We start from the raw sequence: 55,268 nt of genomic DNA, 5'->3' as shown, positions 1-55,268 counted from the left end.
TGATCTCCATGTCCTCGCCGCGGCCGATGGCGCCGAGATCCGGCACGCCGGCCACCTCCGCCAGGAAGCGGACGCAGCGGGTGCAGTGGATGCAGCGGTTCATCGCGGTCCGCACCAGCGGGCCGATATACTTCTCCTCGACGGCGCGCTTGTTCTCGCCGTAGCGGGTCGAATCGACGCCATAGGCCATCGCCTGGTCTTGCAGGTCGCAATGGCCGCCCTGGTCGCAGATCGGGCAATCGAGCGGGTGGTTGATGAGGAGAAACTCCATCACCCCCTCGCGGGCCTTCTTGGTCAGGGCCGACTTGGTCGACACCGCCGGCGGCTCGCCGTTCGGGCCCGGGCGGCAATCGCGCACGGCCCAGGCGCACGAGGCGACGGGCTTCGGCGCGCCCTTCAGCTCGACCAGGCACATGCGGCAATTGCCGGCGATCGACAGCCGCTCGTGGAAGCAGAAGCGCGGGATCTCGGCGCCCGCGACCTCACAGGCCTGGAGCAGGGTGTAGTCCGGCGGGACATCGACCTCGATGCCGTCGACGAGGATCTTGGTCATGCGGTCAACTCTCGGGCGAGGTCCGCGGGGCGCGCGTCTCCGCGCGCCGGGCCGGCGAACCGGGAAGGCAGGTCATGACGGGTCGGACGCGGCACCGCCTCATTCCGCCGCCATCGGCACCGGGGTCGGGTGCGGGTTGGCGGAATAGCGGTCGATGCGCTTCTCGATCTCGGGGCGGAAGTGACGGATCAGGCCCTGGATCGGCCACGCCGCGGCGTCGCCGAGCGCGCAGATGGTGTGGCCCTCGATCTGCTTCGTCACGTCGAGCAGCATGTCGATCTCGCGCTTCTGCGCCCGGCCTTCCGCCATGCGCAGCATCACGCGCCACATCCAGCCGGTGCCCTCGCGGCACGGCGTGCACTGGCCGCAGGACTCGTGCTTGTAGAAGTAGGCGATGCGGGCGATCGTCGCGACCATGTCGGTCGACTTGTCGAACACCATCACGGCGGCGGTGCCGAGACCCGACTTCAGGTTCTTCAGCGTGTCGAAATCCATCGGCGCGTCGATGATCTCGGCGGCCGGCACCAACGGCACCGAGGAACCGCCGGGGATCGAGCAGAGCAGGTTGTCCCAGCCGCCGCGCATGCCGCCGCAATGCTTATCGATCAGCTCGCGGAAGGTGATGCCGAGCTCTTCCTCGACGTTGCAGGGCTTGTTGACGTGGCCCGAGATGCAGAACAGCTTGGTGCCGGTATTGCCCGGCCGGCCGAGGCCCGCGAACCACGCCCCGCCGCGGCGCAGGATGGTACCGGCGACCGCGATCGACTCGACGTTGTTCACCGTCGTCGGGCAGCCGTAGAGGCCCATATTGGCCGGGAACGGTGGCTTCAGCCGCGGCATCCCCTTCTTGCCTTCCAGGCTCTCGATCAGCGCCGTCTCCTCGCCGCAGATATAGGCGCCGGCGCCGTGGTGGACGTAGATGTCGAAGGGGTAGTCGTGGACGTTGCTCTCGCCGACGAGGCGGGCGGCATAGGCCTCGTCCACCGCGCGCTGGAGCGCGTGCTTCTCGGCGACGTATTCGCCGCGGATGTAGATGTAGCAGGCATGCGCGCCCATGGCGAAACAGGCCAGCATGCAGCCCTCGATCAGGAGGTGCGGGTCGTGCCGCATGATCTCCCGATCCTTGCAGGTGCCCGGCTCGGACTCGTCGGCGTTGACCACCAGGTAGTGCGGCCGTCCGTCCGATTTCTTCGGCATGAAGGACCACTTCAGGCCGGTGGGGAAGCCGGCGCCGCCGCGGCCGCGCAGGCCCGACTTCTTCATCTCCTCGATGATCCAGTCCCGGCCCTGCTGGAGCAGGAATTGGGTGCCGTCCCACGCGCCGCGTTTCTTCGCGGCCTCGAGACCGGGGGAGTGGAGACCATAGAGGTTGGTGAAGATCCGATCCTGATCGGCGAGCATGGCGATCGTCCTACAGGCCTGCTGTGAAGGGAAGGTACATCATCTGTGTCAGGACTTCGCCGTCGGCGCGGGCGCGTCCTTGGTGTCCGCGGGCTTGCCGTCCGCGGCGTTCTGGGCCGGGGCTGCGGCGGCCTTGGTCTCGGTGGCGCGTCCGGCGTCGGGGCGCGCCGCCTTCGGGTTCTCGGCGGCCGAGGCCTCGGTGCGGGCCTTCTCGCCGGTCGCGTCGGCGCCCTGCTCCTTCAGGCCCTGTTCCTCGAAGCGCTTGCGCCAGGCGCCGACGCGGGAGCCGTCGAACAGCGTCTCGTCCTGGAGGGTCGTGACCGCGTCCTTGGGCTCGGAGGAGACCCGGCCGATCTGCGACCCGGTCTTCACCGGGCGGCCGGCGGCGAGGTCGTCCATCAGCTTGCCGAGGGACTCAGGCGTGAGATCCTCGAAATAGTCGTGGTTGATCTGCGCCATCGGGGCGTTGCAGCACGCGCCCAGACACTCGACCTCGAGCCAGGAGAAGTTGCCGTCCGGGCTGACATGGCCCGAGGGGCCGAGCCGGTCGTGGAGGTACTGCTTCAGCTCGCGGGCGCCGCAGACGTCGCAAGGCGCCGTGCCGCAGACCTGGATCCAGTAGCGGCCGACCGGCTCGAGGGCGAACATCGTGTAGAAGGTCGCGACCTCCAGCACGCGGATATGCGGCATGCCGAGCTGGTCGGCCACCGCCTCGATCGCCTTCTGCGGCAGCCAGCCGCCATTCTGCTCCTGCGCCTTCCACAGCAGCGGAATCACGGCCGAGGCCTGCCGCCCCTCCGGGTACTTGGCGATCTGCCCCTTGGCCCACTCGGCGTTCTCAGGCGTGAACGCGAAGCTCTCGGGCTGCTCGGATACCGGGGCGAGTCTGCGGTTGGCCATCTCAAACGTCCATGTCTCAAACGTGTCCGACGGGTGCGGGCGCGGCGCGCAGCGCCTTCACCGGTCCACCTCACCGAACACGATGTCGAGCGTGCCGAGGATGCACGACACGTCCGCCAGCATGTGGCCGCGGCACATCCAGTCCATCGCCTGGAGGTGGGCGAAGCCCGGAGCGCGGATCTTGCAGCGATACGGCTTGTTGGTGCCGTCGGCGACGAGATAGACGCCGAACTCGCCCTTGGGCGCCTCGACCGCGGCGTAGACCTCGCCGGCCGGGACGTGGAAGCCCTCGGTGTAGAGCTTGAAGTGGTGGATGAGCGCCTCCATCGAGCGCTTCATCTCGCGCCGCGGCGGCGGCGCGACCTTGCCGTCCTGCGTGGCGATCGGCCCCTGGCCGGCCGGCTCGCGCAGCTTGGCGATGCACTGCTTCATGATGCGCACCGACTGGCGCATCTCCTCCATGCGGATGACCTGGCGATCGTAGGTGTCGCCGTTCTTCCCCACGGGGATGTCGAATTCCATCTCGGCATAGGCCTCGTAGGGCTGCGACTTGCGCAGGTCCCACGGGATGCCCGAGCCGCGCACCATCACGCCCGAGAAGCCCCAGGCCAGCGCCTCCTCGACCGACACGATGCCGATATCGACGTTGCGCTGCTTGAAGATGCGGTTGGCCATCACAAGGTCGTCGAGGTCGTCGACGATCTGCGGGAAGGTCTCGCAGAACGCCTCGATGTCGTCGATCAGGCTCGGCGGCAGGTCCTGATGGACGCCGCCCGGACGGAAGTAGTTGGCGTGGAGACGAGCCCCTGAGGCGCGCTCGTAGAAGATCATCAGCTTCTCGCGCTCCTCGAAGCCCCAGAGCGGGGGCGTGAGGGCGCCGACATCCATCGCCTGCGTGGTGACGTTGAGGAGATGCGACAAGAGCCGGCCGATCTCGCAATAGAGCGTGCGGATCAGCTGGGCGCGGCGCGGCACCGTGATGCCGAGCAGGCGCTCGATGCCGAGGCAGAAGGCGTGTTCCTGGTTCATCGGTGCGACGTAGTCGAGCCGGTCGAAATAGGGCGTCGCCTGGAGGTAGGTCTTGACCTCGATCAGCTTCTCGGTGCCGCGGTGGAGCAGGCCGATATGCGGGTCGACGCGCTCGACCACCTCGCCGTCCAGCTCCAGCACGAGGCGCAGCACGCCGTGCGCCGCCGGGTGCTGCGGGCCGAAATTGATCGAGAAGTTGCGGATGCTGTGCTCGCCCATGTCGGCTCAGCCTTTCGCCGGTGCCTTGTCGGCCTTCTCGTCGCCCGGGAGCACGTAGTCGGTGCCCTCCCAGGGCGACAGGAAGTCGAAGTTGCGGAATTCCTGCGTCAATCGCACGGGCTCGTAGACGACCCGGGCCTCGTCCTGGTCGTAGCGGACCTCGACGAAGCCGGTGAGCGGGAAGTCCTTGCGGAGGGGATGGCCCTCGAAGCCGTAATCGGTAAGCAGCCGGCGCAGGTCCGGATGGCCCGAGAACAGGATGCCGTAGAGGTCGTAGGTCTCGCGCTCGAACCAGTTCGCGGCCGGGAAGACCGGGATCGCGGACGGGACGGGCGTGCGCTCGTCGGTCTGCACCTTCACGCGGATGCGCCGGTTATGGCGCATCGACAGCAGGTGATAGACGACGTCGAAGCGCTTCGCCCGGGCCGGGTAGTCGGCGCCGCAGATGTCGATGAAGGTCGAGAAGGCACAGGCCGGATCGTCGCGCAGGTGGGTGAGCACCCGCAGGACCTCGGATCCCTCGACGATCAGGGTCAGCTCGCCGAAGGCGATCGCCCGGTCGGTGATGGCGGCGCCCAGGGTCGCGGCGAGCGTATCGGACAGGGCCTGGAGGGCGCCTTCGCCCTGCTCGCTCTGGGTATGGGCCCGGATGGTGATGCCGTTGCTCATGGCCAGCCTCAGCGCTCGATCGTGCCGGTGCGACGGATCTTCTTCTGCAGCAGCAGCACGCCGTAGAGCAGGGCCTCGGCGGTCGGCGGGCAGCCCGGGACGTAGATGTCCACCGGCACCACCCGGTCGCAGCCGCGCACCACCGAGTAGGAATAGTGGTAGTATCCGCCGCCATTGGCGCAGGAACCCATCGAGATGACGTAGCGCGGCTCCGGCATCTGGTCGTAGACCTTGCGGAGCGCGGGCGCCATCTTGTTGGTCAGCGTGCCGGCGACGATCATCACGTCGGACTGGCGCGGCGAGCCGCGCGGGGCGAAGCCGAAGCGCTCGCAATCGTAGCGCGGCATCGACATCTGCATCATCTCGACGGCACAGCAGGCCAGGCCGAAGGTCATCCACATCAGCGAGCCGGTGCGGGCCCAGGTGATGAGGTCGTCGGTGGTGGTCAGCAGGAAGCCGCGATCGGCGAGCTCGTCGCTGATCGTCAGGAAGGTCGGATCGTTGGCGCCGATCGGCTTGCCGGTGGCCGGGTCGAGGATACCCTTGGGCTGCGGCGCGATCGTCGGGGCGCGGACGGGTGTGAGGGACATGGTGGGGTCCGGTTCCTACGTCTCGGGGGCGGCTCTACGCTGTTGCTTCTAGTCCCACTCGAGGGCGCCCTTGCGCCACTCGTAGACGAAGCCGACGGTCAGCACGCCGAGGAAGATCATCATCGACCAGAAGCCGAACCAGCCGAGGTCCCCGAACGTGATCGCCCACGGGAACAGGAAGGCCACTTCGAGATCGAAGATGATGAACAGGATGGCGACGAGGTAGAAGCGCACGTCGAACTTCATGCGCGCATCGTCGAAGGCGTTGAAGCCGCACTCGTAGGCCGAGAGCTTCTCCGGGTCCGGGCTGTTATAGGCCACCAGGAACGGGGCCACGAGGAGCGCCGCGGCGATGAAGAGCGAAACGCCGATGAAGATCACCAGCGGCAGGTAATCCGACAGGAGGCCGTTCATCGAGCATCCTCAAGGGTTGGCGCGAGGCCTTGTTAGCGCGAGCCCGGGCCGCGACCCGGCCGCCGGGGCCGTTCTCGGAACGGTTCCAAAGCCCGGAAGGTGCGCGAGGCTTAAACGAGCGGGTATGACGAAACAAGGGGCGTTCGCACCGCACAAACCGCGAACGTCAATCCGACAGATAGGGTGGCGGCCTCGGCGCACAACGCCGGGAAGCCCGGGCCTGCGGGGGAGTATCGTCGCAGGCCCCTCCCCTTCCCGGGCGTTTCCGGCCGTCCGGGGAAGGTTTCGGGAGCACGCGGCCTTGCTGCGGTGCAAAAGAGGTCTCTCAGCCGTCCGACAGGATCAGTGCCCAGAACCGCTTGTAGCGGCTGCCGGGCGCGTCCACCCGGGCGATGCCGACACGCTTGACCTGCGGCATGAGCATGTTGCGGTTGTGCTCCGGGGAGACCTGCCAGCGCTTCAGCACCTCGTCGAAGGTGGTCGAGCCGGCGCTGAGGTTCTCCGCGGCGTAGCGGCCGCCGAATCCGGCGCGCTTGAGGCGCGCATCGAACGGGCCGCCGACCTCGTGCGAGAGCTGGCCGGCCCGTGCATTGGCCTCGGCCTGGTAGGAGGCGGCGCGGATCAGCGAGGAATCGACCATCACCGGCCCGAGGCCGTGGCTCGCCCGGTAGCGCGAGATCGCGGCCGCGGCGGCGGCCTCGTCGAGGATCACCGGCGTGGTCGGCAGGTCGGGGGCGGGCAGGATTGCCGTGCCGCTGCAACCGGCGAGCGCCAGCGCCCCGGCGGCCAACGCGCAGGCAAGGACGGTCGTCGCGAGGCTGCGCCGCGGGACCCCCGCCATGCGGGAGGCGGGAACCGGCGAACGGAACGGATGCGACATCGTCTTTCTCAGCCCTGGACACGCGGCGCCGCGCGCGAGGCGCCACCTGTCGGGCGATTGTGGAGATTTTCGGGGCGGCTCCTCCGTCTCACGCCGCCCGCAGGGTGGCGAGGAAACGGTGCACCTCGGCGCCGATGCTGGCGGATTGCCGCGCCACGGTGTCGGCGGCGTCCAGGACGTGCCGGGCGGCCTCGCCGGTGGCCTCGGCGTCGAGGGCCAGCCCCTCGACCGATCCGCTCACCTGGGCGGTGCCGGCGGCGGCCTGCGCCACGCTCGACACGATCGCCTGGGTGGCGCCGACCTGCGCCTCGACCGCCGTGGCGACCCGCGCCGAGACGCCGCTGATGGCGCGGGCCTGCGCCGCGACCTCGGCCATGGCGGCCGCGGCCCGGCGGGTGGTGTCCTGGATCGCCGCGACCTGGCCCGAGATCTCCTGCGTCGCCCGGTCGGTCTGGCCGGCGAGCTGCTTCACCTCCGCGGCGACCACCGCGAAGCCGCGCCCCGCCTCGCCGGCCCGGGCGGCCTCGATCGTGGCGTTGAGCGCCAGCAGGTTCGTCTGCGAGGCGACCCCGGCGATCACCGAGACCACGTTGCCGATGCGCGTCGCAGCGTCGGTGAGGCTCTGCATCACCGCCGCGGTGCGGTCGGTCCCGGTCACCGCATCCTGTGCCATCGCGGCCGCCTCGCGCACGTCGGCGCCGACCGCCGCCACCGAGCGACCGAGTCCTTCGGCCGCTTCCGCCAGCCCCCCGGCCTCGCGGGAGGCCGAGGCGGCCGAGGCGGCGGCGGTGCCGGCCCGGCCGGCGGCCTCGGCAGCGGTTCCGGACATCGCCCGGGCGGTCGCATCGAGGTCGCGGGCCGCTTCGTCGACCTGCGCCAGCACTTCCGCCACCTTGCTCTCGAAGGTCTCGACCTCCCGGCTCATCTGCCGGGCGCGGCGGGCCTGCGCCTCGCTGGCGTCCCGCGCGGCGGCCAGCGCCTCGCGCTCCCTCAAAACGACCCGGAAGCCGTCGATGGCGCGGGCGATGCCTCCGATCTCGTCGCGCCGCCCGGTACCCGGCACCGCGAGGTCGTAGCGGGATTGGGCCAGAGCCGCGGTGGCGCCGGTCAGGCCTTCGAGCCCGCCGACGATCGAGCGCCACCCGAGCACGCCGAAGAGGCCGACGCCGACGAGGGCGGTGCCCGCGATGACGCAGAGCCACAGGGCGTGGCGCCAGAACGCCGCGTCGATGTCGTCGACGTAGACGCCGGTGAAGATCGCGAGCTTCCACGGCGCGAAGCCCTGGATGTAGCTCAGCTTCGCGACGTGGGCGGTGCCGCCCGGGCGGGTGAACAGGTAGCGCAGGGTGCCGGGCGTGCCGGACCGGGCGATGTCGGTGATCGCCTTGACGAGGAGCATGCCGCCCGCGTCCTTCAGGCCGCTCATGTCCTTGCCGATCCAGTCGGGCTTGGGCGGCATCACCAGGGCGGTGCCGGCCAGATCGTAGACCGCGAGGTAGTTGTCGCCCTCGTAGCGCATGTCGTGGGCGCGGGCGCGGAACTGCGCCATCGCCGCCTCGCGGGTCAGCGTGCCGGCCTTCACTTGCGCCTCGAGGCTCGCGGCAGCGGCGAGCGCCACGTCGGAGAGCGCGCGCATCTTCGCCACCCGCTCGGACATCAGGCTGTCGTGGTTGGCTCGCAGGGCATAGGCGACCACCGCCCCGAAGCCGATCACTGCCGCCGCCATCATGACGGCGAACTTCCGGCTCACGCTCATGTTCGACCAAGACATCGTCGATCCCCGACCCTTCGGGCATGACCTTACGGCAGTGATGCTTGACGTTGCCTTAGCGTCAGCTCCGCATCGCGCCATAATGTAGGTGTCGGTTTGACGGCTTTGATCATGGATAGGTGTGCGGTGAGTGGCGCGGGCGACGGGGCTCGAACCCGCGACCTCCGGCGTGACAGGCCGGCACTCTAACCAACTGAGCTACGCCCGCGCGGCGTGCTCGCTTCACCATGCAGCGTGCGCTGCCATTCCCGTAGGGAGGAATGGCGCGGACGACGGGGCTCGAACCCGCGACCTCCGGCGTGACAGGCCGGCACTCTAACCAACTGAGCTACGTCCGCACATGGCGCAGTGCACTACAGAAACGCCTTTCCCGAGAGGGAAGTGGCGCGGACGACGGGGCTCGAACCCGCGACCTCCGGCGTGACAGGCCGGCACTCTAACCGACTGAGCTACGTCCGCCCGGCGTCTCGCAGTGCTGCGATGGCTGCGGTGTATGGGGAGCCCCCTACCCTGTCAAGCCGCCGGCTCAAGAAAGGCGAGAGGGGGTCGGGCGAGGCGGCAGGCGGGGCGTCGAGGGGGGCATCGGCCCCCTCGAGGCGACCGCCGCGCCCCGGCGCGGCCCCGCCTGCGAGGGCCTGCTTCCGCGAAGCGTTCCCTGCGAAGCCTTCCCACCGAAGCCTTGCACTCGGGACCGAGGCGCCTTAACGATGCCGACACCCGGGCGGTTAGCTCAGTTGGTAGAGCATCTCGTTTACACCGAGAGGGTCGGCGGTTCGAGCCCGTCACCGCCCACCAGCATCTTCAACGGCTTAGCGCTATTTTTGCGCGCCCGGCGGCTTTTTCCCGCCGGTGAACCGTCCCACTCTCCTGCCGCTCGGCCCCATCCGCCTCGTCGAGGTTCTGCGCGAGCGGTCGAATGGCGGACGCCAGCATGGCGTTGATCCGGGTCTGCCATCCGGGGCCGGTCGTCTTGAACGCTTTGACCACCTTCGGATCCGGGCGCGGAGTGACGGAGAGCTTCCGCTTCTCCGTCTCGGGCCTGCCGCCGCGCCTCGGAAGGGCCTGGAAGACCCTGCGGGGTGGAAACGCGGCGCGCGTTCCGGGCGTCCGCCTCAGCGATAGGCCGCCGTGATCCCCAGAAAGTCCTCGGCCTTCAGGCTCGCACCGCCCACGAGCGCCCCGTCGACATCGGCGACCCCCATCAGCTCGGCCGCGTTCGAGGGCTTCACCGAGCCGCCGTAGAGGATCCGCACCTTCGCCCCCTCTGCGCCGAGGCGGCCTTCCAGCTCCTGCCGGATGAGCGCGTGGACCTCGGCGACGTCGTCCACGGTCGGGGTCAGCCCGGTGCCGATCGCCCAGACCGGCTCGTAGGCGATCACCGTGTCGGCGGCCGTGGCGCCGTCGGGCAGCGAGCCGGCGAGCTGGCCGCGCACGATGTCGAGGGTCCGGCCGGCCTCGCGCTCCTCGCGGGTCTCGCCGACGCAGATGATCGCGATCAGGCCGGCGCGGCGGGCGGCGAGCGCCTTGGCGCGGATGTCGGCATCGCTCTCGCGGTGGTAGGCGCGGCGCTCGGAATGGCCGACGATGGTGTAGGCCGCGCCGGCATCGGCCAGCATCTCGGCCGAGACGTTGCCCGTATAGGCCCCGCTCGCCTCGGCATGGACGTCCTGGCCGCCGACCTTGACGGCCGAGCCCTTCAGCGCCGCGGCCGTCGCGGCGACCAGGGTCGCGGGCGGGCAGACCAGCACGTCGATGCGCTGCGCGAGGCCGGCATCGAGGCCGTCGCGGACCGCCTCGGCCACCTTCAGCGAGGCCTGGAGGCCGTTCATCTTCCAGTTTCCCGCCACCAGCGGGCGCGGCCGTTCGGTCGTCATGGATCTCCCCCGATCTTGCACGAGCGTCGCCGGGTAACAGGTCCGCCGCCGGGCGGCAAACGTCCGGGGCGGGCCGCTCTTTGCCTTGCGGCCCTTATGCGGTATCGCGGCCGGAACCGGGCGCCCCCTCGCGGCAGGCGCCCTCACGGGTTTTCTTCGAGGATCGCGATGCTCCAGGGGTTCCGCGCCGCCAGCCAGAGCTGGCTCGGCAAGATCGTGGTGACGGTGGTGTTCGGCCTCCTGATCGCGGGCCTCGCCATCTTCGGCATCGGCGACATCTTCCGCGGGGGCGGCAGCAACGCCGTGGCCACCGTCGGCAGCACGCAGATTCCGGCCGAGGCCCTGCGCAACGCCTACCAGAACCAGCTCCAGCGCCTGTCGCGCCAGAGCCGCCGGCCGATCACGCCGGACCAGGCCAGGGCGCTCGGCCTCGACCGACAGGTCCTGGCCCAGCTCATCACCGAGGCTTCCCTCGACCAGAAGACCAAGGATCTCGGGCTGCGCATCCCCGATTCCGCGGTGGTGCGGCTGATCCAGGAGGAGCCGGCCTTCAAGGGGCCGAACGGCGCCTTCGACGTCAACACCTTCCGCGACACGCTGCGCCAGGCCGGCCTGACCGAGCAGGGCTTCGTGCAGGAGCAGCGCGCCGTCGCGGCCCGCCTCCAGCTCGCCGACGCGATCACCGCCGAGCTGCCGGTGCCGCTGGCCGCCCGCGAGGCGATCCACCGCTACACCTCCGAGCGCCGCGCCGCCGCCTTTTTCACCCTGCCGGACGCCGCCGCCGGCGAGATCCCGGCCCCGACCGAGGAAGAGGTCACGACCTTCTACAACGATCGCAAGAGCGCGTTCCGGGCGCCCGAGTACCGGAGCGTCAACCTGCTCGTCCTCGATCCGGCGACGCTGGCCAAGCCCGACGCCGTGCCCGAGGCCGAGGCCCGCGCCCGCTACGAGAGCGAGCAGTCGAAGTTCGGCACGCCGGAGAAGCGCGCGATCCAGCAGATCGTGTTCCCGAACGACGCCGACGCGCAAGCGGCCCTCGCCCGGATCCGCAGCGGTCAGGCGACCTTCGACCAGATCGCGACCGAGCGCGGCCTCGACGCCAAGGCGCTCGATCTCGGCACCTTCTCGAAATCCGAGCTGTTCGACCCGGCGGTCGCCGACGCGGCCTTCGCGGCCGAAGCGAACACCGTCACCGAGCCGGTGAAGGGGCGGTTCGGCACGGTGCTGCTGCGGGTCACGTCGGTGCAGCCGGCGGCGCGCAAGCCGTTCGAGGACGTGGCCAAGGAGGTCCGGGAGGAGATCGCCCTCGAGAAGGCCCGCGATGGGCTGGAGAAGGTCCACGACGCGATCGAGGACCAGCGCGCGGGTGCCAAGCCGCTCGCCGACATCGCCCGGGAGCAGGGACTGACCCTCGTCACCGTGCCCGCCGTCGATGCGCAGGGCCGCGACCCGCAGGGCAAGGCCGTCGAGGCGATCCCCGACAAGGATGCGACGCTGGCGGCGATCTTCCGCAGCGACATGGGCGCCGACAACGAGGCCCTGCGCACCCGTGCCGGCGGCTACGTCTGGTACGACGTGACCAGGATCGACCCGGCCCACGACAAGCCGCTGGCCGAGGTCCGCGACGCCGTGACGGCGCAGTGGAAGGCGGACGAGGTCTCCCGGCGCCTCGCCGCCAAGGCCCGCGAGGCGACCGAGCGGCTCGACAAGGGCGAGGCGATCGAGGCCGTGGCGAAGTCCTTCGGCCAGGAGGCGAAGACCGTCTCGGATCTCGCCCGCGGCCGCGGGCGCGACGGATTGACCGCCGAGGCCGTCTCCCGGGTCTTCACGACGCCGGTGAACAAGTCGGCCTCCGCCGCCGGCGAGGGCGTCGCCCGGGTGGTGTTCCGGGTCGCCAGCGCCACGGTGCCGGCCTTCGTGCCGACCGACCCCGCGGCGGTCGCGGTCGAGCAGCAGTACCGCACGGCACTCGCCGACGACATCCTGGCCGAGTACATCGCCGACGTGCAGAAGCAGGCCGGCGTCTCCGTCAACGAGGGCGCGTTCCGCCGCGCCATCGGCGGCGAGTACTGATGCTCACCGCCCCCTCCCCCGAGGCCGCGATTGCGGCCTACGAGGCGGGCCGCCCGGTCCTGCTGCGCACCACCCTGGTGGCCGACCTGGAGACCCCGGTCGCCGCCTTCCTGAAGCTGAAGGCGGGTCGCGAGGGTGCCGCCTTCCTGCTCGAATCGGTCGAGGGCGGCGCGGTGCGCGGCCGCTACTCGATGATCGGCCTCGATCCCGACCTGATCTGGCGCTGCGCCGGCGGCCGGGCCGAGCGCGCCGCGGCGCCCGACCTCGCCGCCTTCGCGGCGGAGGAGGCGCGTCCCCTCGACAGCCTGCGGGCCCTGATCGCCGAGAGCGCGATTCCCGCGGAAGCGGGGCTGCCGCCGATGGCGGCGGGCCTGTTCGGCTATCTCGGCTACGACATGGTGCGGGAGATGGAGCGGCTCGACGCCCCCCATCCCGACCCGATCGGGGTGCCGGACGCGATCCTGGTCCGCCCGACCGTGATGGTGATCTTCGACGCGGTGCGCGACGAGATCGCCCTCGTGGCGCCGGTCCGGCCGGTCGCCGGCGTCTCCGCGCGGGCCGCCTACGAGGCCGCCCTGGCGCGGCTCGAGCGTGCCGCCGAGGCGCTGGAGGGTCCGCTGCCGGTCGAGGCGCGGCAGAACCCGGCCGAGATCCCGGCGCCCGCCCAGGTCTCGAACGTCGCCCCCGACGAGTTCCTCGGCATGGTCGCCCGCGCCAAGGAGTACATCGCCGCCGGCGACATCTTCCAGGTGGTGCTGTCGCAGCGATTCGAATCGCCGTTCACCTTGCAGCCGCTGGCGCTCTACCGCGCCCTGCGTCGGGTCAATCCGGCGCCGTTCCTGTGCTACCTCGATTTCGGCGACTTCCAGATCGTCTGCTCGTCGCCGGAGATCCTGGTGCGGGTGCGAGACGGTGCAGTCACCATCCGGCCGATCGCCGGCACCCGCCGCCGCGGCGCGACGCCGGAAGAGGACCGGGCGCTCGCCGACGAGCTGCTCGCCGACCCGAAGGAGCGCTCCGAGCACCTGATGCTGCTCGATCTCGGCCGCAACGACGTCGGCCGCGTCGCCGAGATCGGCAGCGTGCGGGTGACGGATTCGTTCTTCCTCGAATTCTACAGCCAGGTCATGCACATCGTGTCGAACGTCGAGGGCCGCCTCGACCCCCGGCACGACGCGCTCTCGGCGCTGGCGGCGGGCTTTCCCGCCGGCACGGTCTCGGGCGCCCCGAAGGTCCGGGCGATGCAGATCATCGACGAACTGGAGCGCGAGAAGCGCGGGCCCTATGGCGGCTGCATCGGCTATTTCGGTGCCGACGGCCAGATGGATACCTGCATCGTGCTGCGCACCGCCATCGTCAAGGACGGCCGGATGCACGTCCAGGCGGGTGCGGGCATCGTGCATGATTCCGACCCGGCCTCCGAGCAGCAGGAATGCGTCAACAAGGCCAAGGCCCTGTTCCGCGCCGCCGAGGAGGCGGTGCGGTTCGCCGCGCAGGCCCGGCGGGGGCAGTGAGAGCTTGTCCGGCCTGATCGACGGTATTCACACCCTCCTCGTCATTCCGGGGCCGCGCAGCGGAGCCCGGAATTTGGAATCGCGGATGGTTCAGGGCAGAGCGGCTCTCGTTCCGCTTCATCGTCTACCCCTCGAGCTTCCGAGCTCAGTTACGCGGCCCCGGAATGACACGGTGGATTGAATATCCGTAGAGACCAATCAAGCAGGCTCTGATCCCATTTCCGGACGATGACTTCCGGAAATGGGATCATCAGCCCGCGCGGCGTCCGAGCGAAGCCGAAATCCGCATTGCGAAGCAAGAAATTGGATTTCGTATGACAGGGCTGGATCGGGTCTTGCAGGCCTATTTCCGGTTCGTGATCAGGCGGTCGACGTTGCGATTGGCCTCCCGGTTCTCCTGATTTTGCTGCTTGATCTGGTTCTCGGTGTACTTCTGGGACATCTCATCCCGCTTGCCCTGCGGAATGGTGTTCTCGGCGGCGAAGACCGGCGTCACGGACAGCAGGCAGGCGGCGCAGACGGCGGCGGAAATCAGCGGCTTGATCATGGCCTCTTCCTCTTGGTCAGAGACTGAACAACCCACGTGTATTCGGGTAGGTTCCGTTACAATCCGTTCATGATATGGACGTCTTTTAATCTTTTGCTGGTAGATTGAATTGCCGCGCGCCAGAGTTGCACAAGAGACGCTTGCTGAATCGACGAGGCACGATGGTGGCGGATGCGTGTGCCGGTTGACGGATGGTTGCCGTCGGCCCCCCTTCCCGGACGACGCGAGCGCCGAAGGCGGGAGATCCGGGATCCCGCGTCACTCGGGTCTCAGCCGGCGCTCCATGAACACGCTCAGCGGGTCCTCGGCATAGTCCGCGAACGGGCCCCGGCGCACGAAGCCCGTCCTGTCGTAAAGGGCGAGCGCGGCATGACTGACGACACCCGTCTCCAGGCGCAGGACGGCGATTCGGGTGCGATCCGCCTCGGCAATCAGCGTGTCCAGCACGTCGCGGGAGAGGCCCCGTCCCCGCGCGTGTTCCTCGACCCACATCCGCTTGATCTCGGCCCAGTCGCCGTGCGCGACCAGGGCACCGGTGGCGACCGCCCGGCCCTCGGCATCGCGCGCCACGAGGAAGTACACGTCCGCTTCGCGCAATCCCTCGAGGGAGAGGTGATGATTGCTCTCGGCGGGATAGAGCGCGGCCGAAGCCGCCTCGCCGTTTCGGAGCAGGGCGACGACGTCCGGCTGTGCGGGATCCTCGCGCCGAATGGTCGTCACGGTGGCGGGATGGGGCGGCGTGGTCATCGGCGCACCGGCTTCCTTGATCTGTCGATCGGATGTCCTTGCGGCAGCGTCGCGACGTTTCCACGACGACCCAGGCGCGATCAAGCCTCCCCTATTCCGCCGCGGCCGGCCGATGCGCGCCCTCGTGCCCCGGCGGCTCGTCCACCGCACCGACGAACCGCCCGAACAGCCGGCCCATCAGCCGCGAGAGATCGTCCATCAGCAGGAAGATCGCGGGTACGAACAGCAGCGACAGCAGCGTCGAGACGATCAGGCCGGAGATCACGGCGATCGCCATCGGCGAGCGGAACTCGCCGCCGATGCCGAAGGCCATGGCGCTCGGCACCATGCCGGCGGCCATGGCGATCGTCGTCATGACGATCGGGCGGGCGCGCTTGGCGCCGGCCTGGGTGATCGCGGTGACGCGGTCGACGCCGCGGGCCATCTCCTCGACGGCGAAATCGACCAGCATGATGGCGTTCTTGGTCACCACGCCCATCAGCATCAGGATGCCGATCACCACCGGCATCGAGATCGGCCGGTTGAAGATCAGCAGGCCGAGGATCGCCCCGCCGATCGAGAGCGGCAGCGAGAACAGGATGGTGAGGGGCTGGAAGAACGAGGCGAAGAGCAGGATCAGCACGCCCAGCACCATCATCAGGCCGGCGCCCATCGCCAGCGCGAAGCCCTCGAACACCTCGCCCATCACCTCGGCGTCGCCGGTCTGGCGCAGCGAGATGCCGGGCGGCAGGTTGCGGGCGGTGGGGGTGTTCATCGCGAGCTTGATCTGCTCGCCGAGCGCGTCGGAGCCCTGCATGTTGGCCTCCAGCGCCACGCGCACGGCGCGGTCGTAGCGGTCGATCGCGGTCGGGCCGCGGCCGAGGCTGATATCGGCCACCGCCGAGAGCGGCACCGACGCGCCGTTCTTCGCCGGCACCTTCAGGCTCTCGAGCGCCGAGAGGTCGCCGCGCAAGCTCATCGGCAGCTGCACCCGGATCGGGATCTGCCGGTCGGTGGCGTTGAACTTGGCGAGGTTCTGGCCGATGTCGCCGATCGTGCCGACGCGGACCGTCTCGGCGATGGTGTCGGTCGAGACGCCGAGATCGGCGGCGACGCCGGGTTTGGGACGGATGCGGACCTCGGTCCGGTCGAGGGGCGCGGTCGACATCACGTTGACGAGGTTCGGCAGGGCCGCGACCTCGCGCTGCATCCTCTCGGCCACCTCGGTCACCTGGGCGGTGTCGCCGCCGGCGACGATGAGGGTGAAGTCGCGCTGGCCGCCCTCGCGCAGGGACCAGTAGCGCACGTCCGGCTCGTCGCGCATCAGGTCCATGATCGCCGCTTCCACGTCGGCCTGCTTGCGCACGCGGGCGTTCTTCGGCGTCAGGTTGATGGTGAAGGTGGCGAGGCGCACCTCCTTCTTGCCCGGCAACTGGCGGCCGCCATCGACGAAGACCGATTTCACCTCCGGCAGGGTGCGCAGGCGCTGGGCGATCCGGTCGGTGACCGCGATCGTGTCGTCGAGGCGCGCGCCCGGGGGCAGCTCCACGACCATCAGGGTGCGGGCGGCGTCTTCCTTGGGCAGGAAGCCGGCGGGCAGCAGGCTGGTGGACATGATGGAGGCGGCAAACAGCGCCAGGCCGACCACGAGCGTCACGTATTTGTGCCGCACCGACCACAGCACGACGCGGTTGTAGGTCCGCATCACCGGGCCGTCGCGCTCCTCGTGGTGGCCGTGGTCGCGCAGGAAATAGGCCGCCATCATCGGGGTGATGAGGCGGGCCACCAGCAGCGACATGAACACCGCCGCCGCGATGGTGAGGCCGAACTGCTTGAAGTACTGGCCGGCGATGCCGCCCATGAACGAGACCGGCGCGAAGATCGCGATCAGGGTCGCGGTGATCGCGATGACGGCCAGCCCGATCTCGTCGGCGCCTTCGATCGCCGCGCGGTAGGGCGATTTGCCGAGCCGCATGTGGCGGACGATGTTCTCGATCTCCACGATCGCGTCGTCGACCAGGATGCCGGTGACGAGGGTGATGGCCAGGAGGCTCACCGCGTTCAGCGAGAAGCCCATCGCGCTCATCGCCCAGAAGGTCGGGAAGACCGAGAGCGGCAGGGCCACCGCGGCGATGAGCGTCGCGCGCCAGTCGCGCAGGAACAGGAACACCACCAGCACCGCGAGGCCCGCGCCCTCCACCAGGCTGTGCATGGCGGATTCGTAGTTGCCGATGGTGTTGGTGACCGACGAGTCGATCCGGTCGAAATGCACGCCCGGATAGGCCTGTCCCAGCTCCTCGATCTTCTTGACCACCACCTCGCTCACCGAGGCGTCGCTGGCACCGCTCGCCCGCGAGATCGCGAAGGCGACGACGGGCTGGCCGTTGAGGCGGGCGAAGGTGCGCGGCTCCTCGGCGCCGTCGCTCAGGGTCGCGAGGTCGTCGAGCCGCACCTTCCGGCCGCCCGGCAGGACGATCGTGGTCGCCGCGAGGGTGTCGAGGCTGGCCGACGCCGCGAGCGTGCGGATCGACTGCTCCTGGCCGCCGACCTCGGCCCGGCCGCCGGCCATGTCGGCGGAGGTCAGGCGCAACTGCCGGTTCACGTCCGCGGCGGTGATGCCGAGCGCCTGGAGCCGGTCGGGTTTCAGGGTCACCCGGACCTCGCGGGCGACGCCGCCCAGGCGCTCGACGCCGCCGACGCCGCGCAGGCCCTGGATCTGGCGCGCCACCACGTCGTCGACGAACCAGGACAGGTCCTCGGGCGTCATCGCGGGGGCGGACGCGCCGTAGACCATGATCGGCAGGCCGGCGATCTCGACCCGGGCGATGATCGGCTCGTCGATCGTGCGCGGCAGGTTCATCCGGATCTTGGCGATCGCGTCCTTGACGTCGTTGACGGCCCGGTCGGTGTTCACCTCGAGCCGGAACTCGATGGTGGTGGCCGAAGTGCCCTCGGTGATCGCCGAGGTGATGTGCTTGACGCCCTTCACCCCCGCCACCGCGTCCTCGACCCATTTGGTGACCTGGGTCTGCAGCTCGCTCGGCGCCGCGCCGGCCTGCGTCACCGTCACCGAGACGATCGGCACGTCGATATTGGGAAAGCGGGTGATCGGCAGGCCGCGGAAGCTCACGAGGCCGAGCAGCCCGAGCACCAGGAAGAGCACGATCGAGGGGATCGGCTTGCGGATCGCCCAGGCGGAGACGTTCAGGCGCATTGAGCGGACCCGGTCAGGAGAGGAGAGCGAAGGATGAGGGCGTCAGGGACGCCCGGCCTCGGCGGTCGCCGGCAGGGCCGGGTAGATCGGGCGGACCCGGTCGCCGTCGCGCAGGAAGCTGCCGGCGCGCGCCACCACGGCCTCCCCGGCCCTGACCCCGTCGCGGGCCTCGATGAAGCCGCCGGCCGACAGGCCGGTGCGGATCGTGCGCAGCTCGACCCGCTCGCCCGAGACCACCAGTACGGTCGGGCCCGAGGAGCCGTAGACCACCGAGGCCAGCGGCACGGCGACGCCGGTGCGGCGCGCCGCCTCGACGGCGCCGCGGGCGAAGGCGCCGATGCGCAGGCGCGGATCGGATTCGAGCTTGATCCGGACCTTGCCCAGCCGCGTCGCCCGGTCGATCTCCGGATAGACCACCCGGACCTTGCCGGAGACCGTCACCGGCCCGTCCGGCGTGTCGAGGTCGAGGCTCGCGGGGGCGCCGGCGCGCAACCGCGCGAGACCCGTCTCCGGCACCTCGCCCTCGAGCTCGATCTCGCCGCGGGCGATCAGACGAAACAGCGGCTCGGCGGAGGCGCTGGCGGTGGCGCCGACCCGGGCGGTGCGGCGGCTGACGATGCCGCCCTCCGGCGCCCGGATCTCGGTGCGGGCGAGCTTCAGGTCGAGCTCGGCGCGCTGCGCCCGTGCCTGGGCGAGGTCGGCCTGGGCGATGGCGAGGCCGTTGCGGGCGGCCGACAGCCGGCCCTCGGCACCCTTGGCCGCCGATTCGCGCTGCTCCAGCACCGCCGCGGTGGCGTTGCCGGTCTTCGCCAGCGACTGGGCGCGCTCCAGCGACAGGCTCGCCTCGACCTGCGCGGCCTCGGCCTGCACGATGGTGCTGCGCGCCTGCGCGATCGCGCCCTCGGCCCGGGCGATGGCGGCGGCGTTCTGGGCGAGCTGAGTGTCGATCATCTCGCGGGAGAGCCGCGCCAGTACCGCGCCCTTGGCGACCCGGTCGCCCTCCTCCACCAGCAGGTCGGTGATGCGGCAGCCCTCGATCTCCGGCGAGACCAGGATCTCGTCGCGCGGCACCAGGGTGCCGGTGACGACGGCGCGCTCGACGATCTCGCGCTCGGCGGCCACCGCGACGGTGACGGCGGGCGCCGGGGCCGTCGTGGTCACCGGGCCGGCGGAGGGCTGGGTCTCGGCGGCGTGAGCCGGGGCGATCGCGGCAGCGAGGGCGGCCAGAGATCCGGCGAGAGATCCGGCCAAAGATCCGGCAAAGCGACGGGGGCGGGTCATCGGGCGGGTTCCGGATTGGCAAGGGGGCGACCGGCCGGTGCCGTGCCCGTCGGGTCGAAGCGGCCGTCGAGCGCCGCCCCGATCAGCGTCAGCATGGCGTCGATGATCGGGCCGGGGGCGAAATCGGGCGAGAGGGCGCGGCGGACCATGAGGCCGTCGGCCATCACCATGGCGAGGCGGGCGAGCGCCTCCGGGTCGGCGCCGGGCGCCGGCGCCTCGGCCCGCGATCGAGCCTGACGGTAGAGGCCGGACAGCCGCGCCGCGATCTCGCGCTCGAAATCGCGGCAGATCGCCGCCATGGCGGGGTTGCGGGTCGCCTCGGCCCACATCTCGAGGCAGAGCACCGCCTTCTCGGTCGGCGCCTCGGCGAGGTGGCGCCGCGCCAGGGCCGCGAAGGCCGGCATCAGATCGGGGGCGGCCTCGATGCCGGAGAAGTCCTCGGCCACCGCGGCGCGGTCGCGCTCCGCGAGGCCGGCGACGATCGCATCCTTCGAGGGGAAGTAGCGGTAGAGGTTGCCCGGGCTCATGCCCGCCTCCGCGGCCACGTCGTGCATCGTGGCGCGATGGAAGCCGTGCCGAACGAAGCAGGCCTCCGCCGCATCGAGGATGCGGGTGCGGCGCTCCTCGGTCGAATCGAGGCGGGCGGGGGTCGGGCTGGACGGCACGCGGGGTCGCCTTGCGGGATCGTTGTGAGAATGAACGTTCATTCTCTACACCCGAATCGGGTGTTTCTGCAACGTTCGATCCGTCGCAACCCCACCCGACCGGCGTGCGTTGGAAGAGTGGATCTAAGGCTTCAGTGGGAGGACGTGTTTCATGGCCATCTTCCAGGTCAGGCAAGTCGCGACCGGCGCCATTCTCTGGACCGGCGGCGCCGAGAACGAGCAGCAGGCGCTCGACGCGATGGCGCGCGAGGCGGGCTACTCCGATTTCTCGGCGATCCCGGAATCGCTGCGCGGCTCGGGCACCCAGGTCGATCGGCTCAATCTCGGGTGAGCGGGGACGCTTGATCGATCCATACGGACGGAACGCCGGGGTTCGCACCCCGGCTTTCTCGTGTCCGGGAATGGTGGAAGCAATATGGTTAAAGGGTGGTTACGGACGGTCTTCTCACGCGACGTCCGTGACATTTTCGATGTCGCTCCGGGGCCGCGCAGCGGAATCCCGGCGCCGGAACCGCTGACGTTTCAGGACGGGCCCGAGCGCCGATCGGCCGACACTGTGCCCTCAGCGCTCCTGGATCCCGGGTTCTCGCCCTCGGCCAGCCCCGGAACGGAGCCTTGAGGTCTAAGCCGGTTCGAGCGGGCGAGCCCGGCCGCTCACGCCCCCACCAGCAGCCCCTGCCCCAGGAACCCGCCCGCCTCCGGCACACCCGGCAGGGCGTAGAAGTATCCGCCGCCCACCGGCTTGATGTATTCCTCGAGCGGCTCGCCGTTGAGCCGGGCCTGCACCGCCACGAAGCCGGCATCGAGGTCGGACTGGTAGCAGACGAAGAGCAGGCCCATGTCGAGCTGGCCCGACGGGGTGATCCCGGCCGAGTAGTTGTAGCCGCGGCGCAGGATTAGGCTGGACGCCGTCTCGGGCGTGCGCGGGTTGGCGAGCCGGATATGCGCGTCCATCGGCGTGCGGGCGCCGGCGGGATCCGAGGCGTAGTCCGGCAGCGCGTGCTCGTCGGTCTCGCCCAGGGGAGCGCCGCTGTCCTTGTGGCGGCCGAAGATCCGCTCCTGCTCGCGCAAGGGCGTGCGATCCCAGCGCTCGACGAAGTTCCGGATGATCCGCACGACCTGGTAGGAGCCGCCCGCCGCCCAGGCCGGCTCGGGGCTCCCGGCCTGCACCCAGACCTGGCGCCGCATCAGCCCTTCGTCGCCGGCATCGAGGTTGGCGGTGCCGTCCTTGAAGCCGAGGAAGTTGCGCACCGTGTCCTTGCCCTGGCGCTTCACCACCTGTGGCGGCAGCATGCCTTCGAGCTTCCAGCGCAACGAGACGAGGCCCGGGGTGTGGCGGATCACGTCGCGCAAGGCGTGCAGGTTGGTTTCGGCGGTGTTGGCGCAGAATTGCAGCAGCAGGTCGCCGTGGCAGAGCTTGCCGTCGAGGGAATCGTTCGGGAAGCGGTCCATCGGCCGCAGGCGGCGGGGTTTCGCCGCCGCGAGGCCGTAGCGGTCGTCGAACAGGCTGGCGCCGACGCTGAGCGTGGCGGTGAAGTTGTCCGGCAGGACCCGCGGCCCGAGAATGCCCGAATCCGCCGGCGGCAGCCGCGGGTCGAGGGGCGGCACCGGCCCGCCCTCGGCCAGGAAGGCGAAGCGCTCGGTGAGGATGGAGAGTAGCTTGGCGAGCTCGCCGCGATCCTCGGCCAGCACGTCGAGGGCGACGACCAGGCCGGCGGCCGGCTGGGCCGTGACGATGCCGGCCTGGTGCGGGCCGTAGAACGGCTGGCGGTCGAGCGTGCCGTCGCCGGCGGCCGACGGCATCGCATCGGCGGCGCGGGCCTGGTCGATGCCCAGGGCCGCCGCGCCGGTTCCGGCGGCGAGACCCCGCAGCAGGCCGCGACGCGAGGTCGAGAACGGGCAGGAGGTCATGGGGAAAGGGTCATGATGGCGAGCCTCAATCCAGGCCGAGCTTGCCGCGCAGGGTCGAGAGATCCTCGGCCAGCACGGTGATCGGGCCCTTGAGCGCGTTGCGGTCGCGGTCGCTCAGATGGTCGTAGGGTGCGAAGCCCCCGTCCTCGGTCCGGTACTTCGCCAGCAGCGAGTCCACGCGCGAAAAGTTCTTCTCGGTGCGGGCGACGAGGTCGGGATCGCGGGATGCCACCAGGGGGCGCAGCAGGTCGAAGATCTTGCGCGAGCCCTCGATGTTGGCGTGGAAATCCCACAGGTCGGTGCGGCTGTAGCGGTCCTCCTCGCCGGAGATCTTGGTGGCGGCGACCTCCTCGATCAGGCCGGCGGCCCCGCCGACCATCCGCACCGGCGGGATGGTGAGGTCGGCGACGCGCCGCGTCAGCTCGGCGGCGTCGGCGACGAGCCGGTCGGCGTGGACGCCCAGGCCCTCGGTGCTGTTGTCGGCCCACAGCCCCTTCTCGATCCGGTGGAAGCCGATGAATCCCGGATCGGCCTCCTTCTTCTCGAAGTCGTCGGCGCGGACGTCCATGCTCTTGTCGAGGTCGTTGAACAGCGACGCCACCGGCTCGATGCGCTCGTAGTGGCGGCGCGCCGCCGGGTAGAGCGCCTTCGCCTCGGCGATCCGCCCGGCCTTCACGGCCTCGGCGAAGGCCGCGGTCTGCTTCTGGAACGCCTCGGCCTCGCGCATCACGTAGAGCTTGTAGGCGGCGAGCGGGCCGACCAGCGCCATTGGGTCGGGGGCAGCGGCCGCGGCCGTCGCGGCCGCCGTCACCGTGAGCGTGCCCTTCGGGTTGCTGAGGAGCCCGCAGGTCATCGCGTAAGTCCCGGGCTGCAGGGTCGCGGAGAGCGACTGCACGAAGCCCGGAATGATGTTCTCCCGCTCCTCGACGATCATCGTGCCCTGGAGGATCTCCCACTCCAGCGCCCGGCGGCTCTTGTTGCTGATCTTGAACACCGACCTGCCGGCCGGGACCGTGAGGGCGGCCGGCTCGCAGCCCTTGTCGGTCACCGTGACGGCGACGGGCTCGGGCGCCTGGCCCAGGGCGGGCGCGGCGGAGAGAAGGACGATGGCGAGGGCGGCCGGCCGGCGGGCTTTCATCGAGGACGGTCCTTGCGGCGTGATCAGGCGTGACGCGGCTGCGTGGCGGGGACCGGCCGGGCGCCGGCGAGGAAGGCCCACAGGGCCGGGACCAGGAAGCCGAGATAGACCAGCACCTCGCCCCAGGCCGGCGCCTCCTGGTAGCCGAAGATGCCGGTCAGCAGCGTGCCGAGCACCGTGTCGGCGGGCAGGATGGGGCCGAGGTCGAAGGCGGTGGCCTGGAGGTGGTTCCAGAGGCCCGCCTCGTGGAAGGCCTTGAGCGCGCCGGCGAGGAGGCCGGCGGTCACGAACAGGATGAACACCCCGGTCCAGCGGAAGAAGCGGCGCAGGTCGATGCGGACCGCGCCCTTGGCGAGCGCGATGCCGATCACGACCGAGAGCGCGATGCCGAGCACCGCCCCGATCGGAACGCCCCAGCCGACATCCTGCTGTACCGTGGCGAGGAGGAAGAACACCGATTCGAGCCCCTCGCGGCCGACCGCCAGGAAGGCCATCACGGCGAGCGCGAACCCGCCCCTGCCCTTGCCGCCGCGGCCGAGGGCGTGGTCGATGGCGCCGTGCAGCTCGGCCCGCACCGAGCGGGCGGCCTTGCGCATCCAGAACACCATCGTGCACAGCATGAAGGCGGCGAGCAGCGCGATCACGCCCTCGGCCAGCTCTTGCTGCTTCTGCGGAAATTCGGCCCCGATCGCCTGGAGCCCGAGGCCCAGCGCCAGGCAGAGGATGGCCGCCAGCACCACGCCGCCCCAGACCGCCGGCATCCAGGCCCGCCGCCCGGTCTGGACCAGGTAGCCGGCGATGATGCCGACGATCAGGGCCGCCTCGATCCCCTCGCGCAGCATGATGAGGAACGCAATCAGCACGGGCGTCTTTCCGGGCATGGTGGAAGAAGCCGCTCTCTAACTCAAAATCTTGCGAAATCAAAGACGACGATGATTTTGTGTCTTGGGTGTAAACGGTGTTTCTCATCGGTGTATCGTTGAATTTATAATAAATCTAATCTGGTGGATGGGCGCCGTCGTGGCGGTGCGCGCGGCCGGTCCCGGACCGGCAGGCTTCTCAGATTCGCCGCTTTTTCCGCCTACGGGAGAGCCTGCCGGCCGCCGCGGCCGGCCTCGTTAACCGTGCGGATGCCGGCTCGGCGCATGATCGGACTGGCCTTCCGGCCCGCCCGTCGCCCGCCCGGACGGCGGACGCACCCCCTTCGAGCGTGCTTTCCCGCCGATGATCCGCCTCGACAACGTCACCAAGATCTACAAGACGGACGGATACCGTCGCACCATCCTCGATCAGGCGTCGATGACCCTGAAGCCCGGGGTGAGCTACGGCATCCTCGGGATCAACGGCGCCGGCAAGTCGACCACGCTGCGGCTCCTGGCCGGCTGCGAGATGCCGACGAAGGGCCGCGTGATCCGCACCACCCGGATCTCCTGGCCCCTCGGCTTCGCGGGCGGCTTCCATCCGCTGATGACGGGCCGGGAGAACGTGATCTTCGTCGCCCGCATCCACGGCGAGGATCCGCGCCGGGTGCTGGCCTTCGTGGAGGATTTCGCGGAGCTCGGCGACTACATCAACGTGCCGATCCGCAACTACTCGTCCGGCATGGGCGCCCGGCTCGCCTTCGGCATGAGCATGGCGATCCCGTTCGACTGCTACATCGTCGACGAGATCACCGGCGTCGGCGACGCGCGCTTCGCGAAGCGCTGCGAGGAGGTGTGGAGCAAGCGGCGGCAGAATGCCGACATCATCATGTGCTCGCACTCGATGGAGACGATCCGGGACTACGCCCAGCAGGGGATCGTGCTGGCGAACGGCCGCGCGGTGATCTATCCGGACGTCAACGACGCGATCGAAGTGTACCAGCGCCTCAACCAGTGAGCGCCGCGCCGACCCGCTTCGCCGTCTCCGCCCTCGGTTCTCCCGTCCTCCCCGCCGGCCGGCGCCCCTGGCGCCCCGGCCCCGCCCGCAGCCGGAATCTCCCGTCATGACGATCGACGCCCGCAATCCGGAAGGCAAGGCGCTCAGCCCCGCCGACCGCTCCCGGATGATCGGCGAGGCCCTGCGGCAGGCGGCGCGGGTCTCGCGCTTCTCGAACCCGAACAAGAGCACCATCCGGACGATCCGGGCGCATCGCCGCCGGGACATCGTCACGCCGCTCCTGTTCCTGTTCCTGTTCGTGCTCCCGGCGGTCGGCAGCACCCTCTTCTTCGGCCTGTACCTCTCGGACCGCTACGTGACCGAGGCGCGGTTCGCCCTGCGGCCGGCGATCGGCGGGGCCGAGAAGGCGACGCCCGATTCGGTCGGCACCACCGCGAGCATCCCGGCCCAGATGATCGCCCAGGATTCGATGATCGTCGGCGAGTACATCAAGAGCCGCACGATGATCGAGACGCTGGAGCGCACGCTGCCGCTGCGCCAGATGTTCTCGCGCGACGACATCGACCATTATTCCCGGTTCGATCCCGAGAAGCCGATCGAGAAGCTGGTCCGCTACTGGGGCGACCGGGTCAAGGTCAGCGTCGAATCGTCAGGCCTGATCGAGATCGCGGTCAACGCCTTCGACCCGGACGATTCGGTGAAGCTGAGCCGGGCGGTGCTGGCCGAGAGCGAGCGGCTGGTCAACCAGCTCACCGAGCGCGCCCGCACCGACGCCCTGGCCGAGAGCGAGCGCGAGATGAAGCGCGCCGAGGCGCGGCTGACCAAGCTGCACCTCGCGGTGCGCGACCTGCGCAACCGCGACGGCGTGCTCGACGCCCAGAAGTCCAACGACGCCAACCTGAAGATGATCGCCGAGATCCGCACCCAGCGGATCGGCCTCGCAGTCAAGCTCAGCCTGCTCCAGCGCGACCTGCGCGACGACAGCCGCAGCATCCAGGACCTGAAGGCGCAGATCGCGCAGCTCGACGACACGATCAGCCGCATCGAGCGCGAATCAGCCAACCAGGATCCGGAGCAGCGCCGCGTCCTCTCGGCCACGCTCACTAAGTTCGAGGAGCTCGACGCCGAGCGCAAGACAGCCGAGAAATACTACGCCGCGACCATCGCCGCGCGGGAACGCTCGCGGATGATCGCCGACCGGCAGATCGAGTTCTTCAGCATGATCGTCGAGCCGGTGCGGGCGGAATCGGCGCAGCAGCCGCGGCGCATGCTCTTCATCGCCATCTCGATCGCCGTCTCGGCCCTGGCCTTCGGCCTCTCGGTGCTGATCCGCAAGGCTCTCGCCTAACGGGCGACGGCCCGACCCTCGTTGCCTCCGCCGCCCGGCGGGCCCCTTTTCCCAGCATCCCGCCGCACCGGTCCGGCGGGGCACGGACCGACCATGCTCTCCCCTGCCCCGTCCGGCTGGACGCTCTTTCGCAACCGCGACTTCCGGCTGTTCGGCGGCGCCCGCTTCCTCACCGGCCTCGCCTACCAGATGCAGGCGGTGGCGGTGGGCTGGTTCGTCTACGACCTCACCCGCAGCGCCCTGGCGCTCGGCCTCGTCGGGCTGGCGAGCTTCGCGCCGGCGATGCTCGGGGCGCTGGTTACCGGCCACGTCGCCGACACCTACGACCGGCGCCGGATCGCGGCGCTCGCCTACGGGCTCCTGGCGCTCGCCGGCCTCGGCCTGATGGGGCTCGCCGCCTCCCATGCCGCGCCGGTCTGGCCGGTCTACGCCCTGATGGTGCTCGTCGGCACCGCCCGCGCCTTCGCCAACCCGGCGAGCCAGGCGCTGCTGCCGACCCTGGTGCCGCGCGAGCAGTTCGGCAGCGCCATCGCGCTCAACTCCTCCCTGTGGCAGAGCGCGTCCGTCACCGGCCCGGCCTTCGGCGGCCTGCTCTACGCATTGGGGCCGGCGGTGGTGTTCGGTCTCGCGGCCGCCTGCTTCGGGCTCGCGGCGATCAGCATCATCGGCATCCGGCCGCGGCCTTCCGCCGTCACGACCCGGCCGGCGGTGACCTGGAGCACCCTGCTCGCCGGCCTCACCTATATCCGCTCGCAGCCGGTGGTTCTCGGTGCCATCACCCTCGACCTCGTGGCGGTGCTGCTCGGCGGCGCCACCGCTTTGCTACCCATCTTCGCCCAGGAGGTGCTGTTCGTCGGCCCCCTCGGCCTCGGGCTCCTGCGCAGCATGCCGGCCCTCGGCTCGGTCGCGACCGCGATCTTTCTCGCCCAGCGCCCCCTCACCCGCGGGGTCGGGCCGCGGCTCCTGATCGCCGTCGGGGTGTTCGGCCTCGCTACGGTGGGGTTCGGCCTCTCGACGTCGCTGCCGCTGTCGATGGCCTGCCTGTTCGTCACGGGTGCGGCCGACATGGTCAGCGTCTATGTCCGCCAGAGCCTCGTCCAGGGCGAGACCCCGGACGCGATGCGCGGCCGGGTCGCGGCGGTCAACACCGTGTTCATCGGCGCCTCGAACGAGCTCGGCGAGTTCGAATCCGGCACGCTCGCCGCTTTCATCGGGGCGGTGCCGGCGGTGGTGGTGGGCGGCGTGGCGACGCTGGCGGTGGCGGCCCTGTGGGGCCGGCTGTTCCCGGCGCTGCGGCGGCGGGACCACCTCATCACGTGAGAGCCGGCGCCGGAGCCGGCGTCTCGAACCTGACTCGCCCAAGACCAGCCGGGGGGCCGCCTGAGGACCCTTCGGCAGCCTTTCGAAGGTCAGGCTCCGCTCACCGGTTGCAACGACAGCACCCGCCCCGCCCGCTCCCGCACCGGCACCCCGTCCCGCCGGCAATCCGCCACCGCCGCGCGGGCGGCATCGACCGCCAGGATCAGCGCGCTCATCGTGCGGACATCGGTGTCGTGGGCGCGGGCATGGCGCACGACGTCGATGACGAGGCCGTCGATCTCCACTGCCAGGGCCTCGAGGGCGGCCGGGTCCTGGGTGCCCCGCGCCTCGATCAGGATGGCGAGCAGCCGGTCGAGCACGGCGTCGATGCGGGCGCGCTGCTCGCGGGCGAGGCGCTGGCCGAGCCAGGCCACCGCCGAGCCGAGGCCGCCGCCGAAGAACGCCACCAGGTAGACCCAGTCCTCGTAGCGCTGCAGGAAGGTCTGCTGCTCGCGTTCGTAATAGTCGACCGCGCCGGGATGGATCGGCAGGCGGGCGCTCGTCGCCTCGGCGGCGCTGTCGAAATCGGGCGCCTTCATCAGGTTGGCGGTCGGGGTCATCGCGGCAAGGCGCGAGCGCAGCTCGAACAGGTGCTGCGTGACGCTGGCGGCGGTCTCGCGGCCCAACGACGCGCGGGCCATCAGCCGGTAGGACGCGCCGACCGTCTTCACGTCCTCGTCCGGCCGCTTCGGGCGCCCGCCGAAGGTGCCGGCCGCGATGGTGACGGCCTGCAACTCGGGCAGGCGCTGGACGATCGCCTCGCCGTCGGGAATCGCCACGATCGTCGCGCCGTGGCCGGGCGAGGCGGCCTCCACCGCCTGCACCACCCGGGCGGCGGACTTGTCGGAGGGGGCGGCGATCACGGCGGCGGCGTCGATCCGGTGCTCGGCCAAGGCCGCCGCCACCTCGGAGGCCCGCATCGGCACCAGGGCGACGCTGCCGGCGGCGGCGGGCAGCGCGCCGCCGGGATCGGCCGGGGCCGGCGCGGCGCCGGCTGGCGCCGGGGTCAGGGCGTAATAGGCGAGCAGGCTCGCGACCAGCGGTTGGTCGGCGCCGTGATGGGCGACGAGGCCGAGCCGCTTGCCGGCGAGGTCGGAAAAGGCCTGGATGCCCGAATCCGGGGGCGCGGCGACCACCAGCGCCTCGTCGTGCAGGACCGCCAGGGTCAGCCCGTTCTCGGGGAGACGCACGTCGGGCCGCACCACCGCGAGGTCGACGCGGCCGGCCTGCAGGGCCGCGGCGCTGTCGCGCACGTCGTCGTAGTGCACGACCGTGAGGCGTATATCCTCGCGGGCGCGGGCGAGCGCGTCGGCATAGGCCTGGATCAGGTGGGATTCCACCCGGTCCCGCGGGCCGACCGCGACCCGCAGGGTCGTCGGCTGCGACAGGTAGAGCACGGCACCGGCCACCGCCCCGAGGGCGAGGGCCACCAGGAGGAAGAAGGATTCACGCTTGTGGAGAAACGCCGGCATCACCCCTCGCATGGGCCCGGGGCGGACGCCCCTGCCGGGACGGCGACGCTCCCGGAGGGGACCGATGAACCCGGCCGCGATGGCGGTTTGAGGGCGGCGCGGCCGATCACCCCGGCCTACCTCGAACGCGCCGCGCTCTACTACCTGGAGCGCTACGGTGCCTCGGCCGAGATGCTGCGCCGGGTGCTCAGGCGCCGGGTCGAGACCCGCTGCCGCCTGCGCGGCGAGGCGCCGGAGGATTTTTCGGAGATGGTCGAGGCGGTGATCGCCCGGGCGCTCGGCGCCGGCCTGGTCGACGACGCCGCCTTCGCGGCGGCCAAGGTCCGCTCGCTGCGCCGCCGCGGCGGCTCGGCCCGGGCGATCGGCGCCAAGCTCGCCGCCAAGGGGGTCGACCGCGACACCGTCGGGGCGGCGCTCGCCGAGGAGGATGCGGGCGGCGAGGACGCCGCCGCCCAGGCTTACGCCAGGCGCCGTCGCCTCGGGCCGTTCCGCCAGCCGGGCGCCCGGGCGGCGGCCCGCGAGCGCGACCTCGCCGCGATGGCGCGGGCGGGGTTCTCGCTGACCCTCGCCCGCCGGGTCATCGATGCGGAGACCGAGGACGATCGTTTCGGTGCGTGACCTTGCCGCCGCGTGACCTACCTGTGGCGACGAGCGGGCGCCATGGCGGCGCCGAGCGCGCGGCCGGGCCGGTCCCGGCCGGTTTTCCACGGGAGACGAGCATGAACCGCAAGGCGAACGCCGTTTGGCAGGGCAGCGGCAAGGACGGCAAGGGCCAGCTGACCACTCAGTCGGGCGTGCTGTCGAGCAACCCCTACGGCTTCAACACCCGCTTCGAGAACGAGCCGGGCACCAACCCCGAGGAGCTGATCGCGGCCGCGCATGCCGGCTGCTTCACCATGGCGCTGGCCTTCCAGCTTCAGGGCGCCGGCTTCACCGCCGACGAGCTGCGCACCGAGGCGGTGGTGAGCCTGGAGAAGGACGGCGACGGCTTCACCATCACGGCGTCGGCCCTGACCCTGACGGCGAAGATCCCGGGTATCGACCAGGCGAAGTTCGACGAGCTCGCCGGCATCGCCGAGAAGAACTGCCCCGTCTCGAAGGTGCTGAACGCCAAGATCAGCCTGAAGGCGACGCTGCAGGGCTGAGGCGGAGGATGGGGTGTGCCCGGCCCGCCGCCGGGCGCAACCTCGATGGCCGTCCTACCCTCTGTGTCGTCCCGGGTTCCGTGCGCGGCCCCGGGAGACACAGAGGGGTGGCGCGGTCCGCTATGCGACCCGCCGCACCCCTGCCCTTACAGCATGCTGGGCAGGATCCGGTCCGGCGGCCGGTGGCCGTCGAGGAAGGTCTTGATGTTGATGATGACCTTCTCGCCCATGTCGACGCGGCTCTCGTGAGTGGCCGAGCCCATATGCGGCAGCAGCACGACCTTGCCGGCCCGGGCGAGCTTGACGAGGCGCGGGCTCACCGCCGGCTCCTGCTCGAACACGTCGAGCCCGGCGCCGGCGATGTCGCCGACCTCGATCAGCCGGGCGAGCGCGGTCTCGTCGATCACCTCGCCGCGGGCGGTGTTGACCACGACGGCCTCGGGCTTCAGCAGCTTCAGGCGCCGGGCCGAGAGCAGGTGGTAGGTGGCGGGCGTGTGCGGGCAGTTGACCGACACGATGTCGACCCGCGCCAGCATCTGGTCGAGGGATTCCCAGTAGGTCGCCTCGAGGTCGCTCTCGATCCGGGCGCCGACCCGGCGGCGGTTGTGGTAGTGGATCGACAGGCCGAAGGCCTTGGCACGGCGGGCGAGCGCCTGGCCGATGCGGCCCATGCCGACGATGCCGAGGCGCTTGCCGGTGATGCGGCGGCCGAGCATCCAGGTCGGCGACCAGCCGCCGCTCCAGGCGTCGTCCGGGATGATCCGGGCGCCCTCGGTGACCCGGCGCGCCACCGAGAGGATCAGCGCCATGGTCATGTCGGCGGTGTCCTCGGTCAGCACCCCCGGCGTGTTGGTGACCGTGATGCCGCGCTGGAGCGCCACCCCGACGTCGATATGGTCGACGCCGTTGCCGAAATTGGCGATCAGGCGCAGGTTCGGCCCGGCCTGGGCGAGGAGCGAGGCGTCGATCTCGTCCGTGACGGTCGGCACCAGCACGTCGGCCTCCTGCAGGGCCTGCGCCAGGGCGCCGCCGGAGAGCGGCGTGTCCTCGTGGTTGAGGCGCGCGTCGAACAACTCGCGCATCCGCGTCTCCACGACGTCCGGCAGGCGCCGGGTAACCACCACGAGCGGCTTGCGCTTCAACGACATGACCCCTCCCTCGCCCGCGGGCGGCACGGCTCCCGGCCGGCCCCCGCGCGACACGCGACACTTGCGCCACACGATAGGCGACGGGGCGGCCCGGCGAAAAGCCCCGCCTTGGTGCGGGCCACAGGCGCCGATACGCTCCGTTAACCATGGTCCGGCGATGAGGAGCCGGACCCTGATCGTCCGGGGCGTGCCTTTTTGTCCGGGCCTGCCCTTGCCGGCCTCTCTAGCAGAGGCCGACCGGAAGACAATCCGCGCCGCGGCCTCAAGGCCGCCGGAAGGAGACCGACCGCCGATGCTCCACCCGCGCCCTTTCGCGATCCTGCTGCTCGCCGCCTCGATGCCGGGGTTCCTGGCGCCGCCGGCCGCCGCCGCGTCGCCCCCGGCCGCCAACCCGGCGCAGGGCGAGATCGGTGTCACGATCGGTCCGGCGACGAAGCTGCCGCTGCCGCGCTACGTCAGCCTGAAGACCGACCGGGTGAACCTGCGCGAGGGGCCCTCCAAGGACCACCGCACCCTTTGGGTGTTCCAGCGCGCCGGCCTGCCGGTCGAGATCATCGCCGAGTACGAAACCTGGCGCCGCATCCGCGATTCCGAGGGCACGGAGGGCTGGGTGCTGCACTCGCTGCTCTCGGGCCGGCGCACCGCCGTGGTGCTGAACCGCGGCGGCGACAAGGGCGCCCCGGTGCCGCTCTACGACCGGGCCGACGCGACGAGCGGCGTGGTGGCCCAGCTCCAGGCCGGGGTGATCGCCAGCGTGAAGACCTGCGACAAGACCTGGTGCCGCCTCGTCGTGGCCCTGCCCCAGAAACGCGGCGACGTCGACGGCTACATGCGCCAGGACCGGCTCTGGGGCGTCTATCCGGACGAGAAGGTGGAGTGACGCGCAGGGCTCGTGCCGGATCCGGGGCACGACCGCTTCGACCGGGGCTCATGAGGAGTCTCGGGTCCCGCGCACCGGACTGAGGCGGAGGGTGTCAAATCGAGCCATGCGGACCGGACACGATCCTGGCCAAGCAGAAGGGCCGCGCTCCTTTTCAGGAGCGCGGCCCTTCTCAAAACCTCAGCGATGCGCTTGGGCTCAGGGCGCTTGGGCTCAGGCCCGGCCGGTGCGGCGGCGCAGGCGCACGATCACCTCGACGCCGGCAATCTCCATGCCCTCGGGGGCCTGGGGCAGCGAGTCGACGGTGATGCCGCAATCCGGCATGTCGAGCACCTGGCCCTCTTCCTCCAGGAAGAAGTGGTGGTGCTCGCTCGGGTTGGTGTCGAAATAGGCCTTGGACCCGTCCAGCGCGAGCTGGCGCAGCAGGCCGGCCTCGGTGAACTGGTGGAGGGTGTTGTAGACGGTGGCGAGCGACACCGGGACCTTGGCCCGCATCGCCTCGTCGTACAGCATTTCGGCGGTCAGGTGCCGGTCGCCCTTGCCGAACAGCAGCCAGCCGAGGGACAGGCGCTGGCGGGTCGGGCGGAGGCCGGCGCGGCGCAGCCGGTCGCGCAGATCCGAGAGCGGGCATCCGCGCCGCTGGCCGGCGGCGCCGGTCTCGAGGGCCGGGACGCGGGCGCCGAGGACGGCGCGCAGGGGCGACAGATCGTTCATCAGCGGAACTATCGACTCGTTAGACGGCGACAATGATACCCGCCGTTATAGGCGTCCCGCCCCCGCCCCGCAACCCGACCGCGGCCGTTCCGGCGTAGATCAGAGACGTTACAGACTAGGGCCGGCGCCCGGCTTTGAACAGTCCCGGACCCTGTGTTAACGAGGCGCCACCCGCCGCGTGCCCGGTCCCTGCCGGGGCTCCAGCGGCACCCCGCACGAGGAATTCGCCCCCGACATGTCCGCCGCCCAGACCTCCGCCCCCGACGCCCCGAGCCGGCCCTCGCACTTCTCCTACGAGGACCTCCTGGCCTGCGGCCGCGGCGAGATGTTCGGCGCCGGCAACGCGCAGCTGCCGCTGCCGCCGATGCTGATGTTCGACCGCATCACCTCGATCGGCCGCGACGGCGGCGCCTTCGGCAAGGGCCATGTCGTGGCCGAGCTCGACGTGCGGCCCGACCTCTGGTTCTTCCCCTGCCACTTCCACGGCGACCCGGTGATGCCGGGCTGCCTCGGGCTCGACGCCCTGTGGCAGATGGTCGGCTTCCATCTCGGCTGGCTCGGCTCGCCGGGCCGCGGCCGGGCGCTCGGCGTCGGCGAGGTCAAGTTCAGCGACCAGGTGCTGCCGAGCGTGAAGAAGGTGGTCTACGGCGTCGACCTGAAGCGGGTGCGCCAGGGCCGCCTAGTGCTCGGCATCGCCGACGGCTGGCTCGAGGCCGATGGCCGGCGCATCTACGAGGCGCAGGATCTGCGCGTCGGCCTGTTCCAGGCCGCGACCCCCGCCGCCGGCTAGAGCATTGTCCGACGACGTGGAAACCGGTTCGCCGTAGAACATGCGGCACAATCAGAGATCGTGAGCAGCACGCGATCGGGCGCTGCTCACGACGCGTCCAGACCGGCCCGTCGACCGGCGGGCCGCCACACCCGTCGCAGGGGCGGCCGGCTGACCCATCGACAGCGCGTCGCGCGGATCGCCCGGACCCTTTCCCCCGATGGGCGGTTGAGATTAGGACGCCGGACGCCTAGGTGACATCCGCGGGATGACGAACGCCCGCGGGCGTCGACGGGTTTGTCCGTGGCGCCGCTCCGGAGGGTTCCGACGATCATGAGGCGCGTGGCAATCACCGGGATGGGCATCGTCTCGTCCATCGGCAATTCCACCCAGGAGGTTCTCGCCTCCCTGCGCGAGGCGCGGTCCGGCATCTCCCGCGCCGAGGACTTCGCGGCCCACGGCTTCCGCAGCCAGGTCCAGGGCGCTCCGACCCTCGACGCCGAGGAGGTGGTCGACCGCCGGGCGATGCGCTTCCACGGCGGCGGCACCGCCTGGAACCACGTCGCGATGGAGCAGGCGATCCGCGATGCCGGGCTGGAGCAGGCCGAGGTCTCGCACGAGCGCACCGGCATCATCATGGGCTCCGGCGGTCCCTCGACCCGTGCCCTGGTGGAGGCCGCCGACATCGCCCGCGCCAAGGGACCGAAGCGCGTCGGGCCCTTCGCCGTGCCCAAGGCCATGTCCTCGACGGCGTCGGCGACCCTGGCGACCTGGTTCAAGATCCGGGGCGTGAACTACTCGATCTCCTCGGCCTGCGCGACCTCGAACCACTGCATCGGCAACGCCGCCGAGATCATCCAGGGCGGGCGCCAGGACATCATCTTCGCGGGCGGCTGCGAGGAGCTGGACTGGACCCTCTCGGTCCTGTTCGACGCCATGGGGGCGATGTCCTCCAAGTACAACGACACCCCGGCCCGGGCCTCGCGCGCCTATGACCGGTCGCGGGACGGCTTCGTCATCGCGGGCGGTGCCGGCGTGCTGGTGCTCGAGGAACTGGAGCATGCCCGCGCCCGCGGCGCGCGCATCTACGGCGAGGTCGCGGGCTACGGCGCCACCTCGGACGGCCACGACATGGTGGCTCCGTCCGGCGAGGGCGCGGTGCGCTGCATGCGCCAGGCGATCGAGGGCCTGAAGGGCGCGAAGATCGACTACATCAACCCCCACGCCACCTCGACCCCCGTCGGCGACGACAAGGAGATCGAGGCGATCCGCGAGGTGTTCGGCACCGGCGACAACTGCCCCCCGATCGCCGCCACCAAGTCGCTGACCGGCCACTCCCTGGGCGCCACCGGCGTGCAGGAGGCGATCTACTCGCTGCTGATGATGAACAACGGCTTCATCTGCGAGAGCGCCCATATCGACGAGCTGGATCCGGCCTTCGCCGACATGCCGATCCTGCGCGCCCGCAGGGACGAGGCGAAGCTCGGCCACGTGCTCAGCAACTCGTTCGGCTTCGGCGGCACCAACGCCACCCTGGTGCTCAAGCACATCGACGCCTGACGCCCCCGTTCCACGGAACGTGGACAGGAGCCGGCCCACCGCGTAAAGGCCCGATCCACCGGCAACAGCGGAGGATCGGGCGTGACGGGTTTGATGGCAGGCAAGCGCGGGCTCGTGATGGGCGTCGCGAACGACCACTCCATCGCCTGGGGCATCGCCCGGGCCCTGGCGGGCCAGGGTGCCGAACTGGCCTTCACCTATCAGGGCGAGGCCCTCGGCCGCCGGGTCGGGCCCCTGGCCCAGACCCTCGGTTCCTCCCTGGTCCTCCCCTGCGACGTCGAGGATCCGGCCACCGTCGACGCGGCCTTCGCCGCGCTCGACGAAGCCTGGCCCGAGGGGCTGGACTTCGTCGTCCACGCCATCGGCTTCTCCGACAAGTCGCAGCTGAAGGGCCGCTACGTCGACGTCACCACCCGGGAGAACTTTTCCCGCACGATGGTGATCTCCTGCTTCTCCTTCACGGAAGTTGCGCAGCGGGCGGCCAAGCGCATGCGCCCCGGCGGTGCGCTCCTGACGCTGACCTATGGCGGCGCGACCCGCGTCATGCCGAACTACAACGTCATGGGCCTCGCCAAGGCGGCGCTCGAGGCCTCCGTACGCTACCTCGCGGCCGATCTCGGGCCGCAAGGCATCCGGGTCAACGCCCTCTCGGCCGGCCCGGTCCGCACCCTGGCCGGCGCCGGCATCGCCGACGCCCGGCTGATGTTCAACCACCAGGCCGCCCACGCCCCCTTGCGCCGCACCGCGACGCTCGACGATATCGGCGGCTCGGCCCTCTACCTGCTCTCGCCGCTTTCCGGCAGCGTCACCGGCGAGGTCCACTTCGTCGACTCGGGCTACAACATCATCTCGATGCCGCGGCCGGATGTGCTGAAGGCGCAGGACGCGGCGGGCGTGACCGACGCGTGATACGCTTTCCGGACGATTCCGTCCGGAAAGCGTATCACCAACCCGCGCGGCGCATGAGCGAAGCCGTTTCCGCATCGCGCAAGTGCATGCGTAGCAATCGCCTGCGCGATCAACCGGACAGCGTATGAGGCGCGCCGGGCGGGCGCCGGGGAGGATGGGGCCCCGGTGCCACCGGTGGTCATCACTCCGCACTACCGCGCTTGTCCCGCTACCCGCCGCGCAGCCGGCTTCCCCTGCGGTGGGCGGTGCTCATGCGCTCCGTCGGACGCCGCTCATGGCGTCAGCGACGGAGGGAAGGATATCGCAGTCGAATCTGCGACGAGAAACCTTTGTTCAGCTTTCCGTGGCAGGAGCGAGACTTGCTGTCGCCTATGATCGTCGTGAGCGACTGGAGCCGCCCCTGGGGCAACGGGATGCGATGGTCGGCAGTTCACGCGAGCCGCCTTACGGCAGCGCCGACGTGCTTTCCTCGGTCGAGGACCAGATTCGGCAGCTCGGCGTGTTCCGGCGTCTGCGGGCACCATGGGAAGGGCGTTACCTGGCCGCCGCGGCCGAGAAGCGTTCGAAGCTGATCCGGATCTACGCAATCCTGGCGGCGATCGTCTACGTGATCTGCATCGGCATCGATCTCGCTAACCTGTCGAACCCGGTCGCGGCGGTCTGCGTCCGCCTGCTGGGTGCCGTGTTCTGCGCGACGTTGGCGGTCTCCATGCGCTGGACCTTGATCCAGAACCATGGCGGATTGGTCGTCATCGCCGTCGCGGCAGCCGTGATGCTGACAGGCGGATATCTCGGGCGGTTCGGATCCGTCGAGATCAACCTCCTGTACAACATCGGCAGCCTCATGGGCGTCTTGCTGGCCGTCATCGGCATCCCGCTCAGCCTGCGAACGACCACGGCGACGACAATGTTCTGCCTGATCGCCTACGCGGCCTTCACCCTGGAGAATTGCGGTACCGAGTTCGTCGCCCGGCTGAGTGCGATCGGGTATTTCTCGTCGATGGTCGTGGCCGGCCTGGTGCTGAAACTCACGATCGAGACCAATGAACGCCACCGTTTCCTGCTTCAGGTACGGGACGATGTGCAGCGGCGCCAGTTGATCGAAGCCGGAAACGCGCTGTCGATCGCCAACGCGCAGCTCGCCCGGGTCGCCCTCACCGACGGCCTGACCGGTATCGCCAACCGCCGCCGCTTCGACGACGGGCTGTCCGAGGCGTGGTGCGATGCGCTGGAGAACGGAGGCGGTCTCGGCCTCGTGCTGATCGATGTCGATCACTTCAAGCGCTACAACGATCATTACGGCCACCCCGCGGGCGACGCCTGCCTGCGCGCCGTGGCCGAGGCCCTGTCCGCCGAGGTGCGCACGGCGCAGGACCTCGTGGCCCGGTATGGGGGCGAAGAGTTCGTCGTCCTGCTGCGCGGGGGCGACGTCGGCACCATCGCCCGGCGGCTGGTCGCCTGCATCGAGCGGTTCGGCCTGCCGCACGCCCATCGCGCGGACGACATGCGCATCGTGACGATCAGCGCAGGCTGCGCCCTCGCGCGCCCGCGGGACGGGATGTCGGCGGCCGATCTCCTGGCAGCGGCCGATGCGGCCCTCTATGCCGCCAAGCAGGCCGGCCGGAACCGTGCCGTGGTCCAGGGTGGCGTGGGGAGTGGAGGGCGTGCGCGGGGCCGCGCCAATGGCGTCGCCACGTCCGCCTCATCCTGCGCCGCCAGCGGCGTCGGCTCCTAGATTCTCAGTCACGGCGAGTCTCAGGATTGGCGTGGTGGGTTCGATAACCCTTGCCGTCGATCAGATCATCTCTCGAGGACCCGCTAGAGCATCGCCCGATCGCCTAGCAATCGGGCGATGCTCTACGTGTCTGATCTTGCCGCATTTTCTGAGACGAGCCGGTTTCCACTTCGTCGGAAAATGCTCTAGGCCGGCAGCACCACCACCTTCGTCTTCACCGGCGTCTGGTTGTACAGGTGGATCATGTCCTGGCTCAGCAGGCCGACGCAGCCGCTGGTGATCCCGGAGCCGATCGATTCCGGGTCGCTGCTGGCGTAGATCGTGTAGAGCGTATAGGCGCCGTTCTGGTAGAGGTGCAGGGTGCGGGCGCCGAGCGGGTTGTCGAGGCCGCCGGGCATGCCGCCGGCATACTTTGCGGCTTCGGGCTGGCGCTTGATCATCTCCCGGGGCGGGGTCCAGGTCGCCCACTCGCTCTTGCGGCCGACATAAGCGTCGCCGCTCCAGCGGAACCCGTCGCGGCCGACATTGGCGCCGTAGCGCGTCGCGCGACCGCCCTCCTCGATCCGGTAGACGTAGTAATTCTTAGGGTCGACCACGATGGTGCCGGGCGCCTCCTTGGAGGTGTATTGCACCGTGCGGCGATAGTATTTCGGATCGACCTTGCTGACGTCGACCGCCGGGATCGGGAATTTCTCGGTCGGGACCGGCCCGTAGAGCGCCGAGGCCTCGGCCAGGCTCATGCCGTCGGTGGTCTTGCAGCCGGCGACCCCGAGGGCGCCGAGGCTCGCGGCGGAACCGAGCAGGAACGAGCGGCGGTGGAGACGCCCGAATGCAGCGGCCGACGCGGCGGTATTGGTCTCGCAGGTCATGTTCCGGACGTCCCGTGTCCTGTCGTTCGACGTGAGAGGTCCCGGCATCCAGTCGTCGAACCTCTGGCCGGGCCGAACCTGCCGCCATACGGCGCAGCTTGCAAGCGCAAGCGTGTGCCGCGACGACGCTGCGCCTCGATCCCGCCTCGCCGCGTCCCCACATCGCGGCGGCGTGGCGACGGTTCAAGGGGCCCCGATTCAAGCGCTACGATCCAGGGGCAATGAGGCAGGAGAGCGACGATGCCGTACGGCCCTCCCGATCCCGATCCGGTCGGCCCCGGGCAGGAGAGCGTGTGGGACTATCCGCGACCGCCGCGGCTGGAGCCGGTGCCCGAACGCCTGCGCGTCGTCTTCGACGGCGTCACGATCGCCGACACCCGGCGGGGCTGGCGGATGCTGGAGACCTCCCACCCGCCGACCTACTACCTGCACCCGGACGACATCCTGCCCGGCGCCCTGGTCCCGGCCGGCGGCGGGTCCCTGTGCGAGTGGAAGGGCCGGGCCGTCTACTTCGACGTGGTCGGCCCCACGCGGCGGGCCGAGCGGGTGGCCTGGGCCTATCCGCGGCCAAGCGCGGCTTTCGCGGCGCTCGCCGGCCACGTCGCGTTCTATGCCGGGCCGATGGACGGGTGCTTCGTCGGAGACGAGCGCGTCATCCCGCAGCCCGGCGGCTTCTACGGCGGCTGGATCACCGGCCGGATCGTCGGGCCGTTCAAGGGCGAGCCCGGCACGATGGGCTGGTGACGGACCGCCCTCCCCTCACGCCGCCCGGTCGGCCGGGCGCTCCTCGATGAGGGCGACCACGTCGTCCCAGCGCGACAGGAAGGCGGCGACGCAATCCGGGTCGAAATGCGCACCGGACTGTTCCTCGAGGAAGCGCCGTGCCCGCTCCAGCGGCCAGCCGGGCTTGTAGACCCGGGCCGAGATCAGGGCGTCGAACACGTCGGCGACGGCGGTGATGCGGCCGGGCAGCGGGATCTCGGTGCCCTTCAGGCCCTGCGGGTAGCCGGCGCCGTCCCAGCGCTCGTGATGCGTGAGCGCGATCTCGGCGGCGAGCCGCAGCAGGCGCGACGGGCTGTCGTGCAGCATGCGGTAGCCGCGCAGGGCGTGCTGCATCATCTCGCAGCGCTCCGGCTCGGTCAGCGGGCCGGGCTTGTGCAGGATGCTGTCGGCGACGCCGATCTTGCCGATGTCGTGCATGGTGGAGGCGAGCGCGATGTCGTTGCCCTCCTCCTCCGACAGGCCGAGCCCGTCGGCGATGGCGAGCACGCAGCCGGCCACCCGGGTCAGGTGGTCGCCGGCCTGGTCGTCGCGGAACTCGGCGGCGAGCATCAGCCGGCGGATGATCTCGCGCTCGCGCTCCTGGCTCTCCGCCGCCGCCCGCTCGACCTCCCGGGCCAGCGTCCGGGCCTGGGTCTCGACCGCGCCCTTCGCCCGGGCCAGCGCGATCAGGTTGCGGCCGCGCAGGGCCAGGTCCGAGGCGTCGAGGCCCTCGGCCGTGAGGTCCGTGGTTCCCGGGGGCGCCAGCACCACGTCGGTGGCGCCGGCCTCCAGCGCCCGGCGGCGCGTCTCGGCGGGCTCCCCGGCGGCGACGAGCAGGATCGAGGTATGGGCGAGGTGGGGCCTGAGGCGCAGGCCGCGAATCAGCGCGAGGGCATCGAGACAGGAGTCCGGAGTGGGGCCGGCCTCGATCAGCACGAGGTCGGCCGCCCGCTCGGCCAGGGCGGCGAGGGCCGCATCGCCCTGCTCCACGACGAGGATCGGCACGCTTGCCGCGAACAGCCGCGTCAGCCCGCCGGGGTCGGGCCGGGCCGTGACGACCACGACGGCGGGATCGGCTGCATTGGTCATGGTCCCCGTAAGTCCTCTCCGCACCCGCTGGTGCCTCAAACTAACCCGATTTGATAAAGCATCCATTAAGCTTCCGCACCGCCTCGATCGCTCGAGGCCGGCGCCTCGGCCTGATGCGGAAACCTGAAAGTGCAACGTTTCCTTCCCTATACCAGTCTCCCGGGGGAAGAGTGCTTAGATGGTAAAATCCGGCCCGGCCCGCGGGCCGGCAACCTGGGCGGCTTCGGCGCGGCCGCAGAGATCCTCGACCGTCACCGCGTCGAGTGCCGCAAGGTAAGCCGTGGCGGCCTCCGCCACCAGGGGCGCGACGACGATCCCGGCGACATCGTTGCCGGAAAACGCGGCCTCCGCCGCCGGATCAATACTGAGATCCTGACCCAGCACCGCCCGGGCGATGTCGCCGGCGCTGATGCGGCGGCGCTCGCGGGCGAGCTCGTAGCCGCCATGCGGCCCGCGCAGGCCCTTGAGCAGGCCGTGATGCACCAGCGCCTGCAGCACCGCCTCGAGGTGCCGGGGCGGCAGGGCGTGGCGGCTCGCCAGGGTCTTGGCGCTCACCGGCTGGGGCCGGGCGTGGAGCGCGATGTCGACCATGGCAGCCAGCGCCAGCGCGAGGCGGGGCGGCGCCAGCACCGAGCCCGCGAGCCGGTGCGGGCCGGCCGGATGGGGCACGACCGCGTCCACGGGCGGGCTCAGCCGCGGCCGGTGGAGCCGAAGCCCCCGGTGCCGCGGGCCCGGATCCCCGCCTCCGCCCCACTCTCCGGAAACGCCTCGACCACCCTCAAGGAGGGCCGCACCACCCGGGTGAAGACGAGTTGGGCGATCCGCTCGCCCGGGCCCACCGTGAGGGGGAGGCTCCCCGGCGGGTTGCGGTTCCAGGCCGAGATCATCAGCGGGCCCTCGTAATCGGCGTCGATCACCCCGACGGTGTTGCCGAGCACCAGCCCCTCGCGATGCCCGAGCCCGGAGCGCGGATAGATCATCGCGCACCAGCCGGGATCGCGGATCGCCAGGGCGAAGCCGGCCGGAATCAGGAGCGGCGGACCCTGGGGCGCCAGGGTCGCGGGTTCGTCGAGGCAGGCATGGAGGTCGAGCCCGGCGGCGAGCGCCGAGCCCCAGCGCGGAAAGCTCCATCCCGGCAGGCGGGGATCGAGGATCCGCACCGCCACGTCGAGGCCCGTCGCGTCGTTTCTCGCCCTGTCGGGGTCGCTCATGCGGAACGGCCCGGGCGGCCGCCCACCGCCTCGGCGAGGGCCATCAGCCGGCGCGCCTCGTCGGCCTCGCGCCGCAGCACCGTGCGGCCGAGATGGGCGATGCCGGCCTGACCGCGCGCCTCGGGCGCGTCGAAGGCCGCGACCAGCGCCCTGGCCGCCGCCAGCGCGTCGGCATCGGGCGCGAAGGCCGATTCGGCCCGGCGGGCCCCTGCGGGCGAGGTCACCACCGCCCCGTCGAAGCCGAGGCCGCGGGCGCGGCCGATATCGAGCCGGTCGGCGGGGTCGAGCAGCACGTCGAGGTCGTGGGCGCGGGCGGCGGCGAGCGCCGTGGCGAGCCAGGCGAGCAGCGGCCCGGCCTCGGGCGCGCCCGGCGGCAGCCGCCCCTCGCGGGCGAGCGCCCCGGCATCGACGACGAGGCAGGCGAGCCGCGCATCGACGTCGCGCACCGCGCTCGCCACCGCTTCCGCCGACAGGATGCCGAGCGGCGTGTCGAGGCAGGCCCAGAGCCGGACCCGCTCCGGGGCGTGGAGCCGGCGCAGGCGGCTGCCGATGCCGGCAAGATCCTCCGGCTCCTCGACCCGCGGCACCAGCACCGCGTCGGGGCCGGCTTCCGCCACCGCGGCGAGGTCGGCCTCGCCCCAGGGGGTGTCGAGGCCGTTGACCCGCACCACCAGCTCGGCGGCGGCGAATCCGCCCTGCTTCAGGCCGGCGGCGATCAGGGTCCGGCCCGCCTCCTTGTCGGCGGGGGAGAGCGAATCGGCGAGGTCGAGGATCAGGGCGTCGGCCGGCTCGGACCGTGCCGCCGCGAGGGCGGTCGCGGTGGCCGGCACCAGGAGGGCGCTGCGGCGGGGGCGGATGTCGGTCATCGGTCGCGTGACTCCCCGGATGGCGGCGCATCTATGCCCCGGGATCGGCCGCGCGTCACCCCAGTCGCGCGGCGAGCGTGCGGGCGAAGGAATCGATATGGGCGGTCATCGCCGCCGCCGCGGCCTCCGGATCGTGCCGGCGCAGGGCGTCGAGGATGACGGCGTGCTCCTCGGCCACCTCGGCGAGGTGGTGGCCGGTGGCGAGCGACAGGGCCCAGAACCGCACCGAGCGCCCGTGCAGTCCGGCCAGTACCTCGGCGAGGACCCGGTTGCCCGAGGCCTCGGCGATCAGGGCGTGGAAGCGCCGGTCCGAGTCGAGGATCGCGTCGAGGTCGTCGGGCTTCGATGCCAGCACGGCGTCGAGCCGCGCCAGGGCATCGGGCCCGATCCGGCCGGCGGCGAGTGCCGCGCAGGGCGGCTCGGTGAGGCGGCGCACCTCGATCAGGTGGGCGAACTCGTCCATCGAGAGCGGCTGCACCAGCACGCCCTTGCGGGGCAGGATCCGCACCAGACCCTCGTGCATCAGCCGGTGCAGGGCCTGGTTCACCGGCGTGCGTCCGAGTCCCAGCTCGGCGCAGAGGCCGGCCTCGTTCAGCGCGTCGCCGGGCTTCAGCCGCAACGCGACGATGTCGTCCTTCAGCCGCCGGTAGGCGCGTTCGTTCTGCGACAAGGTTGGGCACGAACCTGCACGCGCTCTGGCCACCGACACCGCTCCGCTCGATCACCGCCCCCTTACCACGGGGCACGCCCCGCTTGAGGCTGCTTGTGAAATATCACAGGCATGGTACTTGCAGAACCATACGCCGGGCGGCCGGGTTCGCGGACCGCGGGAGAAGAGCGATGACGAGGGTGGACGACGTGAGCGCCAGCGACTTGGACGAGGGCTATCGCCGGGCGACGCTCCGGCTGATTCCGTTCCTGGTCTTCCTGTTCATCCTGGCCTGGATCGACCGGGTGAACGTCGGCTTCGCCAAGCTGCAGATGCTGTCGGACCTGAAATTCAGCGAGGCCGTCTACGGCTTCGGTGCCGGCATCTTCTTCATCGGCTACTTCCTGTTCGAGGTGCCGAGCAACCTGCTGCTCGAGCGCATCGGCGCCCGCAAGACGCTGGCGCGGATCACCATCCTGTGGGGGCTCGCCTCGATGAGCCTCGCCTTCGTGCAGTCGGAGATCGCATTCTACGCCGTCCGCTTCCTGCTCGGAGTGTTCGAGGCCGGGTTCTTCCCGGGCGTGGTGCTGTACCTGACCTACTGGTTCCCGAGCGCGAAGCGCTCGCGCATCAACGGCCTGTTCATGACCTCGTTCGCCATCGCGGGCGTGGTCGGCGGCCCGCTCGCCGGGCTCATCATGGGCACGATGGGCGGCGTCTCGGGGCTCGCCAACTGGCAGTGGCTGTTCATCCTCGAGGGCATCCCGTCGCTGGTCGCCGGCGCCGCGGTGCTGGCCTTCCTGCCCGACCGGCCGAAGGACGCGGCGTGGCTCTCGCCGAAGGTCGCCGCCGCGATGACGGCGATCGTCGAGGCCGAGGGCCGGGCCGCCGGCAAGGAGGCGAGCTTCAAGGCCGCGCTCCGCGACGGCCGGGTCTGGCTTTGCGCGCTGATCTATTTCTGCATCGTCAGCGGCAACGCCACGATCGCGTTCTGGACCCCGTCGATCATCAAGGAGATCGGCGTGCAGGGGGCGATCGCCATCGGCTTCCTCGCCGCGGTCCCGTTCATCGCCGGAACGATCGCAATGGTGTGGACCGGCGCGCATTCCGACCGCACCGGCGAGCGCCGGCTGCATTGCGCGATCGCCAGCCTGATCGCGGCGGCCGGGCTCGCCGCCACCGGCGCCCTCATCGGCCACGCGGTCCTGGCCTTCCTCGCCCTCACGGTGGCGGCGGTCGGCATCCTGGCGGCCTTCCCGGTCTTCTGGTCGCTGCCGCAGACGTTTCTCGCCGGCACCGCGGCGGCCGGCGCCATCGCGGCGATCAACTCGATCGGCAACCTCGCGGGCTTCGTCGCCCCCTACGTCGTCGGTCTCTCGAACACGCTGACCGGCACGTCGAGCAACGGGCTGTACGTCGTCGCCGGGCTGGAATTGCTGGCCGGCATCCTGGTGATCGGCTTCGCCCGCTGGCGCGAGGGCGCGGCGGATCTGGCCCCCGCGGAATGATCTGGAGACACGACACGATGCTGACCTTCCATCGCGACGCCGCCGGGCGGCGGGACACCATCTCGATCTCGCCCGAGACCCTGGTCATCGCCGGCTGGGCCGGGCGGGACGAGGCGGCGATCCGCCACCACATCGACGAATTGGCGGCGATCGGCGTGCCGCCGCCCTCCTCGGTCCCGGTCTATTACCGCGCCGCCGCGGCGATTCTCACGCAAGCCTCCCGCCTCGACGTGCTCGGGCCCGATTCCTCCGGCGAAGCCGAGCCGGTGATCGTGTCGCTGGCCGACGGGCTCTGGCTCGGGCTCGGCTCCGACCACACCGACCGCAAGGCCGAGACCGTCGGCATCGCGCTCTCCAAGCAGCTCTGCGGCAAGCCGGTCGGCACCGGATTGTGGCGCCTCGACGAGGTCGAGCCGCACTGGGACGAGCTGGTGCTGCGCGCCTACGCCACCATCGCGGGCGAGCGGGTGCTCTACCAGGAGGGCGGCTTGACGGCGCTCCGCACCCCGGGCGATCTGCTGGCGCGCCGTCCCGGCGGACCGGATCTCCCCCCCGGCACGGTGATGTTCGGCGGGACCCTCGGGGCGATCGGCGGCATCCGCCCGGCCGACCGGTTCGAGATGGAGCTGGAGGATCCGGTGCTCAAGCGCACCCTCACCCACGCCTACGACGTCGCCGTGCTGCCCGTGGTCGCCTGAGACCGCGATGGGAGCCGTGACCGCGCTCGCCGGGATCGGGGGAGCCGCCTTCTGGGCGGCGCTCCTCGCCAAGATGCTGGCGAGCGCCGCGATCGTGGTCCTCGCGTCGCTGGCGGTGGAGCGGGCCGGACCCCTCGTCGGCGCGATGATCGCGACCCTGCCGCTCTCGGCGGGACCCGCCTACACCTTCCTCGCCCTCGACCACGAGGCGGGCTTCCTGCGCGAGAGCGCCGTGGCGAGCCTGCCGGCCATCGCCGCCACCGCCCTGTTCATCGCGTCGTATGCCGCCCTCGCCCGCCGCCTCGGCGTCGCGCTCTCGCTCGTCCTCTCCCTCGCCGTCTGGATCGTCGCGGTCCTCGGCCTGACCCGGTTCGGCGGCGGCCTCGCCGGTGCCGCCCTCGTGGCGGTCGGGGTGATCGTCGGATGCATCAGGCTCTGCCGCCGCTGGCGCAAGGGCGGCCTCGTGCCGGCGCGGCGCAAGCGCGCGGGCGACACCCTGGTCCGGGCCGGCATCGTCATGGCCCTCGTCGTCGCGGTGGTGCTGGCCGGGCGCCTCGCCGGTCCGGGCGCCGCCGGGATCCTGGCCTTCGCGCCCGTCGTGATGGTGAGCCTGGCGGTGATCCTGCATCCCCGCATCGGCGGGGCGGCGACCGCGACGGTGCTGGTGTTGAGCCTGCCGGGGCTCCTCGGCTTCGTGGCGGCCTTGTTCGCCCTCGCCGTCACGGTCGAACGGATCGGGCCCGCCCTGGCCCTGCCGCTCGCCCTCCTGATCACCCTCGCGTGGAACGGCGGGATCCTGCTGGCGAACCGCCTTCGTCCCGCACCCACCCCGGAGACCGACCGATGAGCACCGTTCGCGACGACCTGGAACGCCGCCTCGCCCTGATCGAGGAGCCGGCAAGCCGGCACGTCTTCACCAAGCTCTACCCCGATGCCGCCCGCGCCGCCGCCGACGCGGCCGACGCGAGGCGCAAGGCCGGCCTGTCGCTCGGCGCGCTCGACGGCACCATCGTGTCGATCAAGGACCTGTTCGACGTCCAGGGCGAGGCGACCACCGCCGGCTCGTCGATCCGGCGCCGGGCCGAGGCGGCGCTCCAGGACGCGCCGGTCGTCGCCCGCCTGCGCCGGGCCGGTGCGGTGATCCTGGGCAAGACCAACATGTCCGAGTTCGCCTTCTCGGGCCTCGGGCTCAACCCGCATTGGGGCACGCCCGGCAATGCCGCCGACCCGAGCCTGGTACCGGGCGGCTCGTCCTCCGGCGCCGGCGTCTCGGCGGCGCTCGGGACCAGCGACATCGCGATCGGCACCGATACCGGCGGCTCGGTCCGCATCCCGGCGGGGCTCAACGGCGTGGTCGGGTTCAAGCCGACCGCCCGCCGCGTGCCGCTCGCCGGCGCCTTCCCGCTCTCGCCCTCGCTCGATTCGATCGGTCCGCTGGCCCGCTCGGTCGAGGCCTGCGCGGCGGCGGACGCCGTCATGGCCGGCGAGGAGTACCGTCCCCTCAAGGCGGCGTCGTTGCGCGACCTGCGGATCGGCGTGCCGCGCGGGCTCCTGTTCACCGAGACCGACCCGCTGGTGGCGCAGGCCTTCGAGGGCGCCCTCTCGACCCTGAGCGCCGCCGGCGCCCGGATCGGCGACACGCCCTTCGACGACCTCCTCGCCCGCATGGCCGAGGCGACGGCCGCCGGCCCGATCGCCGCGGTCGAGGCGGCGGAGATCCATGCCGAATGGCTCGACGCCGAGGAAGCCGCCTTCGACCCGCGGGTCCATGCCCGGATCAGCCGCGGCCGCACCGTGACGGCGGCGAGCTACATCCGGATGATGCGCAGCCGCGCCGCGCTGATCGAGGCCGGCGACGAGCGCCTCACCCCCCTCGACGTGCTGGCCCTGCCGGCGACGGCGATCCCGGCGCCCAGCATCGCCTCGGTGGCGGAGGACGACGCGGCCTTCGGCCGGCTCAACCTCCTGATGCTGCGCAACACGATGGTCGGGAACCTGTTCGACCTCACCGGCATCTCGCTGCCGATTCCCGGACAGGCGAAGCCCGTCGGCCTGATGCTGCTCGCCCGGCATGGGCAGGACCGGCGGTTGCTGGAGATCGCCGCCGGGGTGGAGGCGGTGTTGCGGGGCTGAAGAGGCCGTTTACGGCGTGTGACGCGGCGGTTCCGACACCCGCAATGTCGTCCCGAGGATCGATGAAGTCGTGACCCCGGGACGACGCCGAGGGCGCCCCGGATCGTGACGCGACCGACATGGAGTGGGCATGAAAAACGCCGCGGACCGTCTCCGGCCCGCGGCGCTCACGGCAAGTCGTCTGCGGTTACGCCGCCTGGCGGCCGAGGTGAGCCGCCACCGTGGTGACGCGCGAACCGACCATCTTTACGGCATCCCGCAGCTCGTCGCCGCTCACCCCGAACTGTCCGGCCCAGTAGGCGCGGTCGTCGGGACAATGGATATCGATATGCTGCGTGAAGCGCGGCTTGAGAATGTCCTGAGGCTCGGACATGATGATTTCCTAAAAGCAGGGCTGACCAGTATCCGCTGGCGCGGGACGCTCGGCGTCGCGTATTTTAAGAACGCCCGATTCTGCGAAAAGTTGCCGGCTCCGCCATTCGGTCCTCGTCGGCGCCGCTGCGGCATCGGGCGCCCGGCTGGCGGGAAACGGCCGAGGCTGCTACCCGCTCTGGCGCCCGATTCCCTCCTCACGAGGACCCGACCATGCGCTCCCGTCGTCCTGCCTGCCTGCCCGTCCTTGCGCCCGCCCTGGCGGCCCTGGTGCTCGCCGGCCTGCCGCTCGCCGGCGCCGTCGCCCGCGAGATGCCGGCCACCGCGACCACCGCGCCGGCCGCCGCCCGCAAGGCCAACGTGGTGATCCTCGCCACCGGCGGCACCATCGCCGGGGCCGGCGCCGACGCCAGCAACAGCGCCACCTATCAGGCCGCCAAGGTGCCGGTGGACAAGCTGATCGCCGCCGTGCCGTCGCTCGGCGAGCTGGCGAACGTCCGCGGCGAGCAGGTGTTCCAGATCGCCTCCGAGAGCTTCACCAACGCCCAGCTGGTACAGCTCGCCAAGCGCGTCTCGGCTCTCCTGAAGCAGGACGACGTCGACGGCGTGGTCGTCACCCACGGCACCGACACCCTGGAGGAGACCGCGCTCTTCCTCGGTCTCGTCGTGAAGAGCGACAAGCCGATCGTGGTCGTCGGCTCGATGCGGCCCTCCACGGCGATCTCGGCCGACGGCGCGCTCAACCTCGCCGATGCGGTCGCCACCGCGGCGAGCCCGGCCTCGAAGGGCAAGGGCGTGCTGGTGACGATGAACGACGAGATCCAGTCCGGCCGCGACGTGACGAAGCGCGTCAACATCAAGCCGAGCGCCTTCACCAGTCAGTGGGGCCCGCTCGGCATGGTGGTCGAGGGCAAGACCTACTGGTTCCGCGCCCCCGTGAAGCGCCACGGCACCACCTCCGAGTTCGACATCGACACGATCGACACGCTGCCGGAGGTCGCCATCGTCTACGGCTCGGGCAACATGAACCCGGCCGCCTACACCGCCGCCGTGCAGGGCGGCGCCAAGGCGATCGTCCATGCCGGCACCGGCAACGGCTCGGTGGCGGGCTACGCCGTCGATACCCTCAAGGACCTGCGCGCCAAGGGCACGATCGTCATCCGCTCCTCGCGCGTCGGCGACGGCTTCGTGCTGCGCAACGCCGAGCAGCCCGACGACCAGTACGACTGGGTCGTCGCCCACGACCTGAACCCGCAGAAGGCCAAGATCCTGGCGGCGGTCGCCCTGACCAGGACCAACGATACCAAGGAGCTGCAGCGGATCTTCTGGGAGTATTGAGAGGCGGTTCGGTTCACCGCCCTCGTCCTCCCACCCGCTCGCCTCGTCCTGAGGTGCCGACCGAGGATCGGCCGGCACCTCAGGACTTCCTGCGATCTCCGGATCCCTCCTTCGAGGCTGCTTTCGGCTGCACCTCGAGTTGAGGTTGCGAACGGGACGGATATTTCGCGTTCGGGGACACGCCCGCTCGCAGGCAGCGACCGTCTCCTGCCGACCCGCGATCATGCCATGCCCCCCGCCCCCGTCGAGCCGCGCGGGCAGCGCACCCCCATGCATGCGCCAAGCTGGACAAGCTCGCGCCGTCCCGCCACTCTCCCGCGAAACAACATTTCGCAGGGTGGAAACGTCGATGATCAGTGCGAAGTTGGACGGGCGCCGGGTGCTCGTCACCGGCGGCGCCTCGGGGATCGGGCTCGCCGCCGTCACGCTGTTCGCCCGGTGCGGCGCCGAGGTGATGCTGAACCACCTCGCCGAGGATGCCCGCGGGGCGGACGCCGCCGCGCGGCTCTCCGCCGAGGGGCTGAAGGTCCGGGCGCTCGCCGGCACCGTGTCGGTGCCGGGCGAGGCCGAGGCCATGGTGGCGCGCGGGATCGACGCCCTCGGCGGCCTCGACATCCTCATCAACAATGCCGGCACCCCGGCCTCGACCGTGCCGATCGAGTTCACCGACCTCGACGCGATGACCGAGGAGTTCTGGCAGACGATCCTTTCGACGAACCTGATCGGCCCCTATCGCTGCGCGCATGCGGCCGCCCCGGCGCTCCGCCAGGCCAAGGGTGCCATCGTCAACACCGCCTCGGTGGCCGGGCTCGGGCGGCGCGGCTCCAGCATCGCCTACTCGGCGAGCAAGGCGGGTCTGGTGAACCTCACCCGCAGCCTCGCCCGGGCGCTCGCCCCGGAGGTGCGGGTCAACGCCGTGGCCCCGGGCCTCGTCGAGACGCCGTGGACCGCGACCTGGCCGGCCGAGCGCAAGGCCGAATCGGTCGCGCGCACCCTGCTCGCCCGCATGGCGCGCCCCGAAGACATCGCCGAGGCGATGCTGTTCCTCGCCGCCGGCGCGGCCTACGTCACCGGCGAGACCCTGGTGGTCGACGGCGGCATGCTCTGAGGGAGGGATCCATGTCTCGCAAGACCGTCATTACCTGCGCCCTCACCGGCTCGTTCGATACCCCGTCCAAGAACCCGGCGGTGCCGGTGAGCCCGCAGGCCATCGCGCAATCGGCACTCGAAGCGGCCGCGGCGGGGGCCGCCGTGGTCCATATCCACGTCCGCGATCCGCAGACGGCGAAACCCAGCATGGACCTCGCGCTCTACCGCGAGGTGGTGGAGCGGATCCGCGAGGCGAACGCCGACGTCATCCTCAACCTCACCACCGGCGCCGGCGGGCGCTACGTCGCCGGCGATCCCGATCCGGCCGTGGCGGGCCCCGGCACCACGCTGGCCTCGCCGGAGGCGCGCACCCGGCACGTCGCGGCGTTGAAGCCGGAGATCTGCACCCTCGACGTGGCGACGATGAATTTCGGCGAGCACGCCTTCATGAACACGCCCGCCCACCTGCGGGCGATGGGGGCGCTGATCCGCGAGGCCGGGGCGAAGCCCGAGCTGGAGGTGTTCGACCTCGGCCAGATCGAGCTGGCCCGCCATCTCCTGGCGGAGGGCCATCTCGACTCGCCGCCCCTGTTCCAGATCTGCCTCGGCATCCCGTGGGGGGCGCCGGCGACGCCCGAGACCCTGCTGCAGATGCGCGACCGCCTGCCCAAGGACGCGGTGTGGTCGGCCTTCGGCATCTCCCGGGCCGAGTTCCCGATGGTGGCGCTCGCCGCTACCGCCGGCGGCCACGTCCGGGTCGGGCTCGAGGACAACCTGTACCTGTCGCGCGGGGAACTCGCGCCGAGCAACGCGGCCCTGGTCGAGAAGGCGGTGAGCCTGCTCGCCCATCTCGATTGCGCGCCAGCGAGCCCGGCGGAGGCGCGGGCGATCTTCGGACTCGCCGCCTGAGGCCTCAGGCCGGGCGATCGCCTCGACACGAGGCGTGGCCGGAAGGCCACGCCGCCTGGTTTTCGGTCCCAACCCTCCCTCCCCGGCCCTACATCCAGCCTCGACGATGCCGGCCACGTCTTCACCCGGAAGGCGAGGACCGGGCGAGTTGCAATCCCGCCGTAAAGATTCCGCAGACGGCCGGGAGTGTAGCCTCGTCCGTCGGGCAGGCATGGATTGCCAGGAACGGAGCCGCGGCGGCCCGAGGTCCCGAGGCCTGCGGCGCGGCTCCGAGGGAGTGTATGGGATGACCAGAAGCGGTTACGGGCGGGCCCTGATCGCCGCGGGCCTCGCGGTGCTGGCCGGAGGGGCGGAGGCCGCGCAATGCGGCAACTCGGCTGCCGGGTTCGAGGCCTGGAAGCGGGAATTCGCCGACGAGGCCCGTGGGCGCGCCAGCCCGGCCGCCCTCTCGGCCCTGGCGGGGACCTCGTATTCCAGCCCCACCATCGCGGCGGACCGGGGCCAGAGGAGCTTCAAGCTCTCCCTCGACCAGTTCATGGCCAAGCGCGGCGCCGCGACGATCGTCGCCCGCGGCCGGGCACTGAAGCGCTCGCAGGCGGCCCTGTTCGAATCGATCGAGCAGCGCTACGGCGTGCCGCCGGGCCCGCTCCTGGCGATCTGGGGCATGGAGACCGGCTTCGGCGCGGTGAAGGGCAACGTCAACACCCTCTCGGCGGTGGCGACCCTGGCCTATGATTGCCGCCGCTCGGCCTACTTCACCGACCAGCTCTACGCCGCCCTGACCCTCGTCGACCGTGGCATCCTGAGCCCGAACACCCGTGGCGCCGCCCATGGCGAGGTCGGCCACACCCAGTTCCTGCCGAAGAACGTGCTGAACTACGGCACCGGCGGCAGCCTCGACAACGTGTCGGTGGCGCTGAACTCGACCGCAAACTTCCTCAAGGCCCATGGCTGGCGCGCCGGCGCCGGCTACCAGCCCGGCGAGCCGAATTTCGGGGCGATTCAGGGCTGGAACGCCGCCTCGGTCTACCAGCGCGCCATCGCGATCATCGGCGCGAAGATCGACGGGGAGTGAGTGGGGATCTCCGGGGGCGCGGCTCCCGGAGGTAACCGGACCCGCGCCCTCCACGTGATCCCGAGGCTCGGCGAAGCCGAGGATCCGGGATCCATGACCGCCGAGGATCGAGGAAGGGGCGACTCGCGCATTTTTCGACGAAGCGGAGACCGGTTCGTCGCAGAACATGCGGCAGAACCGAAGACCTGGAGCCCTGCCCGATCGCGTTGCAATCGGGCAGGGCTCCAGCGCTCCGCTTCATCCTGCATCGTCGGAGTATATGGATCCCGGTTTCCGCTGCGCGGCTCCGGGAGGACGAGGCAAGGGTGCCGATGCGGATGCCGGATCGACCGCTCCAGTCGATCTGACAGTGCGTCCAGACTGGAGCCTGGCGAAAGATCACCCTCTCGTCGAGCGGTCCGACGGACCGCCCCGCCCGATCCGCGGCAGGTCGCCGAACCCGGCGCCCGGCACCACGACGAGGCGGCGCACCTCGCCGCGCAGGAAGGCCTGCAGGAAGCGGTCGTAGTTGCGGAACGAGACGCAGCCGTTCGAGGCGCCGCTCGGGCCCAGCATGTAGGTGTGAGCCAGCAGCCCGACCCGGTTGTGGATGGCGCCGCTGCCGCCGACCGGGTTGAGCCGGATCGCCCGCACGCCGTGGAACAAGGCCTCGCGCTCGGTGAGGTCGTAGGTGCCAGGCGGCGTGGCGCCACGCATCTTCAGGTGGACGTTGCGCGGGTCGTCCATGTGCGGCCCGAGGCCCGAATGCGCCTCCAGCGACTCGCCGCTCGGCAGCGTCACCGTGCGGGCGCTGATGTCGTAGATCGCGATGCCGGGGCTGGCGCTCAGCCGCGGGCGCGGGGCGGGGTCGAGACCGCCCGGCGCGGCATAGGCCAGGGTCTGCGACGGGGCGCTCCCGCCCCCTCCCCCGAAGATCCGGTCGAACAGCGACGGCTCTTCCGGAAGCGCGGCCTTGAACACGCTCTGGGTCGAAGCCAGCGCCTGGACCGGGCGCCGCGGCGCCCGAGTCGCCAGTACGGTCGGCGTCGGGCGCAGCTCCGGCGGGCGCGGCACCGGCAGGGGAATGGCAGCGAGCGGCACGGGAGCCGGGACCGCCGCGGCGAGCGGGCCGGGCCCCGGCGGCACCAGGGCGGCCGGTGCGGCCTCGGCGAGGCGCAAGGCCTCCGGGGCCGGGGTTTGTGCCGGGATTCGGGCCGGGTCCGCGTCGCTGCCGGCGAGTGGTGCGACGGCGGCGACCGGCCGCTCGTCGGCGGGCAGCGTCTCCCGGACGAAGCCCGCCGTATCGGTCCCGAGCGTCGCCTGCGGCGCGAGCATCCAGCCGAGCTCGGCCGGGGTCACGGCGGCCAGGCGCTGGGGCGAGACGGGCTTTTCGGTCTCCGCCAGGCGCAGCGGGGCATCCGCCCGCGGCAACAGACCGGCGGCGGCGCCGATGCCGCCCAGCACGGCGGCGATGCCGAGGAGCCGCCGGTTGCGGCGGCGGCGACGGATGGAGGCCGGGGCGAGGCGACCGGACGAATACGCGACGAGGTCCATGCGGCCTGTACTCGATGGCTAGTCCCGCACGGATCCGCCCGGCCGCCGACGCGTGAGCGCGACGGGCCGGTGAGTTCGGCCGTTTAGGAAAGGATCAACCTTAAGCCTTCGTATTGAACGGCCCCTTGGTTAATCCCGGCTAAATGACATCGAGCGAATCGGAAGAATTCGTGGCGCCGTCATGGCGGGCGGTCATGGCGGCGGTCATGGCGGGCCGCAAAGGCCGCCCTCGAACGCGAGAGCGCGCCGCCCCGGATCCGGGACGGCGCGCTCTCCTCGCGCGAAGGGCTGGTGCGGACGAGCGTCCTACGCGTTCCGGGCGATCGCTCCGCAATCGCCTTCACGATGCGGAAAGCGTATCACTCCACCGTGACGGACTTCGCCAGGTTGCGCGGCTGATCGACGTCTTTCCCGAGCACCACGGCGGTGTGGTAGGCCAGCAGCTGCACCGGCACCGCGTAGACGATCGGCGCGACCACCGGGTCGAGATCCGGCATCATCAGGGTCGCGAGCGTGTCGAGGCCGGCGGCGTCGGCGCCGCGGGCGTCACCGATCAGCACGATCCTGCCGCCGCGTGCGGCCACCTCCTGCATGTTCGAGACGGTCTTCTCGAAGGTCGCATCGTGCGGGGCGATCACGATCACCGGAACCGCGTCGTCGATCAACGCGATCGGCCCGTGCTTCAGCTCGCCCGCCGCGTAGCCCTCGGCGTGGATGTACGAGATCTCCTTCAGCTTCAGCGCGCCTTCCAGCGCCATCGGGTAGGCCGTGCCCCGGCCCAGATAGAGAACGTCCCGCGCCTTGGCGATCTCGCGGGCCAGCACCTCGATCTCGTCCTCGCGCTTGAGCGCCTCGGCCATCAGCCCCGGCACCTTGATCAG

The 55,268-nt window shown here is 71.0% G+C and carries 52 protein-coding genes, 4 tRNA genes and 1 pseudogene (1 of these 57 running past the window's edge); 23 read left to right on the top strand and 34 right to left on the bottom strand.

Annotation, left to right across the window (positions count from 1 at the left end):
• The 12 genes and pseudogenes from nuoG to G4G93_RS21275 form a co-directional block, all read right to left on the bottom strand.
• Positions 1-553 carry the 5' end (the start) of an NADH-quinone oxidoreductase subunit NuoG gene (gene nuoG, locus G4G93_RS21330; RefSeq protein ID WP_165086971.1) on the bottom strand. It extends 1,529 nt beyond the left edge of the window, so 553 of the gene's 2,082 nt are visible here — the first part of the coding sequence; the start codon lies at positions 551-553; its stop codon lies beyond the left edge, outside the window.
• Between the two features lie 99 nt (positions 554-652).
• Entirely contained in the window at positions 653-1,954 is a 1,302-nt protein-coding gene (gene nuoF / locus G4G93_RS21325) for an NADH-quinone oxidoreductase subunit NuoF (protein ID WP_165086969.1), read from the bottom strand.
• A gap of 54 nt (positions 1,955-2,008) precedes the next feature.
• Positions 2,009-2,854, bottom strand: a pseudogene (gene nuoE / locus G4G93_RS21320) (NADH-quinone oxidoreductase subunit NuoE); the annotation flags it as partial.
• A 57-nt stretch (positions 2,855-2,911) separates the two neighbouring features.
• Positions 2,912-4,102, bottom strand: coding sequence for an NADH-quinone oxidoreductase subunit D (locus tag G4G93_RS21315; RefSeq protein ID WP_165086968.1), 1,191 nt, complete (start codon positions 4,100-4,102; stop codon positions 2,912-2,914).
• Between the two features lie 6 nt (positions 4,103-4,108).
• Positions 4,109-4,771: an NADH-quinone oxidoreductase subunit C gene (locus G4G93_RS21310; protein WP_165086966.1), complete on the bottom strand. Its 663-nt coding sequence runs from the start codon at positions 4,769-4,771 to the stop codon at positions 4,109-4,111.
• Between the two features lie 8 nt (positions 4,772-4,779).
• Complete coding sequence (locus G4G93_RS21305; protein ID WP_165086964.1) at positions 4,780-5,361, bottom strand: NADH-quinone oxidoreductase subunit B family protein; 582 nt, start codon at positions 5,359-5,361, stop codon at positions 4,780-4,782.
• A gap of 48 nt (positions 5,362-5,409) precedes the next feature.
• Entirely contained in the window at positions 5,410-5,775 is a 366-nt protein-coding gene (locus G4G93_RS21300) for an NADH-quinone oxidoreductase subunit A (RefSeq protein ID WP_165086963.1), read from the bottom strand.
• A gap of 325 nt (positions 5,776-6,100) precedes the next feature.
• Positions 6,101-6,616, bottom strand: a complete 516-nt coding sequence (locus G4G93_RS21295) for a CAP domain-containing protein (protein WP_165087182.1) — start codon at positions 6,614-6,616, stop codon at positions 6,101-6,103.
• 127 nt (positions 6,617-6,743) lie between these two features.
• Positions 6,744-8,411, bottom strand: a complete 1,668-nt coding sequence (locus tag G4G93_RS21290; RefSeq protein ID WP_165086961.1) for a methyl-accepting chemotaxis protein — start codon at positions 8,409-8,411, stop codon at positions 6,744-6,746.
• A gap of 146 nt (positions 8,412-8,557) precedes the next feature.
• Positions 8,558-8,634, bottom strand: a tRNA-Asp gene (locus G4G93_RS21285).
• Between the two features lie 53 nt (positions 8,635-8,687).
• Positions 8,688-8,764 (bottom strand) — tRNA-Asp (locus G4G93_RS21280).
• Positions 8,765-8,808: 44 nt separating this feature from the next.
• Positions 8,809-8,885 (bottom strand) — tRNA-Asp (locus G4G93_RS21275).
• A 260-nt stretch (positions 8,886-9,145) separates the two neighbouring features.
• Here G4G93_RS21275 and G4G93_RS21270 point away from each other — a divergent pair.
• Positions 9,146-9,221 (top strand) — tRNA-Val (locus G4G93_RS21270).
• A gap of 6 nt (positions 9,222-9,227) precedes the next feature.
• On the opposite strand, the gene G4G93_RS21265 is transcribed toward G4G93_RS21270, so the two are convergent.
• Together G4G93_RS21265 and tpiA are read right to left on the bottom strand one after the other, a co-directional pair.
• Positions 9,228-9,542, bottom strand: a complete 315-nt coding sequence (locus G4G93_RS21265) for a BrnA antitoxin family protein (RefSeq protein ID WP_165087180.1) — start codon at positions 9,540-9,542, stop codon at positions 9,228-9,230.
• Positions 9,539-10,300, bottom strand: a complete 762-nt coding sequence (gene tpiA / locus G4G93_RS21260) for a triose-phosphate isomerase (protein ID WP_165086959.1) — start codon at positions 10,298-10,300, stop codon at positions 9,539-9,541. The genes G4G93_RS21265 and tpiA overlap by 4 nt, the downstream gene beginning before the upstream one ends.
• 168 nt (positions 10,301-10,468) lie before the next feature.
• Between tpiA and G4G93_RS21255 the strand changes: the two genes are divergently transcribed.
• Positions 10,469-12,373: a SurA N-terminal domain-containing protein gene (locus G4G93_RS21255; RefSeq protein ID WP_165086958.1), complete on the top strand. Its 1,905-nt coding sequence runs from the start codon at positions 10,469-10,471 to the stop codon at positions 12,371-12,373.
• Positions 12,373-13,887: an anthranilate synthase component I gene (trpE, locus tag G4G93_RS21250; RefSeq protein ID WP_165086956.1), complete on the top strand. Its 1,515-nt coding sequence runs from the start codon at positions 12,373-12,375 to the stop codon at positions 13,885-13,887. Before G4G93_RS21255 ends, trpE begins: the two co-directional genes overlap by 1 nt.
• Before the next feature lie 343 nt (positions 13,888-14,230).
• Here the strand turns inward: trpE and G4G93_RS21245 are convergent, their stop codons facing one another.
• The 5 genes from G4G93_RS21245 to G4G93_RS21225 all read right to left on the bottom strand — a co-directional run bounded on the left by G4G93_RS21245 (position 14,231) and on the right by G4G93_RS21225 (position 20,320).
• A complete protein-coding gene (locus G4G93_RS21245) occupies positions 14,231-14,434 on the bottom strand; it encodes a hypothetical protein (protein ID WP_165086955.1) in 204 nt (67 codons plus the stop codon).
• Positions 14,435-14,692: 258 nt separating this feature from the next.
• On the bottom strand, positions 14,693-15,181 hold the full coding sequence (locus G4G93_RS21240; RefSeq protein ID WP_165086953.1) for a GNAT family N-acetyltransferase: 489 nt from the start codon (positions 15,179-15,181) through the stop codon (positions 14,693-14,695).
• Between the two features lie 91 nt (positions 15,182-15,272).
• On the bottom strand, positions 15,273-18,374 hold the full coding sequence (locus G4G93_RS21235; RefSeq protein WP_165086951.1) for an efflux RND transporter permease subunit: 3,102 nt from the start codon (positions 18,372-18,374) through the stop codon (positions 15,273-15,275).
• Between the two features lie 42 nt (positions 18,375-18,416).
• Positions 18,417-19,655 (bottom strand): efflux RND transporter periplasmic adaptor subunit, encoded by a 1,239-nt coding sequence (locus G4G93_RS21230; RefSeq protein WP_165086949.1) that lies wholly within the window; start codon positions 19,653-19,655, stop codon positions 18,417-18,419.
• Positions 19,652-20,320: a TetR/AcrR family transcriptional regulator gene (locus G4G93_RS21225; RefSeq protein ID WP_312892173.1), complete on the bottom strand. Its 669-nt coding sequence runs from the start codon at positions 20,318-20,320 to the stop codon at positions 19,652-19,654. Before G4G93_RS21225 ends, G4G93_RS21230 begins: the two co-directional genes overlap by 4 nt.
• Before the next feature lie 151 nt (positions 20,321-20,471).
• On the opposite strand from G4G93_RS21225, the gene G4G93_RS21220 reads away from it, so the two are divergent.
• The gene (locus tag G4G93_RS21220) at positions 20,472-20,651 is read left to right on the top strand and encodes a hypothetical protein (RefSeq protein ID WP_165086946.1); all 180 of its coding nucleotides are present in this window, start codon (positions 20,472-20,474) and stop codon (positions 20,649-20,651) included.
• Positions 20,652-20,974: 323 nt separating this feature from the next.
• On the opposite strand, the gene efeB is transcribed toward G4G93_RS21220, so the two are convergent.
• From efeB to efeU, 3 genes are read right to left on the bottom strand one after another with little or no spacing between them, the layout of a single operon-like run.
• The gene (gene efeB, locus G4G93_RS21215) at positions 20,975-22,231 is read right to left on the bottom strand and encodes an iron uptake transporter deferrochelatase/peroxidase subunit (protein WP_165086944.1); all 1,257 of its coding nucleotides are present in this window, start codon (positions 22,229-22,231) and stop codon (positions 20,975-20,977) included.
• A gap of 25 nt (positions 22,232-22,256) precedes the next feature.
• Entirely contained in the window at positions 22,257-23,369 is a 1,113-nt protein-coding gene (efeO, locus tag G4G93_RS21210) for an iron uptake system protein EfeO (protein ID WP_165086942.1), read from the bottom strand.
• A 23-nt stretch (positions 23,370-23,392) separates the two neighbouring features.
• Entirely contained in the window at positions 23,393-24,232 is an 840-nt protein-coding gene (gene efeU, locus G4G93_RS21205; protein ID WP_165086940.1) for an iron uptake transporter permease EfeU, read from the bottom strand.
• Between the two features lie 361 nt (positions 24,233-24,593).
• Here efeU and G4G93_RS21200 point away from each other — a divergent pair, with 361 nt between their 5' ends.
• The 3 genes from G4G93_RS21200 (at position 24,594) to G4G93_RS21190 (ending at position 27,915) form a co-directional block, all read left to right on the top strand.
• Complete coding sequence (locus tag G4G93_RS21200; protein ID WP_165086939.1) at positions 24,594-25,247, top strand: ABC transporter ATP-binding protein; 654 nt, start codon at positions 24,594-24,596, stop codon at positions 25,245-25,247.
• A 106-nt stretch (positions 25,248-25,353) separates the two neighbouring features.
• Positions 25,354-26,595: a capsule biosynthesis protein gene (locus tag G4G93_RS21195; RefSeq protein ID WP_165086937.1), complete on the top strand. Its 1,242-nt coding sequence runs from the start codon at positions 25,354-25,356 to the stop codon at positions 26,593-26,595.
• A gap of 93 nt (positions 26,596-26,688) precedes the next feature.
• The gene (locus G4G93_RS21190) at positions 26,689-27,915 is read left to right on the top strand and encodes an MFS transporter (protein ID WP_165086935.1); all 1,227 of its coding nucleotides are present in this window, start codon (positions 26,689-26,691) and stop codon (positions 27,913-27,915) included.
• Positions 27,916-28,004: 89 nt separating this feature from the next.
• Here G4G93_RS21190 and G4G93_RS21185 read toward each other — a convergent pair whose 3' ends face one another.
• Positions 28,005-29,426 (bottom strand): TAXI family TRAP transporter solute-binding subunit, encoded by a 1,422-nt coding sequence (locus tag G4G93_RS21185; RefSeq protein ID WP_165086933.1) that lies wholly within the window; start codon positions 29,424-29,426, stop codon positions 28,005-28,007.
• A gap of 87 nt (positions 29,427-29,513) precedes the next feature.
• Here G4G93_RS21185 and G4G93_RS21180 point away from each other — a divergent pair, with 87 nt between their 5' ends.
• Positions 29,514-30,044, top strand: coding sequence for a regulatory protein RecX (locus G4G93_RS21180; protein WP_206289933.1), 531 nt, complete (start codon positions 29,514-29,516; stop codon positions 30,042-30,044).
• Positions 30,045-30,145: 101 nt separating this feature from the next.
• Positions 30,146-30,571, top strand: a complete 426-nt coding sequence (locus tag G4G93_RS21175) for an OsmC family protein (RefSeq protein ID WP_093567496.1) — start codon at positions 30,146-30,148, stop codon at positions 30,569-30,571.
• Positions 30,572-30,717: 146 nt separating this feature from the next.
• Here the strand turns inward: G4G93_RS21175 and G4G93_RS21170 are convergent, their stop codons facing one another.
• On the bottom strand, positions 30,718-31,719 hold the full coding sequence (locus G4G93_RS21170; protein ID WP_165086931.1) for a D-glycerate dehydrogenase: 1,002 nt from the start codon (positions 31,717-31,719) through the stop codon (positions 30,718-30,720).
• Positions 31,720-32,011: 292 nt separating this feature from the next.
• Here G4G93_RS21170 and G4G93_RS21165 point away from each other — a divergent pair, with 292 nt between their 5' ends.
• A complete protein-coding gene (locus G4G93_RS21165) occupies positions 32,012-32,599 on the top strand; it encodes an SH3 domain-containing protein (protein WP_165086930.1) in 588 nt (195 codons plus the stop codon).
• A gap of 213 nt (positions 32,600-32,812) precedes the next feature.
• On the opposite strand, the gene irrA is transcribed toward G4G93_RS21165, so the two are convergent.
• Positions 32,813-33,313: an iron response transcriptional regulator IrrA gene (gene irrA / locus G4G93_RS21160; protein WP_165086928.1), complete on the bottom strand. Its 501-nt coding sequence runs from the start codon at positions 33,311-33,313 to the stop codon at positions 32,813-32,815.
• A 235-nt stretch (positions 33,314-33,548) separates the two neighbouring features.
• On the opposite strand from irrA, the gene fabA reads away from it, so the two are divergent.
• The 4 genes from fabA (at position 33,549) to G4G93_RS21140 (ending at position 38,286) form a co-directional block, all read left to right on the top strand.
• The gene (gene fabA / locus G4G93_RS21155; RefSeq protein WP_165087177.1) at positions 33,549-34,103 is read left to right on the top strand and encodes a 3-hydroxyacyl-[acyl-carrier-protein] dehydratase FabA; all 555 of its coding nucleotides are present in this window, start codon (positions 33,549-33,551) and stop codon (positions 34,101-34,103) included.
• A gap of 312 nt (positions 34,104-34,415) precedes the next feature.
• Entirely contained in the window at positions 34,416-35,642 is a 1,227-nt protein-coding gene (fabB, locus tag G4G93_RS21150; protein ID WP_165086926.1) for a beta-ketoacyl-ACP synthase I, read from the top strand.
• 81 nt (positions 35,643-35,723) lie between these two features.
• On the top strand, positions 35,724-36,551 hold the full coding sequence (gene fabI / locus G4G93_RS21145; RefSeq protein WP_165086925.1) for an enoyl-ACP reductase FabI: 828 nt from the start codon (positions 35,724-35,726) through the stop codon (positions 36,549-36,551).
• A gap of 274 nt (positions 36,552-36,825) precedes the next feature.
• Positions 36,826-38,286, top strand: coding sequence for a diguanylate cyclase (locus G4G93_RS21140; protein ID WP_165086923.1), 1,461 nt, complete (start codon positions 36,826-36,828; stop codon positions 38,284-38,286).
• Between the two features lie 185 nt (positions 38,287-38,471).
• On the opposite strand, the gene G4G93_RS21135 is transcribed toward G4G93_RS21140, so the two are convergent.
• Positions 38,472-39,155, bottom strand: a complete 684-nt coding sequence (locus G4G93_RS21135) for a L,D-transpeptidase (RefSeq protein WP_165086921.1) — start codon at positions 39,153-39,155, stop codon at positions 38,472-38,474.
• A gap of 240 nt (positions 39,156-39,395) precedes the next feature.
• Between G4G93_RS21135 and G4G93_RS21130 the strand changes: the two genes are divergently transcribed.
• Positions 39,396-39,899 (top strand): DUF427 domain-containing protein, encoded by a 504-nt coding sequence (locus tag G4G93_RS21130; RefSeq protein ID WP_165086920.1) that lies wholly within the window; start codon positions 39,396-39,398, stop codon positions 39,897-39,899.
• 15 nt (positions 39,900-39,914) lie between these two features.
• On the opposite strand, the gene G4G93_RS21125 is transcribed toward G4G93_RS21130, so the two are convergent.
• The 5 genes from G4G93_RS21125 to G4G93_RS21105 all read right to left on the bottom strand — a co-directional run bounded on the left by G4G93_RS21125 (position 39,915) and on the right by G4G93_RS21105 (position 43,753).
• Positions 39,915-41,006, bottom strand: a complete 1,092-nt coding sequence (locus G4G93_RS21125; RefSeq protein ID WP_165086919.1) for an HD-GYP domain-containing protein — start codon at positions 41,004-41,006, stop codon at positions 39,915-39,917.
• A gap of 174 nt (positions 41,007-41,180) precedes the next feature.
• A complete protein-coding gene (locus tag G4G93_RS21120) occupies positions 41,181-41,687 on the bottom strand; it encodes an RrF2 family transcriptional regulator (RefSeq protein WP_395412912.1) in 507 nt (168 codons plus the stop codon).
• Positions 41,688-41,695: 8 nt separating this feature from the next.
• A complete protein-coding gene (gene dut / locus G4G93_RS21115) occupies positions 41,696-42,217 on the bottom strand; it encodes a dUTP diphosphatase (protein WP_165086917.1) in 522 nt (173 codons plus the stop codon).
• Positions 42,214-43,083, bottom strand: coding sequence for an aldolase/citrate lyase family protein (locus G4G93_RS21110; protein ID WP_165086915.1), 870 nt, complete (start codon positions 43,081-43,083; stop codon positions 42,214-42,216). Before G4G93_RS21110 ends, dut begins: the two co-directional genes overlap by 4 nt.
• A 55-nt stretch (positions 43,084-43,138) precedes the next feature.
• Positions 43,139-43,753 carry a GntR family transcriptional regulator gene (locus G4G93_RS21105; protein WP_206289932.1) on the bottom strand — a complete coding sequence of 205 codons (615 nt, stop codon included), beginning with the start codon at positions 43,751-43,753 and terminating at the stop codon, positions 43,139-43,141.
• 170 nt (positions 43,754-43,923) lie between these two features.
• Between G4G93_RS21105 and G4G93_RS21100 the strand changes: the two genes are divergently transcribed.
• The 4 genes from G4G93_RS21100 to G4G93_RS21085 are packed head-to-tail and all read left to right on the top strand — an operon-like array spanning position 43,924 to position 48,071.
• The gene (locus tag G4G93_RS21100) at positions 43,924-45,240 is read left to right on the top strand and encodes an MFS transporter (RefSeq protein ID WP_165086913.1); all 1,317 of its coding nucleotides are present in this window, start codon (positions 43,924-43,926) and stop codon (positions 45,238-45,240) included.
• 17 nt (positions 45,241-45,257) lie between these two features.
• Positions 45,258-45,938, top strand: a complete 681-nt coding sequence (locus G4G93_RS21095; protein ID WP_165086911.1) for a DUF2848 domain-containing protein — start codon at positions 45,258-45,260, stop codon at positions 45,936-45,938.
• A 7-nt stretch (positions 45,939-45,945) separates the two neighbouring features.
• Positions 45,946-46,785: a hypothetical protein gene (locus G4G93_RS21090; protein ID WP_165086909.1), complete on the top strand. Its 840-nt coding sequence runs from the start codon at positions 45,946-45,948 to the stop codon at positions 46,783-46,785.
• A complete protein-coding gene (locus tag G4G93_RS21085; RefSeq protein ID WP_165086907.1) occupies positions 46,782-48,071 on the top strand; it encodes an amidase in 1,290 nt (429 codons plus the stop codon). Before G4G93_RS21090 ends, G4G93_RS21085 begins: the two co-directional genes overlap by 4 nt.
• A gap of 187 nt (positions 48,072-48,258) precedes the next feature.
• Here the strand turns inward: G4G93_RS21085 and G4G93_RS21080 are convergent, their stop codons facing one another.
• The gene (locus G4G93_RS21080; protein ID WP_165086906.1) at positions 48,259-48,444 is read right to left on the bottom strand and encodes a DUF3606 domain-containing protein; all 186 of its coding nucleotides are present in this window, start codon (positions 48,442-48,444) and stop codon (positions 48,259-48,261) included.
• A 212-nt stretch (positions 48,445-48,656) separates the two neighbouring features.
• On the opposite strand from G4G93_RS21080, the gene G4G93_RS21075 reads away from it, so the two are divergent.
• The 4 genes from G4G93_RS21075 to G4G93_RS21060 all read left to right on the top strand — a co-directional run bounded on the left by G4G93_RS21075 (position 48,657) and on the right by G4G93_RS21060 (position 52,854).
• Complete coding sequence (locus tag G4G93_RS21075) at positions 48,657-49,781, top strand: asparaginase (RefSeq protein ID WP_165086904.1); 1,125 nt, start codon at positions 48,657-48,659, stop codon at positions 49,779-49,781.
• Between the two features lie 349 nt (positions 49,782-50,130).
• Positions 50,131-50,889, top strand: a complete 759-nt coding sequence (locus G4G93_RS21070; protein WP_165086902.1) for an SDR family NAD(P)-dependent oxidoreductase — start codon at positions 50,131-50,133, stop codon at positions 50,887-50,889.
• Between the two features lie 11 nt (positions 50,890-50,900).
• Positions 50,901-51,779 carry a 3-keto-5-aminohexanoate cleavage protein gene (locus G4G93_RS21065; protein WP_206289931.1) on the top strand — a complete coding sequence of 293 codons (879 nt, stop codon included), beginning with the start codon at positions 50,901-50,903 and terminating at the stop codon, positions 51,777-51,779.
• A 286-nt stretch (positions 51,780-52,065) separates the two neighbouring features.
• A complete protein-coding gene (locus tag G4G93_RS21060; protein ID WP_165086901.1) occupies positions 52,066-52,854 on the top strand; it encodes a lytic transglycosylase domain-containing protein in 789 nt (262 codons plus the stop codon).
• A gap of 378 nt (positions 52,855-53,232) precedes the next feature.
• Here the strand turns inward: G4G93_RS21060 and G4G93_RS21055 are convergent, their stop codons facing one another.
• The gene (locus G4G93_RS21055; RefSeq protein WP_165086899.1) at positions 53,233-54,387 is read right to left on the bottom strand and encodes a tlde1 domain-containing protein; all 1,155 of its coding nucleotides are present in this window, start codon (positions 54,385-54,387) and stop codon (positions 53,233-53,235) included.
• 359 nt (positions 54,388-54,746) lie between these two features.
• On the bottom strand, positions 54,747-55,268 hold a 522-nt coding region (locus G4G93_RS21050; RefSeq protein WP_165086898.1), incomplete at its 5' end, for an SIS domain-containing protein.

Source organism: Methylobacterium sp. DB0501 (assembly GCF_011043735.1).
GTDB lineage: Bacteria > Pseudomonadota > Alphaproteobacteria > Rhizobiales > Beijerinckiaceae > Methylobacterium > Methylobacterium alsaeris.
This window is presented reverse-complemented; position numbering and strand designations above follow the sequence as displayed.

What these genes read in the sequence shown, in the direction of transcription:
- G4G93_RS21170 (WP_165086931.1), bottom strand. Translation starts at nt 31,719, where the DNA reads ATGTCGTTGAAGCGCAAGCCGCTCGTGGTGGTTACCCGGCGCCTGCCG.
- G4G93_RS21080 (WP_165086906.1), bottom strand. Translation starts at nt 48,444, where the DNA reads ATGTCCGAGCCTCAGGACATTCTCAAGCCGCGCTTCACGCAGCATATC.
- nuoF (WP_165086969.1), bottom strand. Translation starts at nt 1,954, where the DNA reads ATGCTCGCCGATCAGGATCGGATCTTCACCAACCTCTATGGTCTCCAC.
- G4G93_RS21190 (WP_165086935.1), top strand. Translation starts at nt 26,689, where the DNA reads ATGCTCTCCCCTGCCCCGTCCGGCTGGACGCTCTTTCGCAACCGCGAC.
- G4G93_RS21305 (WP_165086964.1), bottom strand. Translation starts at nt 5,361, where the DNA reads ATGTCCCTCACACCCGTCCGCGCCCCGACGATCGCGCCGCAGCCCAAG.
- G4G93_RS21090 (WP_165086909.1), top strand. Translation starts at nt 45,946, where the DNA reads ATGGGAGCCGTGACCGCGCTCGCCGGGATCGGGGGAGCCGCCTTCTGG.
- G4G93_RS21255 (WP_165086958.1), top strand. Translation starts at nt 10,469, where the DNA reads ATGCTCCAGGGGTTCCGCGCCGCCAGCCAGAGCTGGCTCGGCAAGATC.
- G4G93_RS21100 (WP_165086913.1), top strand. Translation starts at nt 43,924, where the DNA reads ATGACGAGGGTGGACGACGTGAGCGCCAGCGACTTGGACGAGGGCTAT.
- G4G93_RS21130 (WP_165086920.1), top strand. Translation starts at nt 39,396, where the DNA reads ATGCCGTACGGCCCTCCCGATCCCGATCCGGTCGGCCCCGGGCAGGAG.
- G4G93_RS21110 (WP_165086915.1), bottom strand. Translation starts at nt 43,083, where the DNA reads ATGACCGACATCCGCCCCCGCCGCAGCGCCCTCCTGGTGCCGGCCACC.
- G4G93_RS21235 (WP_165086951.1), bottom strand. Translation starts at nt 18,374, where the DNA reads ATGCGCCTGAACGTCTCCGCCTGGGCGATCCGCAAGCCGATCCCCTCG.
- G4G93_RS21135 (WP_165086921.1), bottom strand. Translation starts at nt 39,155, where the DNA reads ATGACCTGCGAGACCAATACCGCCGCGTCGGCCGCTGCATTCGGGCGT.
- G4G93_RS21310 (WP_165086966.1), bottom strand. Translation starts at nt 4,771, where the DNA reads ATGAGCAACGGCATCACCATCCGGGCCCATACCCAGAGCGAGCAGGGC.
- tpiA (WP_165086959.1), bottom strand. Translation starts at nt 10,300, where the DNA reads ATGACGACCGAACGGCCGCGCCCGCTGGTGGCGGGAAACTGGAAGATG.
- G4G93_RS21295 (WP_165087182.1), bottom strand. Translation starts at nt 6,616, where the DNA reads ATGGCGGGGGTCCCGCGGCGCAGCCTCGCGACGACCGTCCTTGCCTGC.
- G4G93_RS21200 (WP_165086939.1), top strand. Translation starts at nt 24,594, where the DNA reads ATGATCCGCCTCGACAACGTCACCAAGATCTACAAGACGGACGGATAC.
- G4G93_RS21060 (WP_165086901.1), top strand. Translation starts at nt 52,066, where the DNA reads ATGACCAGAAGCGGTTACGGGCGGGCCCTGATCGCCGCGGGCCTCGCG.
- fabA (WP_165087177.1), top strand. Translation starts at nt 33,549, where the DNA reads ATGTCCGCCGCCCAGACCTCCGCCCCCGACGCCCCGAGCCGGCCCTCG.
- G4G93_RS21185 (WP_165086933.1), bottom strand. Translation starts at nt 29,426, where the DNA reads ATGCCGGCGTTTCTCCACAAGCGTGAATCCTTCTTCCTCCTGGTGGCC.
- G4G93_RS21175 (WP_093567496.1), top strand. Translation starts at nt 30,146, where the DNA reads ATGAACCGCAAGGCGAACGCCGTTTGGCAGGGCAGCGGCAAGGACGGC.
- G4G93_RS21070 (WP_165086902.1), top strand. Translation starts at nt 50,131, where the DNA reads ATGATCAGTGCGAAGTTGGACGGGCGCCGGGTGCTCGTCACCGGCGGC.
- G4G93_RS21245 (WP_165086955.1), bottom strand. Translation starts at nt 14,434, where the DNA reads ATGATCAAGCCGCTGATTTCCGCCGCCGTCTGCGCCGCCTGCCTGCTG.
- G4G93_RS21315 (WP_165086968.1), bottom strand. Translation starts at nt 4,102, where the DNA reads ATGGGCGAGCACAGCATCCGCAACTTCTCGATCAATTTCGGCCCGCAG.
- G4G93_RS21240 (WP_165086953.1), bottom strand. Translation starts at nt 15,181, where the DNA reads ATGACCACGCCGCCCCATCCCGCCACCGTGACGACCATTCGGCGCGAG.
- G4G93_RS21125 (WP_165086919.1), bottom strand. Translation starts at nt 41,006, where the DNA reads ATGACCAATGCAGCCGATCCCGCCGTCGTGGTCGTCACGGCCCGGCCC.
- G4G93_RS21290 (WP_165086961.1), bottom strand. Translation starts at nt 8,411, where the DNA reads ATGAGCGTGAGCCGGAAGTTCGCCGTCATGATGGCGGCGGCAGTGATC.
- G4G93_RS21195 (WP_165086937.1), top strand. Translation starts at nt 25,354, where the DNA reads ATGACGATCGACGCCCGCAATCCGGAAGGCAAGGCGCTCAGCCCCGCC.
- G4G93_RS21065 (WP_206289931.1), top strand. Translation starts at nt 50,901, where the DNA reads ATGTCTCGCAAGACCGTCATTACCTGCGCCCTCACCGGCTCGTTCGAT.
- G4G93_RS21075 (WP_165086904.1), top strand. Translation starts at nt 48,657, where the DNA reads ATGCGCTCCCGTCGTCCTGCCTGCCTGCCCGTCCTTGCGCCCGCCCTG.
- G4G93_RS21220 (WP_165086946.1), top strand. Translation starts at nt 20,472, where the DNA reads ATGGCCATCTTCCAGGTCAGGCAAGTCGCGACCGGCGCCATTCTCTGG.
- fabB (WP_165086926.1), top strand. Translation starts at nt 34,416, where the DNA reads ATGAGGCGCGTGGCAATCACCGGGATGGGCATCGTCTCGTCCATCGGC.
- G4G93_RS21230 (WP_165086949.1), bottom strand. Translation starts at nt 19,655, where the DNA reads ATGACCCGCCCCCGTCGCTTTGCCGGATCTTTGGCCGGATCTCTCGCC.
- G4G93_RS21085 (WP_165086907.1), top strand. Translation starts at nt 46,782, where the DNA reads ATGAGCACCGTTCGCGACGACCTGGAACGCCGCCTCGCCCTGATCGAG.
- efeB (WP_165086944.1), bottom strand. Translation starts at nt 22,231, where the DNA reads ATGACCTCCTGCCCGTTCTCGACCTCGCGTCGCGGCCTGCTGCGGGGT.
- G4G93_RS21055 (WP_165086899.1), bottom strand. Translation starts at nt 54,387, where the DNA reads ATGGACCTCGTCGCGTATTCGTCCGGTCGCCTCGCCCCGGCCTCCATC.
- G4G93_RS21165 (WP_165086930.1), top strand. Translation starts at nt 32,012, where the DNA reads ATGCTCCACCCGCGCCCTTTCGCGATCCTGCTGCTCGCCGCCTCGATG.
- trpE (WP_165086956.1), top strand. Translation starts at nt 12,373, where the DNA reads ATGCTCACCGCCCCCTCCCCCGAGGCCGCGATTGCGGCCTACGAGGCG.
- efeO (WP_165086942.1), bottom strand. Translation starts at nt 23,369, where the DNA reads ATGAAAGCCCGCCGGCCGGCCGCCCTCGCCATCGTCCTTCTCTCCGCC.
- irrA (WP_165086928.1), bottom strand. Translation starts at nt 33,313, where the DNA reads ATGAACGATCTGTCGCCCCTGCGCGCCGTCCTCGGCGCCCGCGTCCCG.
- G4G93_RS21095 (WP_165086911.1), top strand. Translation starts at nt 45,258, where the DNA reads ATGCTGACCTTCCATCGCGACGCCGCCGGGCGGCGGGACACCATCTCG.
- dut (WP_165086917.1), bottom strand. Translation starts at nt 42,217, where the DNA reads ATGAGCGACCCCGACAGGGCGAGAAACGACGCGACGGGCCTCGACGTG.
- G4G93_RS21140 (WP_165086923.1), top strand. Translation starts at nt 36,826, where the DNA reads ATGGCGTCAGCGACGGAGGGAAGGATATCGCAGTCGAATCTGCGACGA.
- G4G93_RS21300 (WP_165086963.1), bottom strand. Translation starts at nt 5,775, where the DNA reads ATGAACGGCCTCCTGTCGGATTACCTGCCGCTGGTGATCTTCATCGGC.